At 65.0% G+C, this 57,671-nt stretch carries 42 protein-coding genes, 1 tRNA gene, 3 rRNA genes and 1 pseudogene (1 of these 47 only partly in view); 17 read left to right on the top strand and 30 right to left on the bottom strand.

Going from position 1 to position 57,671, the window contains the following annotated elements; translation table 11 throughout:
• Positions 1–145: 145 nt before the first annotated feature.
• The 7 genes from LFT49_RS04350 to LFT49_RS04320 all read right to left on the bottom strand — a co-directional run bounded on the left by LFT49_RS04350 (position 146) and on the right by LFT49_RS04320 (position 15,153).
• Positions 146–1,435, bottom strand: coding sequence for an ISL3 family transposase (locus LFT49_RS04350; RefSeq protein ID WP_237429206.1), 1,290 nt, complete (start codon positions 1,433–1,435; stop codon positions 146–148).
• A gap of 281 nt (positions 1,436–1,716) precedes the next feature.
• Positions 1,717–1,833 (bottom strand): 5S ribosomal RNA (gene rrf, locus LFT49_RS04345).
• Positions 1,834–2,002: 169 nt separating this feature from the next.
• Positions 2,003–5,132, bottom strand: a 23S ribosomal RNA gene (locus LFT49_RS04340).
• 497 nt (positions 5,133–5,629) lie between these two features.
• Positions 5,630–7,152 (bottom strand): 16S ribosomal RNA (locus tag LFT49_RS04335).
• Together the 16S, 23S and 5S rRNA genes form the textbook arrangement of a ribosomal RNA operon.
• Positions 7,153–7,626: 474 nt before the next feature.
• On the bottom strand, positions 7,627–11,319 hold the full coding sequence (locus LFT49_RS04330; protein WP_236821253.1) for a 1,4-alpha-glucan branching enzyme: 3,693 nt from the start codon (positions 11,317–11,319) through the stop codon (positions 7,627–7,629).
• 1 nt (position 11,320) lies between these two features.
• A complete protein-coding gene (treS, locus tag LFT49_RS04325) occupies positions 11,321–13,114 on the bottom strand; it encodes a maltose alpha-D-glucosyltransferase (protein WP_236801115.1) in 1,794 nt (597 codons plus the stop codon).
• A complete protein-coding gene (locus LFT49_RS04320) occupies positions 13,111–15,153 on the bottom strand; it encodes an alpha-1,4-glucan--maltose-1-phosphate maltosyltransferase (RefSeq protein ID WP_236821981.1) in 2,043 nt (680 codons plus the stop codon). The genes treS and LFT49_RS04320 overlap by 4 nt, the downstream gene beginning before the upstream one ends.
• Positions 15,154–15,344: 191 nt before the next feature.
• Here LFT49_RS04320 and glgP point away from each other — a divergent pair, with 191 nt between their 5' ends.
• The gene (glgP, locus tag LFT49_RS04315; protein WP_237429856.1) at positions 15,345–17,963 is read left to right on the top strand and encodes an alpha-glucan family phosphorylase; all 2,619 of its coding nucleotides are present in this window, start codon (positions 15,345–15,347) and stop codon (positions 17,961–17,963) included.
• Between the two features lie 62 nt (positions 17,964–18,025).
• The gene (locus LFT49_RS04310; RefSeq protein WP_237429855.1) at positions 18,026–19,813 is read left to right on the top strand and encodes a thiamine pyrophosphate-requiring protein; all 1,788 of its coding nucleotides are present in this window, start codon (positions 18,026–18,028) and stop codon (positions 19,811–19,813) included.
• 36 nt (positions 19,814–19,849) lie between these two features.
• Here the strand turns inward: LFT49_RS04310 and LFT49_RS04305 are convergent, their stop codons facing one another.
• The 8 genes from LFT49_RS04305 to LFT49_RS04270 form a co-directional block, all read right to left on the bottom strand.
• Complete coding sequence (locus LFT49_RS04305) at positions 19,850–20,206, bottom strand: barstar family protein (protein ID WP_236801112.1); 357 nt, start codon at positions 20,204–20,206, stop codon at positions 19,850–19,852.
• 7 nt (positions 20,207–20,213) lie between these two features.
• On the bottom strand, positions 20,214–20,702 hold the full coding sequence (locus LFT49_RS04300; protein WP_237429854.1) for a ribonuclease domain-containing protein: 489 nt from the start codon (positions 20,700–20,702) through the stop codon (positions 20,214–20,216).
• Positions 20,703–20,754: 52 nt separating this feature from the next.
• Positions 20,755–22,860, bottom strand: a complete 2,106-nt coding sequence (gene glgX, locus LFT49_RS04295) for a glycogen debranching protein GlgX (protein WP_237429853.1) — start codon at positions 22,858–22,860, stop codon at positions 20,755–20,757.
• A 102-nt stretch (positions 22,861–22,962) separates the two neighbouring features.
• On the bottom strand, positions 22,963–23,952 hold the full coding sequence (gene rlmB, locus LFT49_RS04290; protein ID WP_236801106.1) for a 23S rRNA (guanosine(2251)-2'-O)-methyltransferase RlmB: 990 nt from the start codon (positions 23,950–23,952) through the stop codon (positions 22,963–22,965).
• Positions 23,953–24,060: 108 nt separating this feature from the next.
• The gene (cysS, locus tag LFT49_RS04285) at positions 24,061–25,524 is read right to left on the bottom strand and encodes a cysteine--tRNA ligase (RefSeq protein ID WP_237429852.1); all 1,464 of its coding nucleotides are present in this window, start codon (positions 25,522–25,524) and stop codon (positions 24,061–24,063) included.
• 21 nt (positions 25,525–25,545) lie between these two features.
• The gene (ispF, locus tag LFT49_RS04280; protein ID WP_236821247.1) at positions 25,546–26,046 is read right to left on the bottom strand and encodes a 2-C-methyl-D-erythritol 2,4-cyclodiphosphate synthase; all 501 of its coding nucleotides are present in this window, start codon (positions 26,044–26,046) and stop codon (positions 25,546–25,548) included.
• A complete protein-coding gene (gene ispD, locus LFT49_RS04275) occupies positions 26,043–26,825 on the bottom strand; it encodes a 2-C-methyl-D-erythritol 4-phosphate cytidylyltransferase (protein ID WP_236801101.1) in 783 nt (260 codons plus the stop codon). The genes ispF and ispD overlap by 4 nt, the downstream gene beginning before the upstream one ends.
• 105 nt (positions 26,826–26,930) lie before the next feature.
• Positions 26,931–27,413 carry a CarD family transcriptional regulator gene (locus LFT49_RS04270; protein WP_237429851.1) on the bottom strand — a complete coding sequence of 161 codons (483 nt, stop codon included), beginning with the start codon at positions 27,411–27,413 and terminating at the stop codon, positions 26,931–26,933.
• A gap of 271 nt (positions 27,414–27,684) precedes the next feature.
• Between LFT49_RS04270 and LFT49_RS04265 the strand changes: the two genes are divergently transcribed.
• Positions 27,685–28,296 carry a hypothetical protein gene (locus tag LFT49_RS04265; protein WP_236802784.1) on the top strand — a complete coding sequence of 204 codons (612 nt, stop codon included), beginning with the start codon at positions 27,685–27,687 and terminating at the stop codon, positions 28,294–28,296.
• A gap of 89 nt (positions 28,297–28,385) precedes the next feature.
• Here the strand turns inward: LFT49_RS04265 and LFT49_RS04260 are convergent, their stop codons facing one another.
• A complete protein-coding gene (locus LFT49_RS04260; protein WP_056330255.1) occupies positions 28,386–29,066 on the bottom strand; it encodes a response regulator transcription factor in 681 nt (226 codons plus the stop codon).
• Entirely contained in the window at positions 29,063–30,331 is a 1,269-nt protein-coding gene (locus LFT49_RS04255) for a sensor histidine kinase (protein WP_236802783.1), read from the bottom strand. The genes LFT49_RS04260 and LFT49_RS04255 overlap by 4 nt, the downstream gene beginning before the upstream one ends.
• Before the next feature lie 205 nt (positions 30,332–30,536).
• Between LFT49_RS04255 and phoU the strand changes: the two genes are divergently transcribed.
• Positions 30,537–31,199: a phosphate signaling complex protein PhoU gene (phoU, locus tag LFT49_RS04250; RefSeq protein ID WP_236801100.1), complete on the top strand. Its 663-nt coding sequence runs from the start codon at positions 30,537–30,539 to the stop codon at positions 31,197–31,199.
• A 140-nt stretch (positions 31,200–31,339) separates the two neighbouring features.
• On the opposite strand, the gene LFT49_RS04245 is transcribed toward phoU, so the two are convergent.
• The gene (locus LFT49_RS04245) at positions 31,340–32,086 is read right to left on the bottom strand and encodes a phosphoglyceromutase (RefSeq protein WP_236801099.1); all 747 of its coding nucleotides are present in this window, start codon (positions 32,084–32,086) and stop codon (positions 31,340–31,342) included.
• 101 nt (positions 32,087–32,187) lie between these two features.
• Between LFT49_RS04245 and LFT49_RS04240 the strand changes: the two genes are divergently transcribed.
• Complete coding sequence (locus tag LFT49_RS04240) at positions 32,188–33,048, top strand: class I SAM-dependent methyltransferase (protein ID WP_236821245.1); 861 nt, start codon at positions 32,188–32,190, stop codon at positions 33,046–33,048.
• A gap of 20 nt (positions 33,049–33,068) precedes the next feature.
• Here LFT49_RS04240 and LFT49_RS04235 read toward each other — a convergent pair whose 3' ends face one another.
• Both LFT49_RS04235 and LFT49_RS04230 read right to left on the bottom strand, forming a co-directional pair.
• Positions 33,069–33,422 (bottom strand): DUF2516 family protein, encoded by a 354-nt coding sequence (locus tag LFT49_RS04235; RefSeq protein WP_236821244.1) that lies wholly within the window; start codon positions 33,420–33,422, stop codon positions 33,069–33,071.
• Between the two features lie 9 nt (positions 33,423–33,431).
• On the bottom strand, positions 33,432–34,622 hold the full coding sequence (locus LFT49_RS04230; RefSeq protein ID WP_236821243.1) for a trans-sulfuration enzyme family protein: 1,191 nt from the start codon (positions 34,620–34,622) through the stop codon (positions 33,432–33,434).
• A gap of 134 nt (positions 34,623–34,756) precedes the next feature.
• On the opposite strand from LFT49_RS04230, the gene tmk reads away from it, so the two are divergent.
• From tmk to LFT49_RS04210, 4 genes are all read left to right on the top strand, one after another.
• Positions 34,757–35,464, top strand: a complete 708-nt coding sequence (tmk, locus tag LFT49_RS04225; RefSeq protein WP_237429850.1) for a dTMP kinase — start codon at positions 34,757–34,759, stop codon at positions 35,462–35,464.
• Complete coding sequence (locus LFT49_RS04220) at positions 35,461–36,624, top strand: DNA polymerase III subunit delta' (RefSeq protein ID WP_236821241.1); 1,164 nt, start codon at positions 35,461–35,463, stop codon at positions 36,622–36,624. The genes tmk and LFT49_RS04220 overlap by 4 nt, the downstream gene beginning before the upstream one ends.
• Positions 36,621–38,189 carry an alpha/beta hydrolase gene (locus LFT49_RS04215; RefSeq protein ID WP_236821240.1) on the top strand — a complete coding sequence of 523 codons (1,569 nt, stop codon included), beginning with the start codon at positions 36,621–36,623 and terminating at the stop codon, positions 38,187–38,189. Before LFT49_RS04220 ends, LFT49_RS04215 begins: the two co-directional genes overlap by 4 nt.
• Positions 38,190–38,294: 105 nt before the next feature.
• A tRNA-Thr gene (locus LFT49_RS04210) sits at positions 38,295–38,367 on the top strand.
• 55 nt (positions 38,368–38,422) lie between these two features.
• Here the strand turns inward: LFT49_RS04210 and LFT49_RS04205 are convergent.
• Entirely contained in the window at positions 38,423–38,650 is a 228-nt protein-coding gene (locus LFT49_RS04205; RefSeq protein WP_237429849.1) for a hypothetical protein, read from the bottom strand.
• 312 nt (positions 38,651–38,962) lie between these two features.
• Here LFT49_RS04205 and LFT49_RS04200 point away from each other — a divergent pair, with 312 nt between their 5' ends.
• The 3 genes from LFT49_RS04200 to LFT49_RS04190 all read left to right on the top strand — a co-directional run bounded on the left by LFT49_RS04200 (position 38,963) and on the right by LFT49_RS04190 (position 42,903).
• The gene (locus LFT49_RS04200; RefSeq protein WP_237429848.1) at positions 38,963–40,945 is read left to right on the top strand and encodes an amino acid transporter; all 1,983 of its coding nucleotides are present in this window, start codon (positions 38,963–38,965) and stop codon (positions 40,943–40,945) included.
• Positions 40,946–41,200: 255 nt separating this feature from the next.
• Positions 41,201–42,145, top strand: a complete 945-nt coding sequence (locus LFT49_RS04195) for a polysaccharide deacetylase family protein (RefSeq protein WP_236821238.1) — start codon at positions 41,201–41,203, stop codon at positions 42,143–42,145.
• A gap of 119 nt (positions 42,146–42,264) precedes the next feature.
• A complete protein-coding gene (locus LFT49_RS04190; protein WP_236821237.1) occupies positions 42,265–42,903 on the top strand; it encodes a hypothetical protein in 639 nt (212 codons plus the stop codon).
• Between the two features lie 65 nt (positions 42,904–42,968).
• On the opposite strand, the gene LFT49_RS04185 is transcribed toward LFT49_RS04190, so the two are convergent.
• The gene (locus LFT49_RS04185; protein WP_236801089.1) at positions 42,969–44,210 is read right to left on the bottom strand and encodes an NAD(P)/FAD-dependent oxidoreductase; all 1,242 of its coding nucleotides are present in this window, start codon (positions 44,208–44,210) and stop codon (positions 42,969–42,971) included.
• Between the two features lie 130 nt (positions 44,211–44,340).
• On the opposite strand from LFT49_RS04185, the gene LFT49_RS04180 reads away from it, so the two are divergent.
• The 5 genes from LFT49_RS04180 to LFT49_RS04160 all read left to right on the top strand — a co-directional run bounded on the left by LFT49_RS04180 (position 44,341) and on the right by LFT49_RS04160 (position 49,821).
• Positions 44,341–45,318 (top strand): hypothetical protein, encoded by a 978-nt coding sequence (locus LFT49_RS04180; RefSeq protein WP_237429847.1) that lies wholly within the window; start codon positions 44,341–44,343, stop codon positions 45,316–45,318.
• A 65-nt stretch (positions 45,319–45,383) separates the two neighbouring features.
• The gene (locus LFT49_RS04175) at positions 45,384–46,469 is read left to right on the top strand and encodes a hypothetical protein (RefSeq protein ID WP_237429846.1); all 1,086 of its coding nucleotides are present in this window, start codon (positions 45,384–45,386) and stop codon (positions 46,467–46,469) included.
• A gap of 133 nt (positions 46,470–46,602) precedes the next feature.
• Positions 46,603–48,303 (top strand): phosphodiester glycosidase family protein, encoded by a 1,701-nt coding sequence (locus LFT49_RS04170; RefSeq protein WP_237429845.1) that lies wholly within the window; start codon positions 46,603–46,605, stop codon positions 48,301–48,303.
• 44 nt (positions 48,304–48,347) lie between these two features.
• Positions 48,348–49,430 carry a glycerophosphodiester phosphodiesterase gene (locus LFT49_RS04165; protein ID WP_237429844.1) on the top strand — a complete coding sequence of 361 codons (1,083 nt, stop codon included), beginning with the start codon at positions 48,348–48,350 and terminating at the stop codon, positions 49,428–49,430.
• 205 nt (positions 49,431–49,635) lie between these two features.
• Positions 49,636–49,821, top strand: a complete 186-nt coding sequence (locus tag LFT49_RS04160) for a hypothetical protein (RefSeq protein WP_236801084.1) — start codon at positions 49,636–49,638, stop codon at positions 49,819–49,821.
• Between the two features lie 150 nt (positions 49,822–49,971).
• On the opposite strand, the gene LFT49_RS04155 is transcribed toward LFT49_RS04160, so the two are convergent.
• The 8 genes and pseudogenes from LFT49_RS04155 to LFT49_RS04120 form a co-directional block, all read right to left on the bottom strand.
• On the bottom strand, positions 49,972–50,817 hold the full coding sequence (locus tag LFT49_RS04155; RefSeq protein WP_236801083.1) for an aldo/keto reductase: 846 nt from the start codon (positions 50,815–50,817) through the stop codon (positions 49,972–49,974).
• 127 nt (positions 50,818–50,944) lie between these two features.
• Positions 50,945–51,388, bottom strand: a complete 444-nt coding sequence (locus LFT49_RS04150; protein ID WP_236801082.1) for a hypothetical protein — start codon at positions 51,386–51,388, stop codon at positions 50,945–50,947.
• Between the two features lie 8 nt (positions 51,389–51,396).
• Positions 51,397–52,020, bottom strand: coding sequence for a bacterial proteasome activator family protein (locus LFT49_RS04145; protein ID WP_237429843.1), 624 nt, complete (start codon positions 52,018–52,020; stop codon positions 51,397–51,399).
• Positions 52,021–52,097: 77 nt separating this feature from the next.
• A complete protein-coding gene (locus tag LFT49_RS04140; protein ID WP_236801080.1) occupies positions 52,098–52,301 on the bottom strand; it encodes a YbdD/YjiX family protein in 204 nt (67 codons plus the stop codon).
• Positions 52,301–54,598, bottom strand: a complete 2,298-nt coding sequence (locus LFT49_RS04135) for a carbon starvation CstA family protein (RefSeq protein ID WP_236801079.1) — start codon at positions 54,596–54,598, stop codon at positions 52,301–52,303. The genes LFT49_RS04140 and LFT49_RS04135 overlap by 1 nt, the downstream gene beginning before the upstream one ends.
• 141 nt (positions 54,599–54,739) lie before the next feature.
• Positions 54,740–55,588 (bottom strand): FtsX-like permease family protein, encoded by an 849-nt coding sequence (locus tag LFT49_RS04130; protein ID WP_237429842.1) that lies wholly within the window; start codon positions 55,586–55,588, stop codon positions 54,740–54,742.
• Positions 55,589–55,648: 60 nt separating this feature from the next.
• Complete coding sequence (locus LFT49_RS04125) at positions 55,649–57,595, bottom strand: hypothetical protein (protein WP_237429841.1); 1,947 nt, start codon at positions 57,593–57,595, stop codon at positions 55,649–55,651.
• Positions 57,595–57,671 (bottom strand): annotated as a pseudogene (locus LFT49_RS04120) (ABC transporter ATP-binding protein); its annotated part runs 76 nt beyond the window's last position; the annotation flags it as partial. The gene LFT49_RS04125 and the pseudogene LFT49_RS04120, both read right to left, overlap by 1 nt.

The following is a 57,671-nucleotide window of genomic DNA, read 5'->3' as shown; positions in this document are numbered from 1 at the left end:
TTGGCAGGGTTTCGCTGAAGGCCCGCTCTCAAGGCATCGTTACCAGGTGAGCGGGGGTCGATGGTTTACCCGCCAGAAGTGAGCGGGGGTTGATCGTTTACCGGCTCTTCGCGGTTCGTGGGGAAATGGATCCCTGGAATGAGCGTCATGCCGCCGTCCTGACGGCACTTCTCAAGAGAATAACCGATTTGTAGTTGGCGGCGTTGCGGTACCCGCGGGCGGTTCGTTTGATGTTCTTGATTGCGGTGTTGTTCGCCTCGACCTTGCCTGTCGTGGCGCCGGTAATGATCAGCACCTCGATCTCCTTCCACCACCGGCAGACTGTACGGTACAGCCTGTTCGTCTCCGGCCGTGCGGCTTCCTTGACCAGCTCCTCGAGTACCTGCTTGGCCGCCGCGGCGTCCTCCAGGGAGCCGGTGCGCAACAGGGCGCGGAGTTGTTCCTTGACCTTCCAGACGGCCTGGAGGGTGCCGGTTGGATCGTCCAGGGCGAACACTTCCTCGAGTCGGAGGGCGGCCCTACACGTGAGGGTGTCACCGCCGCGCAGCAGGAGCATGCGGTGGGCCCAGGCCTTGTCGATGGCCCTGCCGCGGCGGCCCTTGACCTGTTGGGAGAGGTTCTGCCTGGTCTCAGTCATTGCCTGGTTGGCCAGCGAGATCAGGTGGAAGTGATCGACGGCGACAGCAGTGCGGGGAAGCCACATCCGTAAGGCTTTGCGGAACGCCGCGGAGGGGTCGATTGCGACGACCTGCACGGCCAGCCGCCACTGCAGGGGCCGGGCGAACAGCCAGTCCCCGACGCCCTTGTGGTCTCGGCCGTCGACCACGCCGAGGACTTGGCCGGTCTCCAGATCCACGATGGTTGTCATCCACGGCTCGAACCGTGTCCACGCCTTCGTGGTCGGGTCCTGGAAGTAGCGCACGGACCGGAACCGGTGTTCATCAATGCCCAGCATCCGCGGACTGAGCTTGTCCACGTCGGGCAGCCGCAGCAGGCAGGCCTCGGTCACCGCAGCCCGGACCATCCACCAGGACACGGCGAAGCCGGCAGCTGTCTCCGAGAAAGCCCTGCCGGAGCGAATGACCGCGTCCACGAGCTGGTCCCGCAGCCGGCTCGTCGACCGGGCACGGCGCGGCACTTGCGGCGTGGATTCGAAGAACGAGAGCCGGTCGCACGCTGACTCTTCGCAGTACCAGCGGTACTTGGACCAGAGCACGTCCACCGGCCCGGCGACGGGAATATCGCGGAGCCGTTGAAGGCGGCGTTCCTTCCGCCGGGAGGCAATGACCCCACAGCTCGGGCAGCCCGGTAGCGCGTCAGTTTCGACGATGACCTGACGGCGGCCAGCGGACATGGTCGTGGAGATGACACGGTAGTCGGGCAGGTTGAAGAGGATGGTGGCAGCATCGGCTGCGACCCCGGTAGGCTCGTTCAAGGCTCGTGGTCCTGTTCCAGGTTGAATGCTTAGACACACTCATCCCAACAGGGCCACGGGCCCCTTTGTCTTCAACGACACGAACTCAATTCCCCATCAACCGCGAAGAGCCCGTTTACCCGCCAGAAGTGAGCTGGGGTTGATCGTTTACCGGTCAAAGGTGAGCGGGGGTTGATGTTTTACCCGCCGGAGGTGGGCTGGGGATTCTGGGTGGTGGTGGGTGGTTGTTAAATGTGGGAGGCCCCAACCGTGTGGTTGGGGCCTCGACCAGTTAATAGTTGTTCCGGCGGTGACCTACTCTCCCACACCCTCCCGGGTGCAGTACCATCGGCGCTGTGGGTCTTAGCTTCCGGGTTCGGAATGGGACCGGGCGTTTCCCCCACGCTATGACCGCCGTAACCTTTTCACCCGAACCCCTTGGGTGTTGCCGGGGGTGGGAAGACTGTGGTTACAACATTGGTGGTGTTGTTGTATGTAGTTGTTGGTTCCGTGCCATCGACCCCGGGTGTTGGGGGTTGTTGGTTGGGAACCACATAGTGGACGCAAGCAGAGTTTTGTATGTTCTGTGTGGTGTAAGTTGTTGGCCTATTAGTACCGGTCAGCTTCACGAGTCGTTAGTCCTCGCTTCCACATCCGGCCTATCAACCCAGTGGTCTGGCTGGGGGCCTCTCACACCCGAGGGTGTATGGAAATCTCATCTTGAAGCGAGCTTCCCGCTTAGATGCTTTCAGCGGTTATCCCATCCGAACGTAGCTAATCAGCGGTGCACTTGGCAGTACAACTGACACACCAGAGGTTCGTCCGTCCCGGTCCTCTCGTACTAAGGACAGCCCTTCTCAAATTTCCTGCGCGCGCAGCGGATAGGGACCGAACTGTCTCACGACGTTCTAAACCCAGCTCGCGTACCGCTTTAATGGGCGAACAGCCCAACCCTTGGGACCTACTCCAGCCCCAGGATGCGACGAGCCGACATCGAGGTGCCAAACCATGCCGTCGATATGGACTCTTGGGCAAGATCAGCCTGTTATCCCCGAGGTACCTTTTATCCGTTGAGCGACGGCCATTCCACAATGTACCGCCGGATCACTAGTCCCGACTTTCGTCCCTGCTCGAGATGTCTCTCTCACAGTCAAGCTCCCTTGTGCACTTACACTCGACACCTGATTGCCAACCAGGCTGAGGGAACCTTTGGGCGCCTCCGTTACTTTTTAGGAGGCAACCGCCCCAGTTAAACTACCCATCAGGCACTGTCCCTGACCCGGATTACGGGCCGAAGTTAGATGTCCAAAGTGACCAGAGTGGTATTTCAACGATGACTCCACCCGAACTGGCGTCCGGGCTTCAACGTCTCCCACCTATCCTACACAAGCCACTCCGAACACCAATACCAAACTATAGTAAAGGTCTCGGGGTCTTTCCGTCCTGCTGCGCGTAACGAGCATCTTTACTCGTACTGCAATTTCGCCGAGTTTATGGTTGAGACAGCGGGGAAGTCGTTACTCCATTCGTGCAGGTCGGAACTTACCCGACAAGGAATTTCGCTACCTTAGGATGGTTATAGTTACCACCGCCGTTTACTGGGGCTTAAATTCTCAGCTTCGCCTTACGGCTAACCGGTCCTCTTAACCTTCCAGCACCGGGCAGGAGTCAGTCCGTATACATCGTCTTGCGACTTCGCACGGACCTGTGTTTTTAGTAAACAGTCGCTTCCCCCTGGTCTCTGCGGCCCCGATCCCCTCCCACCAGCAATGTGGTGTTCAAGGTTGGGGCCCCCCTTCTCCCGAAGTTACGGGGGCATTTTGCCGAGTTCCTTAACCATAATTCTCTCGATCGCCTTGGTATTCTCTACCTGATCACCTGTGTCGGTTTGGGGTACGGGCGGCTAAAACCTCGCGTCGATGCTTTTCTCGGCAGCATAGGATCACCAAATCCCCCCATACGGGGGTCCCATCAGATCTCAGGCCATATGAATGGCGGATTTGCCTACCATTCGCCCTACATCCTTAGACCGGGACAACCATCGCCCGGCTCGGCTACCTTCCTGCGTCACACCTGTTAATACGCTTGCCTCCCGGGATCAGGTCCTGCGCTCCACCAAAACCCTTCACCCACAAGGGGTGTCAGGCAGGTTTCGGGCAGTTAGTATCCCCCGCTCAGCATGGGCGGTTTTTCGCCGGTACGGGAATATCAACCCGTTGTCCATCGACTACGCCTGTCGGCCTCGCCTTAGGTCCCGACTTACCCAGGGCAGATTAGCTTGACCCTGGAACCCTTGATCATTCGGCGGACGGGTTTCTCACCCGTCTTTCGCTACTCATGCCTGCATTCTCACTCGTGTAGGCTCCACCACTGGTTTACACCGCAGCTTCACCGCCCACACGACGCTCCCCTACCCATCCACACTCCTGAACCACGAAGGCTAGGACAACATGTGAATGCCACAACTTCGGCGGTGTACTTGAGCCCCGCTACATTGTCGGCGCGGAATCACTTGACCAGTGAGCTATTACGCACTCTTTTAAGGGTGGCTGCTTCTAAGCCAACCTCCTGGTTGTCTGGGCAACTCCACATCCTTTCCCACTTAGCACACGCTTAGGGGCCTTAGTTGGTGGTCTGGGCTGTTTCCCTCTCGACTATGAAGCTTATCCCCCACAGTCTCACTGCTGCGCTCTCACTTACCGGCATTCGGAGTTTGGCTGACGTCAGTAACCTTGTAGGGCCCATTAGCCATCCAGTAGCTCTACCTCCAGCAAGAAACACGCAACGCTGCACCTAAATGCATTTCGGGGAGAACCAGCTATCACGAAGTTTGATTGGCCTTTCACCCCTACCCACAGCTCATCCCCTCCATTTTCAACTGAAGTGGGTTCGGTCCTCCACGACGTCTTACCGTCGCTTCAACCTGGCCATGGGTAGATCACTTCGCTTCGGGTCTAGATCACGCCACTCACACGCCCTATTCAGACTCGCTTTCGCTACGGCTGCCCCACACGGGTTAACCTCGCGACGTAACACTAACTCGCAGGCTCATTCTTCAAAAGGCACGCCGTCACCAGAATCAGACTGGCTCCGACGGATTGTAAGCACACGGTTTCAGGTACTGTTTCACTCCCCTCCCGGGGTACTTTTCACCTTTCCCTCACGGTACTGGTCCGCTATCGGTCATTAGGTAGTATTTAGGCTTATCAGGTGGTCCTGACAGATTCGCACGGGATTTCTCGGGCCCCGTACTACTTGGGATACTCTCACAGGCGGTACAAACACATTACGGTTACGGGACTAACACCCTCTCTGGCCGGCCTTTCAAAACCGTTCACCTATGCGCGCACATCACACCCCACCAGCCCGGCAGAACTGGTATGGAAAGTCCCACAACCCCGACCATGCAACGCCCGCCGGCTATCACACATGGAACGGTTTAGCCTGATCCGCGTTCGCTCGCCACTACTAACGGAATCACTATTGTTTTCTCTTCCTGCGGGTACTGAGATGTTTCACTTCCCCGCGTTCCCCCCACGCACCCTATGTGTTCAGGTACGGGTCACCAGGCAACTCACGCCCCTGGCGGGGTTTCCCCATTCGGACACCCTGGGATCACAGTCCGGTTATCGACTCCCCCAGGCTTATCGCAGATTCCTACGTCCTTCTTCGGCTCCTAATGCCAAGGCATCCACCGTGTGCTCTTAAAAACTTGACCACAAAGATCAAAAACATTTTCGAGAGAACCACAGAAACTGTCCCGCGCACCCAAAGGCACACGAACCAGATCCAGGTTCATAATCTTGGAAATTGCTTCTTATACAAGATGCTCGCGTCCACTATGTAGTTCTCAAACAACAACCCCACACCACACACCCCACACACAAACCCCCAAAAAAAGGAGTCAAACACGTGCAGGAACGTCATGGCAGGGAAACCAGAAACAAACAAACCCGGGAAAACTCCCCGGCCCTGTTGCCTCAGGACCCAACAGTGTGCCAAACACTAAACCACCCGGAAACCCCCCGGCCCACCGTTCCAGAACCACCAGGGTTCGTACTAAAGAAGACCAAAAGACCAGACAGCCGCTATTTGTTGATATTCCACCCTTGAGCACCCGCCACGGAACAGTCGTCCGTGCAACGGGCCTTTACTCCTGACAACACACCCACCACCAACATGCATTGGCGACGGATCATTGTAGGTGCTCCTTAGAAAGGAGGTGATCCAGCCGCACCTTCCGGTACGGCTACCTTGTTACGACTTAGTCCCAATCGCCAGTCCCACCTTCGACAGCTCCCTCCCACAAGGGGTTAGGCCACCGGCTTCGGGTGTTACCAACTTTCGTGACTTGACGGGCGGTGTGTACAAGGCCCGGGAACGTATTCACCGCAGCGTTGCTGATCTGCGATTACTAGCGACTCCGACTTCATGGGGTCGAGTTGCAGACCCCAATCCGAACTGAGACCGGCTTTTTGGGATTAGCTCCACCTCACAGTATCGCAACCCTTTGTACCGGCCATTGTAGCATGCGTGAAGCCCAAGACATAAGGGGCATGATGATTTGACGTCGTCCCCACCTTCCTCCGAGTTGACCCCGGCAGTCTCCCATGAGTCCCCGGCACTACCCGCTGGCAACATGGAACGAGGGTTGCGCTCGTTGCGGGACTTAACCCAACATCTCACGACACGAGCTGACGACAACCATGCACCACCTGTAAACCAACCCCAAAGGGGAAGGACTGTTTCCAGCCCGGTCTGGTTCATGTCAAGCCTTGGTAAGGTTCTTCGCGTTGCATCGAATTAATCCGCATGCTCCGCCGCTTGTGCGGGCCCCCGTCAATTCCTTTGAGTTTTAGCCTTGCGGCCGTACTCCCCAGGCGGGGCACTTAATGCGTTAGCTACGGCGCGGAAAACGTGGAATGTCCCCCACACCTAGTGCCCAACGTTTACGGCATGGACTACCAGGGTATCTAATCCTGTTCGCTCCCCATGCTTTCGCTCCTCAGCGTCAGTTAATGCCCAGAGACCTGCCTTCGCCATCGGTGTTCCTCCTGATATCTGCGCATTTCACCGCTACACCAGGAATTCCAGTCTCCCCTACATCACTCTAGTCTGCCCGTACCCACCGCAGATCCGGAGTTGAGCCCCGGACTTTCACGGCAGACGCGACAAACCGCCTACGAGCTCTTTACGCCCAATAATTCCGGATAACGCTTGCGCCCTACGTATTACCGCGGCTGCTGGCACGTAGTTAGCCGGCGCTTCTTCTGCAGGTACCGTCACTTACGCTTCTTCCCTACTGAAAGAGGTTTACAACCCGAAGGCCGTCATCCCTCACGCGGCGTCGCTGCATCAGGCTTTCGCCCATTGTGCAATATTCCCCACTGCTGCCTCCCGTAGGAGTCTGGGCCGTGTCTCAGTCCCAGTGTGGCCGGTCACCCTCTCAGGCCGGCTACCCGTCGTCGCCTTGGTAGGCCATTACCCCACCAACAAGCTGATAGGCCGCGAGTCCATCCAAAACCACAAAAGCTTTCCACCAACCACCATGCGATGATCAGTCATATCCGGTATTAGACCCAGTTTCCCAGGCTTATCCCAGAGTCAAGGGCAGGTTACTCACGTGTTACTCACCCGTTCGCCACTAATCCACCAGCAAGCTGGCATCATCGTTCGACTTGCATGTGTTAAGCACGCCGCCAGCGTTCATCCTGAGCCAGGATCAAACTCTCCGTTGAAAACAAACAGACACAACCACAACCACCGGAAATAACGGCGACCACGGCTGCACAAAATTTGAAACCAGCCAAAAACACCATGCACACCACGGGGTGGCGGCACAGCACAATCAACCAATCACATTACATAATCGGTATCAACAAACTTGGCACACTATTGAGTTCTCAAACAACAGACACACCCGGCACCACCCAAACCAACGTTCAGGATCGCTCCGGAGCAACTTTTCAAACTTACCCGCTGGCATCCTGCGTGTCAAACCGGCGTCCGCGACCATCCTCAGCATAAGCTTTAGGGGATCGTGTTTTCCGTCTGACTCCGTGGAGCAGCGCGGAAATAAACTGTACCACCACTCTTCCGGGATTGCCACTCCACCCTGGACGGACGTCCTCCAAGCAGCTGAAAGGCCCGGAATCACGCGGATTCCGGGCCTTTCGCTCACTCAGAACCGGCTTGTTCAACGCCGGGCGGGATCACTCAGCCGATGCTGCTCCCGGCTTGAAGTAGGACGCACCAAGCGGCGGCAGCGTAACGGTCAAGGTGGCCGGCTGGCCGTCCTGTCCATGGTCGGTTGCCTTCAGTTCGCCTTCGTTCAGGACGCCGGATCCGCCGTACGTGGTGTGGTCCGTGTTGAGGACCTCGGTCCAGGCGCCGGCCGACGGGACGCCGAGGGTGTAGCCAACATGTGGGGCGCCGGAGAAGTTGATAGCGCACACGACCGGGTTGCCGTCGGCATCCCACCGGATGAAGGACAGGACGTTCCGGTCTGCATCGCCGCCGTTGATCCACTGGAACCCGGCGGGAACGTTGTCCTGCGTGTAGAGGGCCGGAGTGGATGCGTACAACTCGTTCAGGTCCTTGGTCAGCAACTGCAGTCCCCTGTGTGCAGGAATGTCCGCGAGCCACCAGTCCAGGCCGTGCTGCTCAGACCATTCGGCCTCCTGGCCAAATTCGGTGCCCATGAAAATGAGCTGCTTGCCGGGGTGCGCCCACTGGTAGGCAAAGAAGGCGCGGAGGTTGGCCAACTGCTGCCAGCGGTCGCCGGGCATCTTGCGGAGCATGGAGCCCTTGCCGTGCACTACCTCGTCGTGGCTGATCGGCAGCAGGAAGTTCTCCGTGAAGGCATATACCAGGGAGAAGGTCACCGTGCCATGGTGCCACCTGCGGTTGTAGGGGTCCTCGGAAATGTACTTGAGCGAATCGTGCATCCAGCCCATGTTCCACTTCAGGCCAAAGCCCAGGCCGCCGTGGCTGGTGGGCGCGGTAACGCCGGGGAACGCAGTGGATTCTTCCGCGATCATGACAGCGCCCGGGTGGGTCTTGTACACGGTGGCGTTGACTTCCTGCAGGAAGGAGATGGCTTCCAGGTTCTCCCTGCCGCCGAAGCGGTTGGGCCGCCACTGGCCTTCCTGCCGGGAGTAGTCCAGGTAGAGCATGGAGGCCACCGCGTCCACGCGCAGGCCGTCGATGTGGAACTCCTCGAGCCAGTAGAGGGCGTTCGCCACCAGGAAGTTCCGGACCTCGGAGCGGCCAAAATCGAAAATGAGGGTGCCCCAGTCGGGGTGTTCGCCCAGGGCGGGGTCGGAGTGCTCGTACAGCGGCTCCCCATCGAACCGGGCCAGGGCCCAGGCATCCTTGGGGAAGTGCGCCGGCACCCAGTCCAGCAGCACGCCGATGCCGGCCTGGTGGAGGGCGTCCACCAGGTAGCGGAACTCATCCGGGTGGCCGAACCTGGACGTGGGGGCGTAGTAGGACGTGACCTGATAACCCCAGGAACCGCCGAAGGGGTGCTCGGCGACGGGCATGAATTCGACGTGGGTGAACCCGAGCCACTTCACGTACTCCACCAGTTCCTTGGCGAGCTCCCGGTAGCCGAGGCCAAGGCGCCAGGATCCCAGGTGCACCTCGTAGACGCTCATGGCGGAGTTGTGGGGGTCGCGGTTGGCCCGCGCTTCCATCCATTCGTTGTCCTTGAAGGCGTACGACGGCTCCACCACCCGGGACGCGGTCAACGGAGGAACCTCGGTGCCGAACGCCAGGGGGTCGGCCTTTTCAACCCAGTAGCCGCCCCGTGTCAGGATCTCAAACTTGTAGCAAGCCCCTGCCGTAACGCCGGGAATGAAAACTTCCCAGACACCGGAGGAACCCAGCGAGCGCATGGAGTTCTCGCGGCCGTCCCACGCGTTGAAGTCGCCCTTGACGCGGACTGCCTGCGCATTGGGAGCCCACACGGCAAACGACACACCGTTGACGTCGCCCAGCGATGACTTGTAGTGCTGGACGTGGGCGCCGAGCACCTTCCACAGCTTCTCGTGCCGGCCTTCGCCGACGAGGTGCAGGTCCACTTCACCCACGGTTGGCAGGTAGCGGTAGGGCTCGTCAACCGTCACCGGTTCCTTGCCCGGGTATGTCACCGAGAGCCGGTAATCCGGAACGTGTCCCTGCTCCACTGGTTCCAGGACCGCAACCCACACGCCGTGGGCCTCATGCTGCATGGGAACTTCACCGGCCTGGGTGACCACGGTGATTGCTTCGGCGAGGTGCTTCACGGTCCGGATGGTGACATGGCCGTGGTCGTCCAGGTGCGCGCCCAGGACGGAGTGGGGGGCGTGGTGTTCACCGTTCGCGATCCTGCCCAGGGTGCCTTCATCCACGTGCAGGGGCACCCCCGGGCGGTCAGTTCGTGCTGAGCCTGTCATTTTGTTACCTTCCGATGCTGCACCGGCGGAGCCGCCGGCACCATTACTGCCCAGGAGCCGCCTGGAGGCGTTTACAGGAATCGCCACCCAGTCGGGCCTGTTCCGCATTTCATAAACAACTTCGTACAGCGCCTTGTCCAGCCACAATGCCACAAACAGCGGTGAGGTCCGATCCACCGTGCCGGGAATGACCCCGGCATACCCTGCCAGGAAAGCATCGGCGCAGTCGTCCACCCATGTGTCCGGGACCTGCGCACCGTCCTGTTCGCGCTGCGCTGCACCGGCTGCGTAGTCGAAGGACCGGAGCATCCCCACGACGTCGCGCAGGGGGACGTCCGGGACGTTACGTTCGGCAATGGGCCGCAGCGGCTCACCCTCGAAGTCCAGGATGGCCCACCGCGACTCGTCGCCGGACTGTCCGGTCACCAGGAGGATCTGGCCCAGGTGCAGGTCGCCGTGGATGCGCTGCAGCGGCCCGGCCGGCGTTTTGTCCAAGTTGGCCAGCAGCGCGTTCAGGGCATCGTCGTAAGGCCCGACGGCGGCACGGGCTTCAGCCCAGGCGGTGCGGACACGCTGGGCAACGGCAGGTCCTGCCTCCTTGCCGGGTTCAGGCTGGGCTGATTGCCCCAAAGCCTCCGCCAGGCGCTTGTGCACCGTAGCCGTTGCCGCACCAAGGGCCCGGGCTTCTGCCGTAAAGTCCCTGCCCGAGCGCGCGGCGTCCACCGCCAAGCGCCAGGCGTCCCGGCCGCCGGCGAGGAACTCGTGGGCCACGGCAAGCTCACCCTGGACATACCTGGTACCGGAGCCGGCATTACCCTCGGCTCCTTGCCCCAGCCACTCCCCCCTGACCCAGCCAAGGGTGGCCGGGACCTCGGCGGTGCCGGCCTTCGTTAGGGCGGCACCCACTTCAATCTCAGGGTTGGTGCCGTCCGAAAGCACCCGGAAGAATTTCACCATGGCGGCCGATTCGCCGTCGTCCACCATGACGGAACTGTTGGACTGCTCGCCGGAGAGCACCTTCACAACGCCCTTGGCGGTGGGCAGCCGGTAAGGACCGTCAACCCGGAACCCCCTGGCGGTGCCGCTGGCGGCTTTCTCCTCCTGCCGGATCAGTTCCAACCACGCGCCCACGAAGTCGGGGTCGTGCACTGCGTCGTAGACCCAGGGGCGGGTGGGATCCATTCCCGCCGCGTTGCCCACCAGGGCCCGCTCCATCCCGCCTGCCGGTGCCGGCCGGAAGCTCAAGGGAACCTGGACCACGGCCGTCCGTACGCCGCCGTCGGGCCCCTCCGTGGTGACATTGAGCAGGAACACGGCCAGTGCTGCATGTCCGCTGGGGTCGGTCAGCCCCAGGCTGCCTGCCTGGGAGACATCGAAATCGGGGGTTTTGACGGGAAACCACCGCTGCTGCGGCAGCCATTCCTTGAGCAGCGCGGTGAGGGCGGGAGTGAGGATTGGCTGATTCATCTCAGTTCTCTATCGACAGGATGGGCATGGCCTGGGTGTAGGGCGACGACGGGTTGGAACCCGCCGAGCGCAACCGGAGCCAGAAGAAATCGTGGCTTCCGATGGTCAAGGTGAGGCTGCCGTCGTCGCCGATGCCAGGGAAGATCTGGCCGCCGAAGACGTCACGGAGCCCCCGCCCGGCATACTCGGGGATGCGCAGTGTGGCAGCCACGGGGTGCTGGGAAAGGTTGAAGGCACAAAGGATGGTCTCGGCGTCGGCACCGGCAGGATTGCCGGCCGGCAGCTCCCTCAGGTACGCCAGGACAGCGTCGTGGTCTGCTTCCACATGTTTGAATCCGCCCAGCCCAAAGGCGGGGTGGTTCTTGCGGACGCTGAGGATCTGCCTGGTCCAGCGCAGGAGGGACCCTGAATGTGCGGCCTCCGCTTCCACGTTGGCCATGCCGTAGTTGTAGACCAGCGATTGGATGGGCGGCAGGTACAGCTTTCCGGGATCCGCGTGGGAGAAGCCGGCGTTGCGGTCCGGGTTCCATTGCATGGGTGTGCGGACGGCGTCGCGGTCCTCGAGCCAGATGTTGTCCCCCATGCCGATTTCGTCCCCGTAGTACAGGAACGGGCTGCCAGGAAGCGAGAGCAGCAGTGCGTTGATCAGCTCGATCTCGGCCCGTGAGTTGTCCAGCAGCGGTGCCAGCCGCCGCCGGATGCCAATGTTGGCGCGCATGCGTGGGTCGGGCGCGTACCACCCCAGCATGGCCGCCCGTTCATCGGCGGTGACCATTTCCAGGGTCAGTTCGTCGTGGTTGCGGAGGAACGTTCCCCATTGTGCGCCCTCGGGGATATCCGGGGTTTCGCGCATTGTTTGGATGATAGGTGCGGCCTTTTGGTCCCGCAGGGCGTAATACAGGCGGGGCATGATGGGGAAGTGGAAAGCCATGTGGCATTCGGGCTCCTCCGCGGTCCCGAAATACTCCACCACCTCGTTGGGCGGCTGGTTTGCTTCGGCGATGATCACCCGGCCCGGGTAGTTTTCATCCACCATGGCCCGCAGGTCCCGGAGGAACTCATGCGTTGCCGGCAGGTTCTCGCAGTTGGTGCCCTCCTCCTCGTAGAGGTAGGGGATGGCGTCTGCCCGGAAACCATCGATTCCCTGGTCCAGCCAGAACCGGACCACGTCGAAGACGGCGTCGATCACCGCCGGATTCTCGAAGTTCAGGTCCGGCTGGTGGCTGAAAAACCGGTGCCAGAAGAACTGCCGGCGGATGGGATCGAACGTCCAGTTCGATTCCTCCGTGTCCACGAAGATGATGCGGGCGTCCTGGTACTTCTCGTCGGTGTCGCTCCAGACGTAGAAGTCGCCGAAGGGCCCGTCCGGGTCCTTGCGGGATTCCTGGAACCAGGGGTGCTGGTCCGAGGTGTGGTTCAGCGGAAGGTCGATGATCACCCGGACGCCGCGGGCGTGGGCCTCTGCCACCAGGCGCTTGAAGTCGCTGATGGTGCCGAACTCGTCCAGGACGGAGTTGTAGTCGGAAATGTCATAACCGCCGTCCCGCAGCGGCGACTGGAAGAACGGGGGCAGCCAAAGGCAGTCAACGCCCAGCCACTGCAGGTAGTCCAGCCGGTCGATGAGTCCGGAGAAGTCCCCGGACCCATCGCCGTTGGCATCCGCAAAGGCCCGCACAAGTACTTCGTAGAACACTGCCTTGCGGTACCACAACGGGTCATGCTGCAGGCCGGGCGCATTTAGCTCGAACGTGCTCTTTGGGGTGAAGTGGCCGGAACTTTGCGGATTGAAATTCACTGATGCATTCTCCTCACGCTGAGGATGTGGGCGGGCTCCACGTGCGGATCCAGGCGCACGTAGTTGTACTCGCCCCATTCCCAGCTTTGGCCGGAGATCAGGTCATCCACATAGAAGCCACCGCCCGGTGTAAGGTCCTGCGGGTCCAGTTCCAGGGCTGCCAGGTCCAGCGCCACGCTGCATTCCTTGGTGACGTGCGGATCCACATTGACCACCACGATGATGGTGTCCTTGGACCCGTCGGGCAGCGTCTTGTGCTTGGAGAAGACCACAGTGGACTCATCCGTGCTCTGGTGGACCGTCAGGTTCTGCAGGTCCAGCAGCGCCGGGTGGTCCCGCCGGATGTGGTTCAGCCGCGTGATGTACGGGGCCAGCGAGCGCCCTGATTCCGCGGCCGCATCCCAGTCGCGGGCCTTGTATTCGAACTTCTCGTTGTCGATGTACTCCTCCGCCCCTGGCCGGGCCACGTGCTCGAACAGTTCGTAGCCCGCGTAGACACCCCAGAGTGGGCTGCCCGTGGAGGCAAGCACCGCCCGGATCCGGAACGCCGCCGGTCCCCCATATTGCAGGTATTCAGTGAGGATGTCGGGGGTGTTGACGAAGAAGTTGGGGCGGAAGAAGGCCGGGGACTCGTGGCTGACTTCGTCGAAGTACGACTCGATTTCCTTCTTGGTGTTCCGCCAGGTGAAGTAGGTGTACGACTGCTGGAAGCCTGCCCTGCCCAGTGCGTGCATCATGGCGGGCCGGGTGAAGGCCTCGGCGAGGAACACCACGCCGGGCTCCGTTTTATTCACTTCGGCAATAAGCCATTCCCAGAACCAGACGGGTTTGGTGTGCGGGTTATCCACGCGGAAAATCTTTACGCCATGGCTGACCCAGAGCAGCACAATCCGCAGAATTTCCTGCGAAAGGCCTTCCGGGTCATTATCGAAATTGAGCGGATATATGTCCTGGTACTTCTTTGGCGGGTTTTCCGCGTAGGCAATGCTGCCGTCCACGCGCGTGGTAAACCATTCCGGGTGGGACTGCACCCAGGGGTGGTCCGGGGCGGCCTGGAGCGCGAGGTCCAGGGCTACTTCCAGGCCCAGCTCGTTGGCACGGGCCACGAAGGCATCGAAGTCCTCAAAGGAACCGAGGTCGGGATGGATGGCGTCATGGCCGCCCTCCTTGGCTCCGATCGCCCAGGGCGAGCCGGGGTCGTTGGGGCCCGCCACGAGCGTGTTGTTGGGGCCCTTGCGGTGCTGCAGTCCGATGGGATGGATAGGCGGCATGTACAGGACGTCGAATCCCATGGCGGCCACGGCGTCGAGCCGTTTTGCCGCGGTCCGGAAGTTCCCTGAGGTCCAGGTGCCGGTGTTGTGGTCCTTGACGGCGCCTTCGGACCGGGGGAAGAACTCGTACCAGGCGCCACGGCCGGCACGGTCCCGCTCCACCAGCAGCGGGTATTTCCGCGACACGGTCACCAGTTCGCGGATGGGCTGACGGGCAACGATGTCCGCGATTTCCGCGCTGAACCCGGCCCCGAGGCGTTCCTCGGTGCCGCGGGACTGGTCCGCGAGGACGTCCGCGGCACGCTGCAGGGCTGCCCGGTCCACGTCGTCCCGGAAGTCCTCCGCGGCGGCTTCGCCAAGCAGCTTGGCACCCTCCGCAAGCATGAGTTCGACGTCGATGCCAGCGTCGATCTTCACTTCAGCGTTGTGGTGCCAGGTGCCGTAGCGGTCGTGCCAGGCTTCGATGACGAAGGACCAGTTTCCGGTTTCCGACGGCGTGAGGATGCCTTCCCAGCGGTCGGTCCCCATTCCGCGTTCCCCGCGGGGCGGCGCAAGCCGGACGCGCTGGCGCTCTGCACCCGACGGGTCCAGCAGCACTGCGCTGACGCCGAGCATGTCATGGCCTTCGCGGAAGGCGGTGGCGCCCACCACGATCCCCTCGCCGGGCAGGGCCTTGGCCGGGAACTTGCCGTCCTCAACGACAGGCTGCACGGCGGTGATGGGAAAACGTCCGAACCGCAGGCCCTCGGTGATTCGGCGCTGGGGCATTTTGGTGGATGCTGCACTGGTTCCTGAGTTAGTCGTCACAGGCTTGACGTTAGCGAGAAATGAGCAGGATTGCTAAGCCTGCTCACTAAATCCGCCGTGCCGCGGCCCAATTTCTTCATGCCCCTGTCATTTACCCAAAAGAAACCGAAAGCTGGTTCCGGCCGCGCATGTTGTCGGTTAGTGTGACGCAGGTGAAGGCAATCCGCAGGTTTACGGTCCGTACAGTCCTCCCCGAGCCCATTCGGCCGCTGGCCAGGCTGGCCAGCAATTTGCGGTGGTCCTGGCACCGCCCTACCCGGGAACTTTTCGCCGGCTTGAACCCGCGCCTCTGGGAGGAAAGTGGGCAGGACCCCATCGGTTTCCTGGGGATGGTCAGTCGCGAGGAGTTCCAGCAGCTCGCTGCGGACCAGTCCGTGGTGGAGCGGGTGCGCGCCGCCGAAAAGGACCTCGACCGGTACCTTGAGGAGCCGCGCTGGTACCAGGGGATGGGCGCGGATGCACCCGCCTCCATTGCCTACTTCTCCCCCGAGTTCGGCATCACTGAGGTGCTTCCCCAGTACTCGGGTGGCCTGGGCATCCTCGCCGGCGACCACCTCAAGGCAGCCTCGGACCTGGGCGTCCCCCTCATCGGGGTGGGCCTGCTCTACCAGGCCGGCTACTTCAAGCAGTCGCTCTCCCGCGATGCCTGGCAGCAGGAGACCTACCCCGTCCTGGACCCGGACGGCCTCCCCCTCACCCTGCTCCGGGAGCCCTCCCCGGACGGCAACGGCAAGGCCCTGCAGGTCTCCCTCCCCCTGCCCAACGGCCGGCGCCTGCTGGCACACATCTGGCGGGCCGACGTCGGACGCGTTCCCCTGCTCCTCCTGGACTCCAACGTTCCCGGCAACGACGACGCCGCCCGCAGCATCACCGACCGGTTGTACGGCGGCGGCGGCGACCACCGGCTGCAGCAGGAGCTCCTGCTGGGGATGGGCGGGGTCAAGGCCCTGCGCGCCTTCCAGAAACTGACCGGCTGCGCGGCCCCGGAAGTGTTCCACACCAACGAGGGCCACGCCGGGTTCCTCGGAATCGAGCGCATCCAGGAACTGATGTCCGGCGAACAGGCACTGACCTTCGACGAAGCGCTGGCTGCCGGGCGCGCCTCAACGGTGTTCACCACCCACACGCCGGTCCCGGCCGGCATCGACCGGTTCGAAATCAACCAGATCAGCCACTTCTTCCAGGCCGGGCTGGCCCCCGCGGTACCGGTGGACCGGATCCTGGAACTCGGCCGGGAAAACTACGCGGACGGAAACCCCTCCGTCTTCAACATGGCCGTCATGGGCCTGCGCCTGGCCCAGCGCGCCAACGGCGTCGCCAAGCTCCACGGTGAGGTGTCCCGCGGCATGTTCTCCGCGCTGTGGCCGGGCTTCGACCACTCGGAGGTGCCCATCACCTCGGTGACCAACGGCGTCCACGTGCCCACGTGGGTGGACAGCCGCATCTCCAAGCTGGCCCGCGACCAGTTCGGCAGCGAGGCTGAAGCGCTGGGCAAGTGGGACCTCGCCTACAACGTCAGCGACGCCGATGTCTGGGCCCTGCGCCGGGAGCTGCGGGCGGCCCTGGTGGAGGACGTCCGGCGCAGGCTGCGTGCCGCATGGAAGAAGCGCGGTGCCGCCGACGCTGAGCTGGGCTGGACCGACAACGTCCTGGACCCGGACGTGCTCACCATCGGGTTTGCCCGCCGTGTGCCCACGTACAAGCGGCTCACCCTGATGCTGCGCGAACCTGCCCGGCTGAAGGCACTGCTCCTGCACAAGGAACACCCCATCCAGCTGGTCATCGCCGGCAAGTCCCACCCCGCCGATGACGCCGGCAAGAAGATGATCCAGGACCTGGTGCGTTTCTCGGATGATCCGGAAATCAGGCACCGGATCGCATTCCTGCCCAACTACGACATCGCCATGGCCAGGACCCTGTTCCCCGGCTGCGACGTCTGGCTGAACAATCCGCTGCGGCCTTTGGAAGCCTGCGGCACGTCAGGCATGAAGGCGGCACTGAACGGGTCCCTGAACCTGTCCGTCCTGGATGGCTGGTGGGACGAGATGTACGACGGCGAGAACGGCTGGGCCATCCCCACCGCCAACAACGACGCCTCGCCGGAGGAACGCGACGACATCGAAGCTGCCGCGCTCTACGAGCTGCTGGAAACGCAGGTGGCTCCGCGCTTCTACGGGAGCACGGTCTCTGAGGGCGCCGGGGCTGCGGGGCCGTCGACCACCAGGAGCGAAACGGTGCCCACCCACTGGGTGTCCATGATCAAGCACACCCTGTCCCACCTGGGGCCGCAGGTCTCGGCCGAACGCATGCTCCGGGACTACGTGAACACCCTGTACCGCCCCGCCGCGGATGCAGGCCGCAGCGCCACCGCCAACTCCTACGCCCAGGCCCGGGCGCTGGCGTCCTGGTCGGCAAAGGTCCGCGGCGCGTGGCCGCAGGTGCATGTGGAGCATGTGGACTCCGTGGGCGTTTCCGAGGACCCGCAGATCGGCGACACCCTGCAGGTCAACGCCTACGTGGCCCTGAACGCGCTCACCCCCGACGATGTCTGCGTGGAGGTGGCCTACGGGCGGGCGGAAGAGAATGACACCCTGGCGGACATCACCATGATGGAGCTGCAGGTGAAGGAGGACCTGGGCAACGGCCGCCATCTGTTCAGCGGTTCCCTGGTGATTGACCGCTCGGGGCCGTTCGGCTACACCGTACGGGTCCTGCCGCGGCACGAAGCACTGGCCTCCAAGGCCGAGCTGGGACTGATCGTCAACGCTTAGCCCCCGCGTCTGAAGGGTACGGTTCCTGGCAGGCAGGCCAGGAACCCGACCCAGGAGGACCAATGACCGAACGTACGGTGGCCGATGTAATCGTGGAGCGCCTCACCACGTGGGGTGTGGACCGGGTCTTCGGCTACAGCGGCGACGGCATCAACGGGTTCATGGGCGCCCTGCGCCGCACCGAGGGCCGTGTTGAGTTTGTCCAGGCGCGGCATGAGGAGTCCGCGGCGTTCATGGCCGTGGGCCATGCAAAATACACCGGCGGCGTAGGAGTGGTCACCTCCACCCAAGGCCCCGGCGCCGTCCACCTGCTCAACGGGCTGTACGACGCCAAGCTGGACGGCGTGCCGGTGGTGGCCGTCGTGGGGCAGCAAAGCCGCACCGTGCTGGGTTCTGCCTACATGCAGGAAATCGACCTCATGGCGCTGTTCAAGGACGTTGCTTCCCAGTTCGTGCAGCAGGTCAGCACGGCGGAGCAGGTGCCCATGGTGCTGGACCGGGCCTTCCGGACGGCGAAGGCCACCTCCTCCCCCTGCGTGGTGATCATCCCGCACGACGTGCAGTCCGCGCCGGAGCCGGAGCTTGAACAGCAGCACGGCATCGTGGTCACCGCCCCGTCCTGGAGCGCCGCAGCCAAGACGCCGCGCGAAGAGGACCTTGCAGCCGCGGCCGCCCTGCTCAACTCGGCGGAACGGGTGGCGCTCCTGGTGGGCCAGGGAGCAAGGCACGCGCGCGAGGAAGTAGTGGCGATTGCCGAGAAGCTTGGCGCTGGAATCGCCACCAGCCTGCTGGGCAAGCCCTACGTGGATGAGACCCTGCCCATCGCGGTGGGAACCATGGGACACCTCGGCACCACGGCCAGCGCGCACCTGCTGGGCACCTGCGACGCCCTCCTGATTGTGGGCTCCAACGATCCCTGGACCGAGTTCTATCCGCCGCCCGGTGCGGCCCGTACCGTCCAGATCGACATCGACGAAAAGAAGATCGGCAACCGCTACCCCGTGGAGGTGGGCCTGGCAGGCGACGCCGCTTCAGCCCTTGACGCCCTCAACCAACGGCTGGAACACCGTCCGCGGACCCCGTGGCGCTCCGAGGTGGAGGAAGAAGTCAGCCGTTGGCGCATCCTGGCTGCAGACCGCGCCGCTGTCCCCGCCAGCCCTGTCAACCCGGAACGTGTGGTGCGCGAGCTCAATGGCCGGCTTCCCGAAGACGCCCTGGTGAGTGTCGACGTCGGGAGCTGCGTGTACTGGTACGCCCGCCAACTGACGCTCCCCCAGGGTGTCCCTGCCCACCTCTCCGGGACCCTCGCCAGCATGGGCTGCTCCATCCCGTACGGCATCGCTGCCAAGCTGGCCCACCCGGACCGTCCGCTGCTGGCCCTGGCCGGGGACGGCGCGATGCAGATGCTGGGCGTGGCCGAGCTGGTCACGGTGGCGCACCGCTGGCGCCAGTGGCAGGACCCGCGGTTCGTGGTGTGCGTCTTCAACAACCGGGAGCTGACCGAGGTTACCTGGGAACAGCGCGAGTCGGAGGCGGAGCCGCGGTTTGCGGCGAGCCAGGAATTGCCCGATTTTCCCTTTGCCGGCTACGCCGACCTGCTGGGGCTCAAAGGCATCCGGGTCGAGGATCCGGAGCTTCTTGCAGAGGCGTGGGACCAGGCCTTCGCCGCGGACTGCCCCGTGGTGATCGAGGTGCTGACCGACCCCGAAGTCCCGCTTCTCCCGCCCTTCCCGGCAGGGCGGGAAAAGGCGGAAAGCATGCGGAAGGGCTTGGCGCAGGAGGACGACGGCGGCAGGGCCTCGGCACTGCTGGACACCTATGTTTCGCACGAGGAGCGCCCGCAGGGCTAGTGCTGGCGGCGCGGGGTTAGGGCATCAAGGTCTGATTCAGAGCAGCACTGCCGTGACGGCAAGGTCCTTGCCCGCGTACCGTTCGGCATCCTGCAGGATTTCGCAGATGATGCCGAACGACCGGTCGCTGCGGAACGGGGCGGCCACCTGCCACAGCACCGTGACGGGCGGATTGCCGTTGTCGGTAATGCTGTCGGCGAAGTCGTGGAGCGAGTCGTTCAGGGCATCGAGGTTCACGCCATAGTGTTCGGGAAAGCCCAGGACCTCGCCGAAGGTTTCCAGGACCGCGCGCTTGCTGTCCGCCGGCGGGACCACCACGCTGCGGCGCCCGGCGTCGGCAACCTGTTCCTGCAGTTCTTCCAGGGTCCAGGTGTCGCCGGAGAAGATTTTCATGGTTGTGCTAACTGCCTTCCGCTATGTACTTGAACGTTGCGTAGTGGTCCCCCGTGTAATACTTCTCGCCGCCGTTCCCTGCCACGATGCGCCGGGCGCCCCGGTCCCCTTCGCCGGGCGTGGGGACCGTGTATTCGCGGTAGTAGCCCCGGTCCCTGACTGGCAGGACGCGCTCGAAGTTGCCGAAGACCTGGTCATCCTGGCTGTACGGGTACGGGCCGCCCGCGCGGATCAGCGCCAGCACCCTGCGGCCTTCGACCGGGAGCGAGGACTCCCTGATTTCGGGCAGGCTGGACGGGTTGGCAGCGCGGTGGGGCGCAGACTGCTTCGCCGCCCCGGACGCAGCCGCGCCGCCCGGAGGGGACGCCTGGCTGGAAGCCGTTCCCGGCGTCGTACTTTCCGTCTGCCCGCCCAGTAGCCCGGCCCCGCCGAACGCCACCATGGCCAGCACCACCAGGGTGGTGATGAGCAAGGGAACGATGGAGCGGTTGCGCATTCGGGGTACCTGCCGGCTGGTCCTGGTTGTTCTGGGGCTGGGTAGTTTCTGGCTACGTGCGGTAGATGTTGATGGAGTTGGCCTCCGCGAGGTCCGTTTTCCCCGACGGCACCTGTATGCCCTGCCGCTCCTTGTGGCGCGGTGAGGTAGTCAGCCGAAGCTCGAACAGGCTGGGGGCCGGCCTCCCTGTGTTCGGAAGGGTGACCTGCACGTCCGAGGCGCTGCCGTTGACCACCACAAGGCCAGCAAGGTCGCCGCCGTCATCGCCGAGCAGCAGCTGCATGACACGTTGCTGCGGATCATTCCAGCGTTCGGCGGACATGGGCTGCCCGTCCTGGTCGAACCAGTACAGATAGGACTGCTCGTCCCGGACCGGGAAGTCGTGGGGCTGGGCGGCCAGGAACTCTTTGCGCAACCGGATGTACCGCTTGGTGCTGCGCAGCATTTCGTGTGCCTCCGGCGAGAGCGTCCAGTCCAGCCAGGTGATGTGGTTGTCCTGGCAGTAGGCGTTGTTGTTGCCCTGCTGCGTCCTTGCCAGCTCGTCTCCGGCAGTGATCATGGGCACCCCCAGCGAGACCATCAGCGATGCCATCAGGTTGCGCCTGGACTGGGCCCGCTTGGCCAGGATCGCACCGTTCTCGGTAGGGCCCTCCACACCGTGGTTGTAGCTGCGGTTGTCCCCGTGCCCGTCCCTGTTCTCTTCGCCGTTGTCCTCGTTGTGCTTGCGGTCGTAGGACACCAGGTCGTTCATGGTGAAGCCGTCGTGGGCGGTAACAAAGTTGACCGAGGCCAGGCGCGAACGGCCGGAGGCCTGGAAGAGGCCTGCGGAACCGGACAAGGCGTCCGCCAGCTTGGCCATGGTCCCGCCGTGGCCGCCGGAATCGATCGCCGCCCTGTCTGCCAGCCAAAAGGTCCGCACTGCGTCCCGGAAGTGGTCGTTCCAGTCCACCCACCCGGGCGGGAACTGGCCGGTCTGCCAGCCGCCGTAGCCAATGTCCCAGGGTTCGGCGATCAGCTTGACCTCGGACAGGACGGGATCGGCGGCGACGCCGGTGAGGAAGGGGTGCTTGGGGTCGAATTCGTTCGCCGCATTGCGGCACAGCGTGACAGCCAGGTCAAAGCGGAAGCCGTCGATGTGGAACTCGTCCACCCAGTAGCGCATCGAGTCAGTCACCAGCTGGACCACCTTGGGTTCAGCAAAGTTGAGCGAGTTGCCGCAGCCGGTGGTATCGACGAACTTGCCGTGGCCGTCCACCCGGTAGTACGTGTCCTCCCCCAAGCCCTTAAAGCTTAGGACCGGCCCGTCCTCTCCGCCTTCCGCGGTGTGGTTGTAGACGACGTCGAGGATGACCTCCAGCCCGGCGGCGTGCAGCGCCTTGACCATGGCCTTGAACTCGTCCTGGACAGCCTGGGCACCGGCTTCCTGTGCCGCCTGGGTGGCGTACCCCGGGTGGGGGGCAAAAAAGGCAGCGGTGTTGTAGCCCCAGTAGTTGCTGAGGCCCAGATCCTGCAGGTGCGGCTCATCGATGTGGAAGTGGACTGGCAGCAGCTGGACAGACGTGATGCCCAGGCTGGTGAGGTGCTCGACGACGGCAGGATGCGCCAGGCCGGCGTAGGTGCCCCTCAGTTTTTCCGGCACATCCGGGTGCAGCATGCTCTGGCCGCCCACATGGGCTTCATAGACGATGGTGTTGCGCCAGGGAAGACTAAGGCGTTCATCGGTTCCCCAGTCGAACTCGGTGGCGGTGCGGACACTGGTGAGGACGCCGCCGCGCTGGTCGATTCCCCTGCCGTACGGGTCCAGCAGGAGGGGCTGCCTGCCCGAACCGTTCCCATTGCCCGGGATAAGGGCCGGCGGCAACGGCCGGGTGTCCGATGACGGACGGAAGCCGTAGCGCGAGCCGTAGGGCATGTCCTCAACGATGCCGTGGTGGACGCCTTTTGTGATGTTGGCCAGGGTCTGGATCCGCCACTGGCCGCCCGGAGGGCAGTAGACGATGTCCAGGCTGGAGACGGCCGGCGCGAGGCAGGCAACGTTGGCCCGTCCGCCCGTGTGGTGGCGGGTGCCGCCGGAATCCGCGCGCGGAACGCTCACCCCAAGCGGAGCAGCCGTGGAGGCGTCCATGGCGGATGTTGTGTCGAAAAGCGGCATGACCATCACCTAAATAGTAGCGGTCAGCAGCACTTGACCAGCCCGGACACCCCTGCGGCGCCGGCAACCTGCCCGGGATCAAGTCCCGGAGAAACTATCCCGCCGAAACTATCCCGCGGCGCGCTGGCGTGAGACCTCGTACAGCGAGATGCCCACGGCCATCGAGGCGTTGAGCGACTCCATGGCGGAATCGATGGGGATGGAGACAATCTGGTCGCAGTTTTCCCGGACCAGGCGGCTCAGGCCCTTTCCTTCCGAGCCCACCACGATGCATACCGGTTCGGTGGCCAGGGTGAGGTCCGGCAGCGAAACGTCGCCGTCGCCGTCGAGCCCCAGCACGAAGATGCCCATGTTCTTGAACTGCTTCAGGGCGTTGTTCAGGTTGGAAGCGCGGGCCACGGGCACGCGGACTGCGGCGCCGGCGCTGGTCTTCCATGCGGCGGCGGTGACACCCACGGAACGGCGCTCGGGCACGATGACGCCGTGGCCGCTGAACGCGGAGACGGAGCGGATGATGGCGCCCAGGTTCCGGGGGTCAGTGATGCCGTCCAGGGCCACGAAGAGCGGGGCGTTGGCGACGTGCCCCTTCTTCCACTTCTCCACGGTTTCTTCGGCCAGTTCGTAAGCGTCCTGGTACTCGTAGGGCGGGATCTGCAGCACCAGGCCCTGGTGGACGGCGTCATCCGTCATCCGGTCCAGCTCGGGCTTGCCGGTCTCCATCAGCGGGATGCCGCGTTCGGCGGCAAGCTTCAGGGACTCCTTGACGCGGTCGTCCATCTCGATGCGGATGGCCACGTGCAGTGCCTTGGCGGGGATGCCTGCGCGGAGGGCTTCAACCACCGAATTGCGTCCGGTGACCACTTCCTCGGTGGCACGTCCCTTGGGGCCGGATTTGGCGGCCCCGGCGCTGCGGGCACCGGTACCGCGCTTGGCAGCGGACCGTTCGGCGAGCTGCCGTGCCTTGTGGGCCTTGTGGTACACGCGGTCCTCGGCCTTGGGCGTGGGGCCCTTGCCTTCGAGGGCCTTGCGGCCGTGGCCCCCGGTTCCGACGGTTGGGCCCTTCTTCGCTTTCACCGATCGGCGACCATTGTTGGCCATGATGTTCCACCCTTGATTGTGCTGACTGAGTCTGCATACCAGTCTACTGACCCGAAAAAAATCGGGGCTGGCCGCCGGTGAGTGGGGTTCAACCGGGCTGGGCAGGGTTCAGTCGCGCTTGAGGCTCCAGGTGGCGCCATCCGGGCCGTCCTCCACCACCACGCCGGCCTGGTTCAGGGTGTCCCGGATGGCATCGGAAGCCGCCCAGTCCTTTTCGGCGCGGGCAGCTGCGCGCGCTGCCAGTTGGGCTTCCACGAGGACCTCCAGCGCCTCGGCCTCCCGCGTGTTCACGGCTGCGGACCCGGCGACGGCGTTGAGGCCCAGGACGTCCGTCATGAGGACCACTGCGTGCATCGCATCCCGTGCGGCGGCGTCGTCACCTTCCGCCAGGGCAGTGTTGCCGGCCCGGACCGTCTCGTGCAACGCCGCCAGGGCGCGGGGAACGTTGAGGTCGTCGTCCATGGCTTCGCAGAATGCGTCGATTCCGGAGGAGGGGCCGTGGTTGCCATCGGCGATCCCGGCGTCGCCGCCGAACCGTGCCGCGGCCTTGGCCAGGAACCCGTCTATGCGTTCGACGGCGGCCGCGGCCTCCTGCAGCGAGGTGGGCCGGTAATCCAGCACCGAGCGGTAATGCGCCTGGCCAAGGTAGTACCGCACCACGCGCGGCGGGGCCACCTCCAGCATCTCGGCAGGGCTGATGGTGTTGCCGATGGACTTGGACATCTTCTCGCCCTGGTAGGTCACCATCCCGTTGTGCATCCAGAAGTTGGCAAACGAATGGCCGGCCGCCTGCGACTGCGCCATCTCGTTTTCGTGGTGCGGGAAGCGCAGGTCCAGGCCGCCGCCGTGGATATCGAAAGCAGTGCCGAGGTACTTGGTGACCATAGCGGAGCACTCAAGATGCCAGCCCGGCCGGCCCGTGCCCCAGGGCGAGGCCCAGCTGGCGGTGGCCGGCTCTCCTTCCTTGGAGCCCTTCCACAGCGCAAAGTCGCGGGGGTCCTTCTTGCCGCGGGGATCGGCGTCGGGCGCTGCCTGCATGTCGTCGATGTTCTGCCGGGTCAACGCACCATACCGGTCCCAGGAGCGGACGTCGAAGTAGACGTCACCGGAATCGTCAAGGGCAGGGTAGGCGTGGCCGCGCTCAATCAGCTGCTGGATCAGGGCGTGCATCTCGGGGATATGCCCGGTGGCCCGAGGTTCGTAGGTAGGGCGGGAAACGCCGAGGGTGTCGTACGCCTTCAGGAATTCACGCTCGTAGCGGTACGCCAGCGCCCACCACTCTTCGCGGGGGACCTCCCCCGCTTCCGGGCTGAAGTCCGGCGCGAAGGAAGCCTCAGACTTGGCCAGGATCTTGTCATCGATGTCCGTCACGTTGCGGACGACGGTGACCCGCAGGCCCCGATACTGCAGCCAGCGCGTCAGCTGGTCGAAAGCGATGGCGGAACGGATGTGGCCCACGTGCGGCATGCCCTGGACGGTGGCCCCGCAGTAATAGAGGCTGGCCTTGCCCTCGATGAGGGGGACGAAGTTCCGGACTTCGGCGGAGGCAGTGTCATAGAAGCGCAGGGTCACCGCTCCAGACTAGCCGATGGCTTAGGACTGCTGCGGGTACACCAGGGCGGTGGCTACCGCGGAGATGCCCTCTCCACGTCCGGTGAAGCCCAAGCCGTCGCTGGTGGTTGCCGTGACCCCCACATGCGCGCCCGCCGCTTCGCTGAGGACTCTTTGGGATTCCTCCCGGCGGGGCCCGAACTTGGGCCGGTTAGCCACGAACTGCACCGCAACGTTGCCGATCTCGAAGCCGGCTGCCCGGACAATCCGGGCTGCCTCGGCCAGGAGGGTGGCACCGGAGGCGCCGGCAAACTCGGGCCGGTCCGTGCCGAAGTGCGTGCCAAGGTCCCCGATGCCGGCGGCGGAGAACAGCGCGTCCGCGGCAGCGTGCGCCACGGCATCACCGTCAGAGTGCCCGGCGAGGCCGCGTTCTCCGGGCCAGAGCAGGCCACCCAGCCAGAGCGGGCGTGGGGCGTCGTGGGGGGCGTAGGCATGGACGTCGATTCCCACGCCGGTCCGCGGGAGGACCATGTCGTGGCTCATCCTTCCACCCACCGGGCTCCGAGCGGGCCTTCCAGGAGGCCTTCGGCGAAGATCAGGTCCAGCGGAGTGGTGATTTTGAGGGACTGCGTTGATCCGCGGACCACGTGGACGGAAGTGCCGAGCATTTCAACCAGCATGGCGTCATCGGTGACAGCCGCGGACTGTTCCTCGTCCAAGGACTGTGCCGCCTGGTGGCCCTGCAACAGGGTGTCGATCCTGAAACCCTGGGGCGTCTGGACCGCGCGCAGTTCCTCGCGGCGGGCAGTCCCGGTAACAACCTCGGGGGCGAAAACCGCGCCCTCCCCCGCGGTGGCGGCTACGGTCTTGACCGTGTCCACGACCGGAAGCGCGGGAATGACGGCATCTGCACCGGCGGCCAGCGCGTCGGACACACGGTGGAAAACCGACTCAGGTGTCAGTGCGCGCGCGGCATCGTGCACCAGCACCGCCTCGATCCCCTCCATCAGGGCAGCGATGCCGGCCCGGACGGAGTCAGCCCTGGTGGACCCGCCTTCGACAAGGCTCAGGAGGGGACCGCCGTCGGCGAGTTCTCCGCGGAAGTCGTCGCACAGCTGGCGCAGGCCCTGGTCCCCCGCGGGCAAGGCGACGCACACCTGCGTGGCAACCCCGGACGCGACGATGCCGCGCAGGGAATGCATCAGGATCGGCTCGCCGCCAAGCGGCACGGCCGCCTTGGGCATGCCATAGCCGAGGCGTTGCCCGGAACCTGCGGCCACCAGGATGACGGCTGTGACCAGGCGCGGAGGTGATTCACTCATGCGGACTAGCCTACGACGCCGGCACTTCCGGCGGGTGCGCGGGCACCGCCGGTGCGCCCAAAAAAAGAAGCCCCGGCGGCACTTGCGTGCGCCGGGGCTAAATTCTTAGGAAGCCAGGACCTCGTCGAGAACGCTTGCAGCCTTCTCCTCGTCGGTCTTTTCAGCCAGCGCCAGTTCTGAAATCAGAATCTGGCGGGCCTTGGCCAGCATTCGCTTCTCGCCTGCGGAAAGGCCCCGGTCGTGATCCCGGCGCCACAGGTCGCGAACAACCTCTGCCACCTTGATGACGTCACCGGAAGCAAGCTTCTCCAGGTTTGCCTTGTACCTGCGTGACCAGTTGGTGGGCTCCTCGGTGAACTCGGCGCGGAGCACATCGAACACGTGCTCCAGGCCTTCCTTGCCCACTACGTCCCGGACCCCAACAAGGTCAACGTTCTCTGCTGGAACTTCAATGGTCAGATCACCCTGGGCCACCTTGAGCTTGAGATACATCTTCTCTTCGCCCTTGATGATGCGCATCTTGATTTCTTCAATCTTCGCAGCACCGTGGTGAGGGTAAACTACTGTCTCGCCGACCTCAAATACCATGTGGACATTTCCCCTTTCCCGCTGACCAGTTTATCACGATTCAGGCATATGACCGGCCGGGGAAAGTGCCTGCAACCGCGAAAATACGCGGAAAAGCGGCCCAATCAACCTCGTCCACCCTCTTGACGAATGCGCAGATTAGTGCATCAAGTGAGCGTTCCCATAGGGGTTGTGACACGGCCGAATCCTCGTTTGACCCTCTTTGCGGATAGGCTATGGCTGAAAAAGACTTCAAATTTCTTGAGGAGTACGTGACGTGCGTTCCACTGCGATGAACCGGGCCCAGCGCGGCAAACTGGCACTGACGGCTGCTGCCCTTGGCGCCAGCCTGCTGACCGCGGGCTGCGGTTACATCACGCCCCAGCAGACCAGCCATCAGTACTCCGCCTCGGACGGCATCCGCGCAGACCTCGGTCCCCTGCAGCTGCGGAACATCCTCATCGTCTCCACGGGCGAAAACGAGCCCGGCCGCCTTATCGGCGCCGTCTACAACTCTTCCTCCAAGGACGTGAAGCTCACGGTCAACGGCGCCAAGGGGTCGCAGACAGAGGTTCCGGTAAAAGCCAACTCCTACACCCTGCTCAACGAGAAGTCTGATCCCGCCATCTTGAGCACCACCGGCGGCAAGCCCGGCTCCCTGGTGGACGTCAAGATCAGCGAAAACGGCACCAACGTCAGCAACACGGTGAAGGTTCCGGTCCTGGACGCCACCCTCCAGGAGTACAAGAACTACGTCCCCACCCCGAGCTCCTCGGCGACGTCTTCCTCTTCAGCCAGCGCAAGCTCGTCAGCCAGCGCCAGCTCCTCCGCCAGCACATCGGCAGGGGCAAGCTCGTCCGCCAGCGCCACTCCGAGCGCAACGGCAACCGCCACCAGCCGCTAAGCGGTCACCGGGCCCGGAGGCCAACAAACACAACAAAAGGGAGGAGCCCACTGGGTTCCTCCCTTTTGTTGTGCCGCTGTCCGTCCCGTTTAGGGTTCGAACTTGTAACCGAGGCCGCGGACAGTCACCAGGTAGCGCGGGGCGGAGGGATCGGGCTCGATCTTGCCGCGGAGCCGCTTCACGTGGACATCCAGGGTCTTGGTGTCGCCCACATAGTCGGAGCCCCACACGCGGTCGATCAACTGGCCCCGGGTCAGAACCCTGCCCGAGTTGCGCAGGAGCATCTCCAGGAGTTCGAATTCCTTCAGCGGAAGCAGGACCTGCTCGCCCCCCACGCTCACCACATGCCGCTCGATATCCATGCGGACAGGTCCGGCCTGGACCGTGGACGAGATCAGCTCTTCCGGCTCACCCTGGCGCCGCAGCACGGCCCTGACCCGGGCCACCAGTTCGCGGGACGAGTACGGCTTGGTCACGTAGTCATCTGCGCCAAGCTCCAGGCCCACTACCTTGTCGATCTCGGAGTCCTTTGCGGTCAGCATAATCACGGGGACGCTGGAGCGCTGTCGCAGCTGGCGGCACACCTCGGTGCCGGAGAGGCCCGGAAGCTGCAGGTCGAGCAGCACCAGGTCGGCGCCGTTGCGGTCGAATTCGGTGATGGCGTCCAGTCCGTTGTCCACCACCTCCACCTCGAACCCTTCTTTACCCAGCAAATAGGACAAGGGATCGCTGAACGATTCCTCATCCTCCACAATCAAAATCCTGCTCAAGCGTTGGCTCCTTGTTCTGTAGCGCCCGGTTCTGGTGCGCCGGCGGCGCGGGGTACTTGGGTCAGAGTTGGTTGCCCGGGTGTCTCCCGCACCTGCGCCGCCAACACTGCCGGCGCTCCCGGAACTGAAGGACCGCCGTCGCCCTCCTGCCCTTCCATTTCGGGCAGCCGGAGGGTAAAGGTGGATCCCTGCCCGGGCTGGGACCACAGCGTCACTTCACCGCCATGGTTGGAGGCCACGTGCTTGACGATGCTCAGGCCCAGGCCTGTACCGCCGGTCTGGCGGGACCGTGCCGCGTCCACCCGGTAGAAGCGCTCGAAGACGCGCTCCTGCTCCTCGGGGCTGAGCCCCTCCCCCTGGTCGGTCACGGAAATCGAGACCAGGCCTTCCCTGGAACGCACGCCGATGCCGACCCGGGTGTTGGGGGGTGAATAGCGGATGGCGTTGTCAATGAGGTTCCGCAGGGCCGTTACCAGGAGGTCCTGGTCGCCGAACACCTTGCCGTTGGTTCGTCCGCCCACCACGATGCTGATGTTCTTGCTCTCCGCGGGAAGCTGTGACCGATCCACGGCCTCGGCAATAACCGAGTTAATGTCCACGGGTCCGCCCTGCTGGATCACGCTGGCGCCCTGCAGGCGGGAAAGTTCGATGATGTCCTGGACCAGGGCGGCCAGCCTGGCCGATTCCTTGTGCATGCGCTTGGCGAAGCGCCGGACGGCTTCCTCGTCATCGGCGGAGGATTCGAGTGCCTCGGCCAGCAGCGAGATGGCGCCCACCGGGGTTTTCAGTTCGTGCGACACGTTGGCGACGAAGTCGTTGCGGATCTCTTCGGTCCGGGTGATCTCAGTGCGGTCATCAGCGAGGAGGAGGATGTATTCCTCGCCCAGCATGGCTGCCCGGACCTGGACGATGATGGTCCCCTGCCCCAGCGGTCCCCGCGGAAGCTCCAGTTGCTTTTCCAGGATGACGCCGTCCCGCCGGACCCCTGCCGTCATGTCCAGGAGTTCCTTGTGGACCACAGTATGCCCTCGGACCAGGCCGTAGGCGTAGGCTGCGGGGCTGGCACGGACCACACCATCCACGTCGTCCAGCACCACAAAGGCACGTCCGACGACGGCAAGCACCTCCGCTGCACCGGCCGGCAGCGCAGGCTCCTCGGGTTCGACGTCCAGCAGCTCACGCTGCTTCTCGCTGACCCGGTAGGCAAGCACGCCGAACGTGCCAAGCGCCAGGCCGATAAGGCCGGCGACCAGACCAATGAGCATAGGATCCACAGCTCCACTTTATGCTCTTGCCTGGAGCCGTCCGCCGTCTTCGGAGCCATCCGGCAAACGGTTCAACTAACGTTCATCTGTGTGGGCATAATCGTTCACCGGACGATGCCAGAGTTGCTGGTTAGAGCGCCCAACGGCGACACGATTCCTGCTGCCCTGGAGCGGCCGGCGGGAGTTCCAAGGAAAGGACGCCTACGTGCGTAAGGTTTTTCAGGAAGAGCTCACCCAGGTCGGTGACCAGCTGGTGGAGATTTCCCGGCTGGTCAGCGAAGCGATGGCCAAGGCCACTACCTCCTTCCAGGTAGCGGACGTGGACCTCGCCCAGGACGTCATCGCAGCGGATGCGCGCATTGACTTCCTGCAGAACAGCCTGGATGAGCGGGCAATCGACATTCTGGCGCTGCAGGGTCCAGTCGCCAGCGACCTGCGCATGATCGTAGGTTCCCTCCGGATGAGCGCCTCCCTCGAGCGCATGGGCGACCTGGCCCGCCACATCGCCCAGCTGGCCCGCCTCCGGTACCCCTCCACGGTTATTCCGGAATCCATGACGGACACGTTCAACCGAATGGCCGAACTGGACCAGGAAATCGCTGACAAGCTGACCGTCCTCCTGGAGAGCCGTGACCTTGAGGTGGCCCGGGACATCCTCAAGGCCAACACCGCCATCAACGATTTGCACTTGAGCGTCTTCAAGGCCATCGCGGCACCCGATTGGTCAGGCTCCCCCGCCACCACCGTGGACGTGGCCCTGGCCAGCCGTTACTTTGAGCGGTTCGCTGACCACGGAGTTTCCGTTGCCCAGAAGGTGACCTACCTGGTCACGGGCGCCTGGCAGCCGAACGCCACCGAGCACAGCTAAGCCCAGTAGAACGACGACGGCGGCTGGTCACCTGAGGTGACCAGCCGCCGTCGTCGTTTCACCTTTGACGCAGCGCGTTCTTCGGCCGGAGTGCGCCTAAGGGAGGAACGACCGAGCACCCGGCGAAGAACCGCGAAGTCTTACTTTTTGCCCTGGTTGGCGACGGCCAGGATGGCCTGCTCGGCGGCCTCGGGATCGAGGTAGGTGCCGCCGGGCTTGATCGGCTGGAAGTTTTCGTCCAGTTCGTACACCAGCGGGATGCCCGTGGGGATGTTCAGCCCGGCGATGGCCTCATCGCTGATGCCGTCCAGGTGCTTGACCAGTGCGCGCAGCGAGTTGCCGTGCGCGGTGACCAGGACGGTCTTCCCGGCCTTGAGGTCTTCCTTGATGTCCGATTCCCAGTAGGGCAGGAGCCGCACCAGGACGTCTTTCAGGCACTCGGTGCGCGGGAGGGCGTCGCCCAGGTCCGCGTAGCGGGGATCGTGGGCCTGCGAGAACTCGGAGTCATCGGACAGGGGCGGCGGCGGGGTGTCGTAGGAGCGGCGCCATTCCATGAACTGATCTTCACCGAACTCGGCCAGGGTCTGGGCTTTGTCCTTGCCCTGCAGCGCGCCATAGTGGCGTTCGTTCAGGCGCCAGTCGCGCTTGACGGGGATCCAGCCGCGGTCGGCCTTGTCCAGTGCGATGTTGGCCGTGTTGATGGCCCGCTTCAGCAGGGAGGTGTAGAGGATGTCAGGGAGGATGTTGTTCTCCACCAGCAGCTCACCTCCGCGCGCTGCTTCCGCACGGCCCTGGTCGTTCAGGTCAACGTCCACCCAGCCGGTGAACAGGTTCTTGGCGTTCCATTCGCTGTGGCCGTGGCGCAGCAGAATCAGCTTGTAAGTCATGATTTTCATCCTAGCCGAGCAGTGTTGCCGCCCGCCCAGCGTTACAAGGCCGGCCCGCAACCGCGCTCACAAACCTCGGCCGGCGAAGATAGGGTTGTGCGGTGGTTCAAAAGGCTGAGCGGGTCAATGCCCCGCAACTTTCCGGCAGGTCCTCCGCCGCCAGGAAGGGGCGGCCGGTGGGCAACGTCACCCGCGGCACCACCAACCCCAACCGGATGCGCCGGCTGGACCGCTGGCTGGCAGGACCGCAGGCGTGGCGGCTGAGGAGGGCACCCGAGCCGCTCGTGGTGGACCTGGGCTATGGCGCAACGCCGGCCACCGCCGTCGAACTTCATGAAAGGCTCGCCGTGATCCGGCCCGACGTACGCGTCTGCGGGATCGAGATCGAGCCGGAGCGCGTCCGGGCGGCGCTTCCGCTGCAGCGTCCCGGACTGACGTTCCACGTCGGCGGCTTTGAGCTGCCTGTTTCCGGTCGCCCTGTCCTGGTCCGGGCCTTCAACGTCCTGCGGCAGTACGAGGAAGCTGACGTCCCGGGCATTTGGCGGCTGGTGCAGGAACGATTGGCTCCGGACGGCCTGTTCGTCGACGGCACGTGTGACGAGATTGGGCGGCGCGTGACGTGGGTGGCTCTGGACCGGGACCGGCCCCTGTCCCTCAGCATCTCGGTCCGCTTTGGGAGCTTCGACCTGCCATCCGACGTGGCCGAGCGGCTGCCCAAAGCCCTGATCCACCGCAACGTCCCCGGTGAACCGGTGCACGCTTTCATGCAGGCAATGGACCGGTCGTGGCTTGAGAGCGCGGCGCTGGCCTCATTTGGTAACCGGCAGCGCTGGGTAGGCATGTGCCGGAGCCTGCGCGCAGCGGGCTGGCCGGTCCAGGACGGGCCGGCCAGGTGGCGGCTGGGTGAGCTGACGGTGGATTGGGAGGCAGTGATGCCCTTACATCATGCGGTCAGCCGTTGAATGGGCCGGCGCCGGTGGGATCACCAGGGGCCGTAGGGGCCCATGTTGCGGCTGCCGCCCCGGCCGGCGTCTTTCACTGCAGGCCGGACGTCGGCCAGGTAGACGGAGGCTGCCACGACAGCGGCCAGCCCGAACAGGCCGAGGGTGCTGAAGATGCCTCCACCGGTGCCCAGCAGCGAGATCAGGCCCACGGCGGTGGCACCGCCGGTGAGGGCAAGCCAGAAGGTTTTGGTCCGCTTTCCGGTAGCTTCGAAGGCGTTGGGCCGGTGGCGGAGGCAGTCCACAAACGCCCACAGCTCAAGCCCCAAGGCCACCAGGCCAAGGATGAAGAACACTGCCTGCTCTACGAGCGCGATGATTATTCGACCGTCCACAAACCCAGCCTAGCCGCCCAGCGTGTCCAGCGCCTGCTTAAGGTCAGCCCAGAGGTCCTCAACGTTTTCCACCCCTACGCTAAGGCGCACCAGGTTCTCAGGCACGCTGGTGGGTTCGGCCGAGTGCCGGCGCCGGCGCTCGATGAGGGATTCCACCCCGCCCAGGGACGTGGCAGGCAGCCAGAGTTCCAGTGCCTGCACGAGTTTGTCAGCGGCGTCGGCGCCGCTGAGTCCTGCGGATGGCGCCACCTGGATACAGATGATGGAGCCGAACCCCTTCATCTGCTCCTTGGCGCGGACGTGCCCGGGGTCGGTGCTGAGGCCGGGGAAGCGGATCGATTCGATGGCGGGGTGCGCCGCAAGGCGTTCCGCCAGGACCATGGATGACTCCTGGGACCGCTCGACGCGCAACGCAAGGGTCCGAAGGCCGCGCAGGGCCAGCCATGCTTCAAAGGGTCCGGCAATAGCACCGTGGATGATCCGGTGGTGGAGGAGCGCGGCGCGGATGTCCGGGTTGGAGGTGACGAGCGCGCCGAGGACAACGTCGGAATGCCCGGCCAGGTACTTGGTCACCGAGTGGAGGACGACGTCGGATCCCAGCGACAGGGGCTGCTGCACCAAGGGGGTGGAGAAAGTGTTGTCCGTAACGACGATTGCGCCGGCGGCATGGGCGGCCTCTGCAACGGCGGACATGTCGGCAATTCCGAGCATGGGGTTGGTGGGGCTTTCGAGCCACAGCATGGCCGCGGCCTTCGCGGACGGTCCCTTAGGGGCCAGGGCTGCTTGAACGGCATCCGTATCGGCAATATCCACGGTCCGGAGCTCGATGAAGCCCTTTTGGGCGAGTTCGGAGGCCATCACCAGCGAGCCGGAGTAGCTGTGGTTGGGCATAACCAGGACTCCCCCTGCGGGGATCAGCGACAACGCAGAACTGACCGCGGCGAGGCCCGATGCGTACAGCAGGCCGGGCAACTCGGATCCTTCCAGCTGGCCCAAGGCCTCCTCGAAGGGGTCCCAGGTGGGGTTGGAATAGCGGCCGTATCCCCGGTCGCCATCACCAAGGGGGCCCGTGCCGAAATAGGTGGAGGAAAGGGTGATGGGAGGGTTGACCGGCTGGTCCCTTTCCCGCGGCGGCCGCCCGGCCGCCACCACCACGGTCTCGGGTGACAGGGACGCGGCTTGGTGCTCGGAAAGACTCATGGTGAAAAGCGTACTGTTCCTGTTTGATCCAACGTCAAAGCAGTGACGTTTTGTGGGCGGCGCCCCCTCCACCTGTCCTGCACAGGCACTGGGTGGAAGCCGGAAATGTCCGCCTGCCTCGGTAGGCTTAAGAAGTGAACAAACAGAAGGCCGGATTATTCATCGCGTTCGAAGGTGGCGATGGCGCCGGCAAGTCCACCCAGGCGGCCCGCCTTGCCGCCGCGCTGGAGTCCCGGGGCCACACGGTGCTGCGCACCCGTGAACCCGGCGGCACGCCCATTGGGGAAAAGCTGCGCTCGCTGGTACTGGATCACGGCAACGGCGAGATTGACGCCCATACGGAAGCCCTCATTTTCGCGGCTTCCCGCGCCGCCCACGCCGCCCAGGTTATCCGCCCGGCACTTGGCCGTGGCGAGATTGTGCTGACCGACCGCTACATCGACTCTTCGGTGGCATACCAGGGGGCCGGCCGCAAACTCGGCCAGGACGCCGTCCAGTCCCTCAACGAGTGGGCCACGTCCGGTCTGCAGCCGCACCTTACGGTCCTCCTGGATGTTGACCCCCAGCTTGGCCGGCGGCGCCGCACTGCAGGCCAGGCAGCCGAAGACCGACTTGAATCCGAAGCTGACGAGTTCCACACGCGGATCCGGGGCGCCTTCCTGGACCTCGCGGCGGCCCGCCCCGCGTCGTACCTGGTCCTCCCTGCCCACCTCCCGGTTGACGACCTGGCTGCGCAGATCCTGGCCCGCGTGGAAACCTTGCTTGATGCGCCGCCCCTCGCAGCGCATGCCCACGCACCGCAAGGGGCGGTACCTGCAGCGGGCGACGGCGGTGGCGCGTGACCGTCTGGGATGACCTCCAGGGCCAGCCCGCCGTCGTCGAACAACTGCGCCAGGCCGCAAGCGGCGAAAGCCTGACGCACGCTTGGCTGTTCACGGGGCCGCCGGGTTCCGGCCGCTCGAACGCCGCCAAGGCCTTCGCCGCCGCACTGAACTGCGACCAGGAGGACGTCGGCCTCCGTGGCTGCGGGCAGTGCCAGGCGTGCCACACGATCCTGGGTGAAACCCATTCGGATGTGACGTTCGTGCGCACCGAAAAGGTCACCATCACCATCGATGAGGCCCGGGAACTGGTGGCGGCGGCAGGTAACCGGCCATCGTCAGGGCGCTGGCGGATCATCGTCGTGGAGGACGCCGACCGCATGGCCGAGCGGACCACCAACGTACTGCTCAAAGCCATCGAGGAACCCACGCCGCGGACTGTCTGGATGCTTTGCGCGCCGTCCCCCGCCGACGTCCTGGTCACCATCCGCTCCCGCTGCCGTAGCGTCGCTTTACGGCTGCCGCCGGCCTCGGACGTTGCAGCCCTGCTGGTGCGGCGTGACGGTGTGGACCCTGCCCTTGCGGAGCAGGCAGCCCGGGTAGCGCAGAGCCATGTAGGCATTGCCCGCCGGCTGGCCAGGGATCCAGCGGCAAGGGAACGCCGGCTGGAAACGGTCCGTTTTCCGCTCGGCCTCCGCGGCGTCACAGCCGCGGTCATGATGGCGGACAAGCTGGTGAAGATCGCCACCGCCGAGGCCAACAGCTCCAACGAGGAGCGGGACGCAGCGGAGAAGGCCTCCCTCCTTGCAACGTTGGGAGCGCCCGAATCGGGAGCCCTGCCCCCGGCCATGCGCAGCCAGCTGAAACAGCTCGAAGACGACCAGAAACGGCGGGCCAAGAGATCCATCACGGACTCCCTGGACCGTACGCTCACCGATTTACTTTCCTTCTACCGCGATGTGCTGATCATCCAACTCGGGAACGCCGTGGAACTGGTCAACGTTGAGCTGAGGAGGGAGCTGGAAGAGTTCGCCGCCCGCAGCACTCCTGAGATCACCCTGGCCCGCATGGACGCCATTAACAAAGCCCGCGAACGCATCACCACAACCAACGTTGCCCCGCTTCTGACCATCGAGTCCATGGCGGCCAGCCTGATCCAGCCCTCCAAGGAGACCCGATGACTGCCCGCCCCCTGTCCGCACCCCACAGGTCCCTGGCGGTTGCAGTCCGAGCCGCGGGAGCAATGGCCCTGGCCGTGGTCCTGGCCTCGTGCAGTCTCCTCAACAGCGGCGACAAGAACCCCCCGGAGGCGGCCACTGCCAAGGCCGACCCCTCGATCGTGGCGTCCGCCCCCGCGGGCCTGGAAAAGTTCTACTCGCAGGAAGTCGTATGGCAGCCCTGCGAAGGGGAATTTCAATGTGCCAAGGTGACCGTCCCCCTGGACTATGCCAATCCTGGCGGCGACACCATCCAGCTTGCCGCTTTGCGGGCGTCCAGCACCGGAAAGAAAACCGGCAGCCTCCTGGTCAACCCCGGCGGCCCGGGCGCTTCCGGCTACGACTTCATCAAGGACGCAGCCGCAACCCACTTTTCAGCCGGCGTACGCAACGCCTACGACCTCGTCGGCTTTGATCCGCGCGGCGTCAAGCGCTCCGCTCCCGTAACCTGCATGACCGACGCAGAACGTGACGCGGCCCGTGCCAAGGTCTATGCCCTCGAAACCGACGCCGGACTGGCCGCGGCGCTGGCCGACAACAAGGCGATCGCTGACCAGTGCGCGGCGCAAACCGGCCCGGTCCTTGGCCACATCGACACCGTCAGCGCCGCCAAGGACCTGGACGTACTCCGGGCCGTGGTGAACGACACCAAGCTGAACTACCTTGGCTACTCCTACGGCACGTTCCTGGGCTCCACCTACGCCTCACTCTTCCCGGACAACGTGGGTCGCATGGTCCTCGACGGGGCTTTGGACCCGTCCATCAGCAATGAGGACCTGACCAGCGGCCAGGCCCGGGCCTTCGAAAAAGCGCTCCACAGCTACGTTGCCAGTTGCCAGAAGCAGGGCAAGTGCCCCCTGAGCGGTGATGTCGATTCCGGAGTGCAGCAGATCCGGGACCTGATCAACGCTGTGCAGCAGACTCCCCGCACGGCCAAGGACGGCCGCCTGGTCAATGCCACCATGTTCGTCAGCGGCCTCATCACCCCGCTCTACAACGACCAAAGCTGGCCGGCCCTCACGCAGGCGCTGGAGGCGGCGTTGTCCGGAGACGTGAGCCTCATGCTCCGGCTGGCCGACCTGGGCGCGGACCGCGGCTCCGACGGAAAGTACACCTCCAATTCAACGTTCGCCTTCAACGCGATCAACTGCCTGGACTACCCCATGGTGTCGGATGCCGCAGGCATGCGCGCCGAAGAGAAGCGGTTGGAGCAGGACTCCCCCACCCTCGGCTACTTCTTTGCCTACGGCGGGACCACCTGTGCGGATTGGCCCTACGAGAACCTCCGCACCCCGGCACCTGTGGAATACAGCGGTGGCTCCCCCATCGTGGTCATCGGGACCACAGGCGACCCCGCAACCCCCGTTGACTGGGCAGCCTCACTGCGCAAGCAGCTGGGCAACGCCTCCCTGCTGACGTGGAGGGGTGAAGGACACACCGCCTACGGCCGTGCCAACAGCTGCTTGGAGGATTCGGTGGACAACTACCTGGTGGGCGGCAAGGTGCCGGCCGACAATACGGTCTGTTGACCGCCCCGGCAGCCGCCGCGCGCCCCATTTTGACCGGGGCGAGGAGACTCTATTACAGTTGACTCTTGCATGAGGCGCCCGGTTCTGCCGGGGATTTTGTGCGGTGCTTCCTTAGCTCAGTCGGTAGAGCGTTTCACTCGTAATGAAAAGGTCATCAGTTCGATTCTGATAGGAAGCTCGGGATAAACCCCGGACAGCCCCTGGTTCCAGGGGTTTCCGGGGTTTTTCGCTGGTTAATGGTCTGCCTGGGCTCCTGGTACACCGTCCGCTTTGGACCGGATAAACGCCTGGTCCTCGCGGGATATGGCTGCTTCACCGTGCTGCCCCGTTGCTAAGTTCTCCCCGGTTTCCTTGGAAATTACCGCGACAATCGTCCTCGGCAGGATCTGGCATCCCGGGTTGTCGGTCAACCACTTCCTGGTGGCCGGGTCGAGGCGGCTCCAACGGTCTTTGAGATTCATAGCCGGCTGCTGTCTCCCTGATCTAACGAGCAGAGCCCCAGGCTCTGCGGCGGGCACTCCGCCCGCCCCAACCCACTAGTAAACGCCGGACCTGCTGGAGGGCACAGGGCCTTAAGTCTCAATCTCCGGCCGGACCTCCGCGGACAACCGGCTGCAGGGTGGCCATGCAAAGGCCCGGCGTTAAGAAAGCGTCAAGATTATCCCGCTCCTTCCCGCCCCGTCCCATGCCGGTGCTAATCTCGCCGGTTACGGGCAGGGGCCACCCCATGAAGGCTGCCGCTTATGCCGGGACCAGCAGAGGGGAGATGTTCCATGACTGCATCTATCCAGCACTCCGTACCCGAAAGCGTTCCCCGCCCCTCGCACGATGCCACGCCCCACGGGCCCCTCGTCCGTTGGCTGCTTGAAAACCGCGTCCACCAACCTGAAGGCCTCGAAGCCCCTGAGCGGGAAGAGGGACAGCAAAGCTGGTGGAAGGTTATGTGCCTGACCGGCGTTGACTACTTCTCTACATTGTCCTACCTGCCCGGAATCGCCGCTCTTGCTGCGGGTGCGCTGTCTCCGCTGGCGACACTGCTGATTGTCGCGCTGACTCTTTTGGGCATGCTGCCCATGTATCGCAGGGTGGCCGCTGAAAGCCCCCATGGGCAGGGCTCAGTGGCCATGCTTGAAAAGCTGCTGCCCTTCTGGCGGGGCAAGATCTTTGTCCTGGTGCTGCTCGGGTTCGTAGCCACATCCTGGATCATCACCATCACGCTTTCCGCAGCCGATGCCACCGTCCACCTGCTCGAAAATCCCTTCCTTCCGCCCGCCCTCAAGGGCCAGGCCGTACCCATAACCGTGCTGCTGCTGGTGATCCTTGGCGGAGTGTTCCTGCTGGGCTTCTCCGAGGCTGTCGCCGTCGCTATACCGCTTGTCGGGGTCTTCCTGCTGCTGAACGGCGTCGTTATCGGTTCAGGCATCGCTGACATCGTCGCCGATCCCGCGCTGCTGAATTCATGGAGCGGGGCGTTGACCGCCCAGGGAACCGGTTCGGGCGGCATTGCAGGACCTGCGCTGCTGGCCTTTCCCCTGCTGGTCCTGGGGCTGTCGGGTTTCGAAACAGGGGTCAGCATGATGCCCTTGATCGCCTCCACAGGCGCCACGAGTGAAGAGAAGCTGCGGGGGCGGATCCGAAACACCCGCAAGCTGCTGACCACTGCGGCACTGATCATGAGCGTCTACCTGATCGGCAGCAGTTTCGTGACCACCGTCCTAATTCCCAGCGAAGCATTCCAGCCGGGCGGGCCGGCCAATGGCCGTGCCCTCGCATATCTGGCCCACGAACGCCTGGGCAGCGGTTTCGGGTCCGTGTATGACATCAGCAGCATCCTTATCCTCTGGTTCGCGGGGGCGTCGGCGATGGCTGGGCTGATCAACATCGTCCCGCGCTATCTTCCGTCCTATGGCATGGCACCCGAATGGTCGCGCGCAGTCCGGCCTGTTGTGCTCGTCTACACCACGGTCAGCATCCTGATCACCGTGGGGTTCAAGGCGGACGTCAACGCCCAGGCCGGCGCCTACGCAACAGGAATCCTTGTGATGATGGTTTCCGGAGCCATAGCGGTGACGATCTCGACGATCCAAAGGAAACACCGCGGAGCCGCAACCGGCTTCAGCGTGCTGACACTGGTGATGCTCTATGCACTGGCGGCCAATGTGCTCGAAAAGCCGGACGGCATCACCATTTCCGGCTTCTTTATCCTCGGCATTATCACCGTGTCACTCGTATCAAGGGTCAGCAGGACCACCGAACTCCGCGTCGACAGGATCGAATTCGATGCGGCTGCGCGCCGGTTCATCAAGGAGTCCCTGGACTACGACGGGCGGCTGACCCTGATAGCGAACAAACCGCAGGCGCGCGACGTCGCCGAATATGACCAGAAGACGGCAGACCAGGACGACAGCAACCCAACCCCTTGGACTGCCGACGTCATCTTCCTTGAGATTGACGTCACCGACCCCTCGGGATTCAGCAAGGTGCTGGCTGTCAGGGGCGTCGAGGTAGGGCACCACAGGGTGCTCCGCGTGCAGAGTCCCGCCGCACCCAATGCCATCGCAGCCATCCTGCTGGCACTGCGCGATGCCACGGGTGTGATTCCGCATGCCTACTTCGAGTGGTCTGAAGGCAACCCGCTGGCACACCTGATGCGCTACTTGCTCCTGGGTCAGGGCGATACTCCCCCAGTGGTCCGCGAAATCCTCCGGCGGAACGAACCCGATCCCCGTCGGCGTCCCGGGATCCACGTGGGATAGACGGTGTCTTTTTGCCCGCGACGACTGATTATTACGCCCGCCGCTCCGGCTATCCATCGAGGTTCAGGAAACGGCAAGGCAGCCAAGGTATCATCCCGGAGTGACTCCCCGCTTTCAGGCCGCCGTTCCGGGCGCCACGGCCTGCACCACTGCCTGTCCGACGGGCAGCCGCCGTACGGCATGTGCCACCTCCGGTTGCTGCACGGAAGCTGACCGGACCCCTGCCGCAGCCAAGCCCCGGCGGGGGGCTTGACCGTGGAACCGAACGCGCCCCGGCACCTGGGCCAGGACGGCAAGGGCCCCGGCCGCAGGACGGTCCTGCTGGCAGCAGTGCTCACATTGTCGGCCGCCGTTCCCGACCTGCAGTCCCGTTCGAAGCCCTCGGAAACGCAAGGCAGCGCCCGGGACAGCGGTGGGGCAGACCCGGTCGCCTCCCCGGTGATGGATACAGGCCCCGACGGTGACGAGCCTGCACCCGCGCCTGCCACGCCACCGCCACCGCCCGTACCTTCACGCGCGCAGATCGTCGACACCTACGGGAAGCACCAGCCCCACTACTGGGGCCTGGAGGCTCCCGGCGTCCTGACGCGGCTGCCGTCCGGCCCCCAGGGCATCGCCCTCACCTTCGACTTTTGCGGCGGTTCCGGCGGCAGCGGCTATGACCAGGCGCTCGTCGATGCCCTGCGCCAGCGTCACGTTCCGGCCACGCTCTTCCTGAACTCGCGGTGGGTCACGGCCAACCCCGCCACGGCCCGGCAGTTGGCAGCAGATCCACTTTTCGAAGTTGCCAACCACGGGACCTCGCATAAGCCGTTGTCCACGACCGGCAACACCGCCTATGGAATCCCAGGCACAAAGAACGCCGGCGAGGTCTACGACGAGATCATGCCGAATGACGGCGTCCTGGCCGGCATCACGGGCAAGCGCCCCAGATACTTCCGCCCGGGCACCGCCTACATGGACGACGTCGCTGTGGACATCCTCGGCGCGCTGGGAGTGAAAGCGGCAGGCTTCAGCATCAATGGCGACGGCGGCGCAACGTTTCCAGCCGCCGTCGTCGCCAAAGAGGTGGGAAAGGCCCGGCCAGGCGACGTGGTCATCTGCCACGGCAACCATCCCAACAGTGGAACGGCGGAAGGCGTAAAGCAGGCGGTGGACAAGCTGCTGGCAGCCGGAATGTCCTTCACCCACCTGCCCTGACGGCACCCCCCGTGCTGGTGGCGGGCTGCGTGCTGATCCGATACGTTGACAGGAAAGCCCTGTCCAGCAACGGGCGGCTGGACCGCGGTCCGACCGCAGCCAAACGTTAGGAATTGCTCATGCCGGAACAGCACAACACTCCTGCCATCGGATGGCTCCCTGCTTGGGCAGACCTTCACGGACGCTCCGCAGAAGCTGTGAACGCCGGGTTCGTCGTCGGGGGAGGCACAGGAGATGAGCCCCAAGGACAGGAGTATGTGGCGGGCTGGGCAGGTGGTGATGCGGAGGAGCTTGCCGCCAAGGCAGCAGGTGAGGGCGCGAGCCTGACCCTGCTTTGCGCTGACGCTGGAAATGCTGGTGACCTGGCCCCCGGTGGTCTCGCCCGGGTGTCAGAGAGGATTCTGCTTATGGCCCCCACGGCGGAGTTGAATACGGGAGTGCAACTGCCGGAAAACTCCCAGGTGGCCCTGGCACCCATGGAAACCTACGACGCCGTCGAAATCACCGTCTTTGACAGCCCGGTGGCCCGGGGCCGTGTCCAGGTGCGGGACGACTTCGCCGCGGTGGCCATCACGGAAGTCCCGGAAGGGCCGGAAAAGGAGACGTTTGAGCGCGGGCTCTTCGCCGCCATGGCAGAGGAGGCTTTTCTCCACGGCGCCGAGTACCTGCACATGGTGGTTGAGGCGGACGCTGCCGGCCCCTATGAGGCATCCGGGTGGACTGTGGCGGGCCGGCTGGTTGGTTTCGGGAAGAGCTAACGACGGCGGTTCGCCCGGGCGGCGCGAAAACAGGCCCGAGCAGGCAGGAGGGGGCGGGCAGGTAGCTAGTCCGGCCTGCCCACCACCACTTGGGCAGGGCTGTGGGTTACGTAGCCATTGGCCCAGGAGAACAGCGCCCGGACTTTCTGCTGGAAGCCAGGCAACAGGGCAAGATGCACTGCCAGCCACGAAACGAACGCCAGCGGGCCCTGCAGTTGCAGGCGCCGGCGGCCGAGTTCCGCCACGGCTGCGCCGCGTCCCACCATCGCCATGTAGCCCTTGTCCCAGTAGCGGAAAGGCTCCCGCACGCCGCCGGTAAGGTCCGCATAGATGTTGCGTGCCGCCCACTTGCCCGACTGCTGTGCCACGGACCCAAGCTGCGGCAGCTTGTTCCCATCAGCGTCGGTGATGTTCGCCGAGTCGCCCAGAACATAGACACCCTCGAGGTCAGGGGCTGTCAGGTCTGGTTGCACGTCCACCCTGCCACCCCTGCCCTGCTTCAACCCGGACTCGGTGATGATCCGCCCCGCCTGCAGGCCGCCGGCCCACACGACGATCCGTCCAGGGATGACAGTCCCGTCCTTGAGCGTCACCCCGTCAGGCCGGACGTCCCCCACCGCGGTGCCCATATGTAGCTGGACACCCAGTTTTGTCAGCCGGTCCCGCGCGTACGCCTGCGACTTTTCCGAGAAAGCAGCCAGCACGTTGGGAACCATGTCCACCAGGTGAACGTGGCACCGGGCGGCCAGCCCGGGCGAGAAGTACTTCGGCACAAGGTACTTAACGTTCTCTGCCAGTGCGCCGGCGGTCTCCACCCCGGTTGGGCCACCGCCCACCACAATCACGTCGGCGTTTACCGAGGGTTCCCGGTCTGCCTCGTCCATGACGGCAGTGATGGCGGCGCTGAGCCGCGTTGCGTCCGCCACCGAGTACAGGGGGTAGGCATGCTCATCGGCGCCGGGGGTGTTGAAGAAGTTTGGCACCGCCCCCGTGGCGATGACCAGGACCCGGGACCGGTAACTTGAGCCGTCGGCGGTGGTGACCGTGCGGTTGGCCGCATCGATGGCGGTGACCTCCGCCGTCAGGACGCGGACGTTGTTGATCTTGCGGAACTCGGACCGGAGCGGCCGGGTGACCGCCGAAACCCCGATCTGGGATGCGGCCACTTGGTAGAGGAGCGGCTGGAACTGCTGGTAATTGTTGGCATCGAGCAGCAACACCCGGACGCCCTTGCGGCCCAACTCCTCAGCCGCCGTCTTTCCGGCAAAACCGCCGCCAACCACGATGACCTGATATGAATCGTCCATTCGTGCAACATACCCCTCCCGGCGGTCGAGTAACAGGGTGGTGTGCCGGGACGTTGTGGCGTGCGTCTTGTCCCGGTCCGGGCGGGGGAACGTTAAGAAGCCCGCCCCTCCCGGCACCTAAGATGGCGGCATGGATGACGCAGCCCTGGCGGACATTGCGGACCGGCTCTACGCCGGGCCGCTGGACGACTTCGTCGCGGCCCGAACGACCGCCGCCAAGGAGGTTGCGCGCCAGGACAAGGGCCTGGCTGCAACAGTCCGCGGCCTGCCCAAGCCGTCCGTAGCCGCATGGGCCCTGAACATGCTTGCCCGGACCCGGCCGGACGTGCTGGACGGGCTCAGCGACCTCGGGGCCCGCATGCGGGCCGCGCAGGCGTCACTCGACGCTCCCGCCCTGCGCGAACTGGGCCGGGAGCGCCGCACCATGCTGGCTGACGCCGTCGACATCGCCCGGTCCGTTGCCCGGGAGCAGGGCCGTTCCATCAGTGACGCAATGGCCTCCGAAGTCGAGGAGACCCTCCGGGCCCTGACAGCGGACGAGGGCGCAGCCAATGCAGTGGGCAGCGGGCGGCTGCTGAAGGTCCTGTCCGCGGACGGCGTCAACGACGTCGACCTGGAGGGGGCGGTGGCCCTCCCCGGGCTGCTTCCTCCGGCAACGTCTGCCCGCCCGGCAAATGCTCCCCTTTCCGCGCCGAAGGCAAAGGCAGCGGCGAGGACACGGACGACGGCGGAACGCACCTCCCAGCCAAAGCCCACCAGGCCCCGGCTTGAGGCAGTGCGGCAGACACCCCGGCCAGCCTCGCCGCCGGCGCTGGAAAAGGCAAAGGCGGCCCTTGCCGAAGCCCGGGCTGCCGAAGAGGAGGCGACACGCCTGGCCGGTGAACTGCAGGACCAGGAGGAGCAGGCAAGGGCGGACATTGCGCAGCTGCAGCAGGAAACGGTTGAGCTTCGGAGCCGGCTCAAGGCCGCCGAAGAAAGCCTGGAGCGATCGCGCAAGCGGCTTGTGGCGACCTCTGCCGAAGCGAAGCAGGCGGCGCGGGCGGCAGACAAAGCCAACCGCACCGCGGTGCTGGCGCAGGAACGCGTGCTCCGCCTAAGCAGCAACTAAGGGGCGCACAAGGTAGCCAAACGCCTCCTCTCCCGCAGGACGTTCACGGGACCTACTCTGGAGCTATGGACGCCGCAGCAGCCCAGGCCTTTGCGATTCCGCCGGCAGCAGTTCGCCGCCCCACCACAGCCCTCGAGGACGCCATCACACTGGCCGCCGGCGTCTGGCTCCTCATTGGAACCTATGTCGACGGCTGGGCCCATAACAACCTCCGCAACCTCGAGACGTTCTTCACCCCGTGGCACGCAATCCTGTATTCAGGCTTCGCGGCCTGCGCCGTCTGGATCGCGTCCCTGACGTGGCGCCGGCACGCACCCGGCACGCGGTGGCCTGAAGCGGTCCCCGCCGGTTACGGCTCTGCTGCGGCCGGGGTGGCCCTTTTCCTGGCCTCGGGGGTGGGGGACTTTGCCTGGCACTCCGTGCTTGGCATCGAACAGAACATCAGCGCACTGTTCAGTCCCTCCCATCTGGGGCTTGCCACCGGCGGGTTCCTTATCCTGTCCGCACCGTTCTCGGCCGCGTGGCAGTCACCCGGGAGGACGTGGCCCCGACTGGTGCCGGCATTCGTCAGCGCCATGCTCGCCGGAATGGTTGCGGCCTTCATCCTCCAGGAGTTCGCGGTCTTCGCCCGCCACGGGCTCATTCAGACATACACCAGCGCTGCCGGGACGCCGCCGGCCGTGACGGGGCCGACGTCGGCGGGCATCATGATCTCGCTGGCGACCTTCCTGGTCTCCACGGTGGTGCTCTTTGTTCCCGTCCTGCTGTTGTCGCTGCGGTGGCGCCTGCATCCGGTCATCCCTGCTGCCATGACGCTGGTCCCCTCTGTAGCCCTGCAGGTCATGGTGGCACTGCGGGACGCCTGGCTGCTACCGGTGGCCCTCACCGGCTCCGTCCTGGTGGGAGTGGTGTGGGCGGTGGTGCGACCGGCACCGGACCGTCCCGGCAGGTTGATGACCGGGGCAGGCCTCTCCCCAGTCGTTTTTTGGGCACCCTATTTCGCCGGTGCGGCGCTCCGGGACGGTGCGCTCAGCTTCTCCCCCGAGATCTGGAGCGGAACGCTCGTCTGGGCAGGCCTGGCAATGCTGTCACTGGCCGCGCTGGCCCTGAAGGCCAGGGAAACTGCCATGGGGAACGGTCCAGCCCGGTGAATCCTCCCCCCGCAGCCGACAGCTTGGAGTATTTACGTCCGAAAGATGCAGTTCACCAGCCCGCCACGACAGGTTAATTACCGACTAGTAGCTTGAGAGCTCCTGTTGAGCCCAAACCTGAAGAGGCCCCACAATGAGCTCCGAAACTACCGGACGCGTACTCACGAGGTACGCGTCCCGGCACAGCCGTACGGCCATCACGGCGCTGGCTGTGTCCCTCCCCTTTGTCTTCCTTGCCCCGGCCGGCGCCTCCACCTCGGCGGCGCCCGCCACTCCGGCTCCGGATCAGCAGACCGTCGCCGCGTCGCCGCCCAACCACTTGGACCTCGGTGCGCAGGACCTGCCCGAAACCCGCACCGTGACCGACCTCGCCCCCGGGCTGACCAAGACCTCCATCAGCCGCGGCGCCCCCAACCAGGGCTTCTTCTGGACCGCTGAAGTGGCTGTCCCGTCAGTTTCCCCGGACCCGGACGCCCCGGCCTCTGCACTGTCCTCCCAGGCGCAAGCCCGGATAGTTGCCGACAAGCTTAACGCGGTCGGCATCACTGCGCGGGTGGAGCACGTCCAGTCACCGCAACTGGCCGACGCCGGCGGCGACCTTGGCTACCGGGTCCGGGCCGGACAGTTCCCGGTGAAGGCCGACGGATCCCCCACCGTCGACCGGATCAAGGCAGCCGGGTACAAATCCTCCGTCATCTACACCGGCTGGGACGGTGATGCCGGCTCGAGCGAGGATGACCGGGGCCCTTGGAACCTGCAGGTACTGACCATAGACCCGAAGGAATTCCGCGGCGACCTCACCTCGACGTTCGGCCCTAACCTCGAAGAGCGTGAAACCACCAGCTCACTCGCCGCCGCTGCGGGGGCCCTGGCGGCAACGAACGGCGGCTATTTCGTCATGGATCCCCAGGCAGGAGCCCCGGGCGATCCCGCAGGCGTGGCAGTCCACGACGGAAAGATCCTCAGCGAACCCGTCGCCGACCGGCCCTCGTTAGTCATAGACAAGAACAGCACCTCCATCCAACGCCTCCACTGGCACGGCTCCGTCACCGTACCTGGCCAGGCCGGAGAACTTCCCCTGGACGGAATCAACCGGGTCCCAGGGCTTATCCGCAACTGCGGGGGCACCGACGACACCCCCACCAACCTGCCGCTGCACGACTTCACCTGCACGGACGCGGACGAAATCGTCTCCTTCACCCCCGAGTTCGGTCCCGCGACGCCATCCGGGCCCGGACTCGAAGTCCTCCTTGACGCCCATGGCACCGTTACCTCCGTGAACCACATCCGCGGCACTGCCGTCCCCTCCGGCGGACAAACCCTGCAGGCCATCGGAGCGGACGCGGATAAACTCGCTGCCCTGGCTGTCCCTGGTTCAAAGCTGAAAGTCGGCACCGACCTGCTCGACGAGGGTGGCAAGACCTTGAAGACCGGTTCCACGACGGACGTAGTCAACGGCGGCCCAACCCTGGTTCAAAACGGCCGGCTCAACGTCACCGCCCGCCGCGACGGCATGGTCCGCACCAATGACAGCAACAGCTTCTTTTACGGCTGGGTCCACAAGCGCAACCCCCGCACCTTCGCCGGCACGGACGCCCATGGCCGCACCCTGATCGTAACCGCCGACGGCCGCCAAACCACCAGTCTTGGGTTAAGCATCAAAGAATCAGCCGACGTCGCCCGTTCCCTCGGAATGGTCAACGCCATGAACCTCGACGGCGGCGGATCCACCACCATGGTCCAGGACGGCCGCGTCGTGAGCTCGCCCTCCGACGCCACTGGCGAACGCCCCGTGGGCGACGCTCTCGTCGTACTGCCCGGCCGCAAGCCGTAACCTTCACCGGCCCCACATATACACATCACAAACTTTGGAGAACCATGAAGTACACCAAGCTGCTGACCGCGGCAGCCATCACCGCAGGCCTCGCCCTGGGAACAGCCCTCCCGGCGCAAGCTGCCGATACCAACCCCAACGGCACAGAAAACCATTTTGATCTCCAGGCGCACCGTGGCGGCATCGGCTTGACCGTCGAATCCACGCTGGCTTCCTTCGCCAAGGGCATCGAGAGCGGCGTGAGCACCTTGGAACTGGATCTGCAGATCACCAAGGACGGCCGGGAAGTCATTACCCACGACCGGAAGATCAACGGCCAGAAGTGCCGGGACACCGCCCCGGTCACCCCCGGTGACCCGTCGTACCCTTACGTCGGCAAGTACATCAAGGACCTCACCTTCGATCAGGTGCGCAGCCTGGACTGCGGCTACTTGACGCTGCCCCAGTTCCCCGGCCAGCAGGCGTCCCCCGGCGCAAAGATGCCGACCCTGGCCGAGGTGTTCGACCTCGCCAACCGTTACCGTGCCAGCCAGGTCAAGTTCAATATCGAAACCAAGGTTGAAGCCGGGGCACCAGAGCAAACCGCTCCGCGCGAACAGTTCGTGAACGTCGCCCTGCGCGAAATCAAGGCCGCCCACATGGAGGAGCGCGTCTCCATCGAGAGCTTCGACTGGGGCTCGCTGCGCCTGGTGAAGGAACGCGAACCCGGCATGCGGACCGTGGCGCTGACCAACAAGGACTTCCTGCAGGCCGGACAGCCGGGCAATTCACCCTGGCTCGGCGGCATCGACGCGGACGACTTCGGCGGGGACCTGGTGGACGCTGCTGCCTCCCTGGGTTTCGACGCCATCTCCCCCGTCCACGGCACTCCCCAGAACGGAACCGTCACCGACCCCGGCTACGTGCCCTACGTGACAGCCGATATGGTGAACCGCGCCCACGCCAAGGGCATGCAGGTCATTCCGTGGACCGTCGATGATAAACCCACCATGCGCAAGCTCATGGACGACGGTGTTGACGGCCTGATCACCGACTACCCGAACCGGCTGCGCGAAGTGCTGGCAGAACGATCCCTGAAGCTGCCCAAGCAGTACACGCTGGAACCCGGTGCGTCCGCAGGGAACTGACCACCCGGACAGTCCTTGGATCTGAGCGTTCAGATCTGCGACTGCGCAGTCTGGACCGGGCGTGATGTGAAGCCGGCCGACAGGGTTGCGGAACCCTTCAAGCAATTACAGGCATGGGGAGTGTTGTTCTTGACCTTTGGGTCCGTATCCCAACACGCGGAGGCTGGTTCCTAAGAATGTCAGACCCCGGTTGCACACTGGATTCATGGAAAACCAAGCTGTGCAGGAATTTCACGTAACGTACTTCGACGCTGACTGTGGCCGGTCCCGGTCCGAGGTCTTCGAGACGCTCGAAGAGGCCGAGCGCTTCGCCTGCCGGCACTGCCACGGCGAAGACAACTGGGCCGTGGTGGACGCCATCACTGTGGAGCACATCCAGGCCGCTGCCTAAACCAGGTTCGTGCCCCGGCGGTATTAAAAGCACCAGCCCGTGCTGCCTGGCGATGGCCGGCAGCACGGGCTGGTGCTTTTACTCTGGCTGGATTCCGCGCTCCGCCTGGGTCGGGTGCCCATCGGGCGGCGCGCGGCGCGCCGTCGCGGGTTACGCGAAGTCGGAAACCGCGGGATCGGCACCGATGCGGCCTTCGCCGCTGGCGGTGCGGTCAAGGTTGTTGATCGCTTCAACATCCTCTGCGTCCAGGGACACCTCAAGGGCTGCGAAGTTCTCCTTGATGCGCGACTCGGTCACGGACTTGGGGATCACCACGTTGCCGATCGCCAGGTGCCAGGCGATGACTACCTGGGCGGGTGTGGCCTGGTGCTTGGCGGCGATGGACGCGATGGTGGGATCATTCAGCAACTCGCCACCCTGGCCCAGCGGAGACCACGCCTGGGTCAGGATGCCCTTGGAGGCTCCGAACTCGCGCAGTTCACCCTGGTTGAAGTAGGGGTGCAGTTCGATCTGGTGGATGGCGGGAACCACGCCGGTTTCGTCGATGATGCGCTGCAGGCCCTCGACAGTGAAGTTGGAGACGCCGATGGACTTGACCCGGCCGCGCTTCTGAAGCTCGATCAGCGCCTTCCAGGTGTCAACGTACTTGTCCTGCTTGGGCTGCATCCAGTGGATCAGGTAGAGGTCCAGCGTCTCCAGGCCAAGCCGGTCCATGGATTCCTCGAAGGCGGCGAGGGTTGACTCGTACCCCTGGTCCGCGTTCCACAGCTTGGTGGTGATGAAGATCTGCTCCGGAGAGAGGCCGGAGCTGGCGATGGCGCGGCCCACGCCGGCCTCGTTGCCGTAGATCTTGGCCGTATCGATGTGGCGGAAGCCGGCTTCGAATGCCTGGCGGACAACCTTTTCAGCCACGTCGTCCTCAACCTGCCACACACCGTAGCCGAGCTGGGGAATCGTGTTTCCGTCGTTGAAAGTCAAAGTTGGTGAAAGAGTCATGGTTTCATCCTGCCAAAACAGCGCCACGAAACGCGCTGGATCCGCGGCTTGTCAGCCAGCCGCGTAACCCCAAAATTCCCAACCAAATCGGGAATATTTTCACGCCGCTGCCAACGGCGGCTGCCGGCTATTCCCCGCGAAGCTGCCTCTCGGCGTCGTCAACCTGCTGGAAGACGGCCTCGGCACGGCGGCGTACGGACGCCGCTCCCACGGGCACGGGACCGACGGCGAGCCGAAGCATCGCTGCGGCTTCGGCCGTGGTGGCCAGCGAGTTTCCGGCCTTGGACAACGACCGGTGCACGTTGGCCAGGGCAGCAGGTATGTCCAGGCCTTCGCTGGGCGAACGGCGCTGCGCCTCCACGCACACCGCACGCACCCGGTGCAGGAGGGCGGCGAGTTCGTTCGCAATCTCCACCAGTTCGGCGTACAGCTGGTCATCCTCCACGCCCTCGAGCACCTGGTGGAAGCGGTCCAGTCCCCTGTGGAAGCGGTCGTGGGCGCGGCGCCACAACCCCTTGCCCAGTTCCGCATCATCCTTGCGCCCCTGCCGGGCGGCGCTGAAAAAGCCCAAGCGCAACCTTAGAGGTACTGCCCCGGACCGTGGTCCGGTTCATCACGGGGGCTGGGCCGCGAGGCACTGCCGGGGCGGGCGCCCGCCGGTGCCCGCTGCGGCTCACCGTTCTCACCAATCACGACGCCGGGCGCAATCATGGTGCCGGGCGGCAGCTGGCGCATCTGCATCTGCGCGGCGGCCTGCTGCTGGGCGGCGTGCTGGGCCGCGATGGCGGTCTGGATACCGTGGAAGAGGCCCTCGAGCCAGCCCACCAGCTGGGCCTGGGCGATCCGGAGCTCGGCGTCCGAGGGCGTGGCTTCGTCGGAGAAGGGCAGGCTGATCCTGTCCAGTTCCGCCACGAGCTCCGGTGCCAGCCCGTCCTCAAGCTCTTTGATCGAGCGCTCATGGATGGCAGCAAGCCGGCCACGCGCGGCGTCGTCCAGCGGCGCCGACTTCACCTCCTCAAGGAGCTGGCGGATCATGGTGCCGATCCGCATGACCTTGGCGGGCTCGTCCACCAGGTCCTGCAGGTTGCTGCCCCGGGGCTTGCCGTCCCCGGATGGATCCTGCACCGAGTCCTGCGCGTCGTCAACGGGAGTGCCTTCCACCGGGAGGTCCTCAGCTGCCTGAGTGTCTTTGGGATCGCTCATGCGTTCATACTCTCACGGCCCATCCGCCCGGGGCCCGCCAGGAAGCTTCCTGGCGGGCTTGTCCGCTGCGGGCACAATCAGCAGCACCGGCCCTGCGGGTTGCTGTCCTGGCGGTCGGTCCGGTCCCGCCAGAACTCCCGCTCACTCAGGGGTGCCTCATGGTGCCCGGCCGCCCTGTGGTGTTCCAGGTACTTGGCGTAGGCGTCGGCGCCCATGACGCCGCCCAGGTAGCGGGCGAAGCCGCGGAATCCGCTGGCCACCAGGGCGATGCCGCTGCTCATCAGTGCCCGGCCCGTTCCAGGCGGGCGTCGGCGGGTACTTTCTCCCACTCGGCGGCCAGCTCACGTTCGGCGGTCGTCGGCAGCAGCCCCGCGGGGGCGAAGACGCGCGACGGAACGAACGGGTCCTCGTTGTCCTTGGTGGCTGTCCCGGCCGCCCTGTCACGGAACGCCTTGACCGTGGCCAGTACCGCCGTCGCAATCACGATGATGCTGAGCACCACGAAGATCACGGACAGCCAGCCCTGGATAGCGGTGTTGCGGACAACGGCCTCCATGGCGGCCACGGACTTGGCGGTGCCGAACTCGGTCTTGCCGTCTGCCAGCGCCTTGCTAAAGGCTGCGTTGTTGGCGAAGTACCCCACGGCCGGGACGGGCGAGAAGATCTTCTGGTAGCTGGCCGTGATGGTCACCACCGCGGCGAAGGCCAGCGGCAGGGCCACGATCCACAGGTACTTGAAGGTACCGCGCTTGGCGACGATGGCCAGGCACACGGCCAGGGCAATGGCGGCCAGCAGCTGGTTGGCGATGCCGAACAGCGGGAACAGGGTGTTGATGCCGCCCAGCGGATCGGTGACCCCCATCAGCAGCACGGCACCCCAGGCAGCGACCATGATGGCGGTGCAGAGCCAGGCGCCCGGCCGCCAGGAGGCTTCCTTGAACTTCGGGACGAAGTTGCCGATCGAGTCCTGCAGCATGAACCGGGCAACGCGGGTGCCGGCGTCCACAGCGGTGAGGATGAAGAGCGCCTCGAACATGATGGCGAAGTGGTACCAGAAGCCCATCAGGGCAGTGCCGCCGACGAACTGGTGCATGATGTGCGCCAGGCCCACGGCCAGGGTGGGGGCGCCGCCGGTCCGGGACACGATGCTCTGCTCGCCCACGTTCCTGGCCGTCTCAGACAACAGGTCCGGGCTGATGTTCACCCCGGCCAGGCCCAGGCTGTTGACCCAGGTGGCTGCAGTTTCAACGGTTCCGCCGGTCAGGGCAGCGGGAGCGTTCATGGCGAAGTACAGGCCGCGGTCGATCGAGATGGCGGCCACCAGGGCCATGATGGCCACGAAGGATTCCATGAGCATGCCGCCGTAGCCGATGTACCGGGTCTGCCGTTCCTTTTCCACCAGTTTGGGGGTGGTGCCGGAGGAGATCAGGGCGTGGAACCCTGACAGCGCGCCGCACGCAATGGTGACGAACAGGAAGGGGAACAGGGCGCCGGAGAACACCGGGCCGTTCTCCCGGCCGGCGAACTCGCTGAAGGCGGGAACGGTGACCTCGGGCCGGACCACGATGATGGCCAGAGCCAGCATGACGATCACGCCGATCTTCATGAAGGTGGAAAGGTAGTCGCGCGGGGCGAGCAGCAGCCACACCGGCAGGATGGCTGCGATGAATCCGTAGATGATCAGGCCCCACGCGATGGTCACCTTGTCCAGGTGGAACACGGCGGCGCCCCACTCGGTCTGGGCCACCAGGCCGCCGCCGATGATGGCGGCCATGAGCAGGACGAAGCCGATGATCGAGACTTCCATGACCTTGCCGGGGCGCAGGTACCGCAGGTAGACGCCCATGAAGAGGGCGATGGGGATGGTCATGCCCACGGAGAACACACCCCACGGGCTCTCACCCAGGGCATTGACGACGACGAGCGCCAGGATGGCCACGATGATCACCATGATGAGCAAGGTGGCGATCAGGGCTGCCGTGCCACCGATGACCCCGAGTTCCTCGCGGGCCATCTGGCCCAGGGACCGGCCGCCGCGGCGCATGGAGAAGAACATGACCAGGTAGTCCTGGACCGCGCCGGCAAAGACCACGCCGACGATGATCCAGATCGTGCCGGGAAGATAACCCATCTGGGCCGCGATGACCGGGCCCACCAGCGGGCCGGCACCGGCGATGGCGGCGAAGTGGTGGCCGAACAGCACGTTGCGGTCCGTGCGGACGTAGTCCTTGCCGTCGGCCTTGTACTCGGCCGGGGTGGCGCGGCGGTCGTCCGGCTTGGTGATGTACCGCTCGATCACCTTGGAGTAGAAGCGGTAGCCGATCAGGTAGGTGCACACGGAGGCGAAGACGAACCAGATGGCGTTGACGGTTTCACCACGGACGATCGCCAGCATGAACCAGGCGACGCCGCCCAGCAGGGCAATGGCGGCCCAGAGTGCGATCTTGGCCGGGGTCCATTTCCGGTCCTCGGCCTCAAGCCGGGCCTCGTCCACGGCGGGCGGGGGAAGATCCGGGTCCGTAACCAGTCCGCCCTCCGCCCGGGATCCGTTTTTCCGTTGGTCAGGCACTCCGGCCATGTCTCCTCCTTGAGAGTTTTCACACTTCTGCCATGGGCACCCTACCAATGCGGGCCAGTCATAAAGCGGCCGACGGCAGCGCGGCGCCTGGCCATGCGGTGAACGGCACTGACCGGGCGACGAACGAGGGGGGTCTTCCTGCTAGGCCAGGCCGCGCCGGGACAACGGCAGGCCGGAGCGCGTGCAGGCCCATGCGAGCGATGCACCCGCCAACGGAACGGCAACCACGAGGGCGAGCAGGTGCAGCCAGGGGACCTCCACTGCGGTCCGCATGTCCGTGGACAGGACCAGCAGGAGAGCCGGCACTGCCCCGGCCAGCGCCCCCAGCAGGGCGCCGACGCCACTGGTGAACAGGGCCTGGGAACCCGCCAAGGCCCTGCGCAGCCGGGGTGACGCGCCGACCCCGGCAAGGGTGGCATGGTCCGTGCGGGCGTCGGCCAGGGACAGGCCGGTGGTAATGCCCGCTGCGCTGAACGTGATGAGAGCCGCAGCGGCCACGATGGACCAGGTCATCCACTGTCCGCCCTGCGTGATGCCCGGTTCCGCCTGGAAGGGCATGCCGGGCTGACCATAGACAGCAGCGGCTGCAGCGGAGGCTGCATCCGCCTCAGCCTCCGACGGATACTTGGCCAGCTGCACCAGCAGTCCGGTTGGTGCAGGGCGCAGGTCAAGGCGCGCGGCCGTTTCGGGCGAGACAACGCCGTAGTAAGGGACCGCGACGCGCGGTTCGAGCACCACCGCGTCCAGGGCGCTGCTCCTGACCACCGAAGGGACAGTGCCTGGCCCTGAGGGTGCGGGCTGGTGGGTCCGCACATCCCGCGCTTGGAGCACCGCCTTTCCTTCAGTGACGAAAACAGGGTTGGTCACCACCATCCCCCCTGCCCTCAGCACCGTGATCGCCTCCGGGGATGCGTCCCGGCCCAGCGCCGCGCGGATGTCCTCTGCGCCGCCCACCAGGATGGCCCGGTCGGACGGCTGTTCATTGACCATGGACCCGCGGCACCGCCAGTCCCCCGGGTCTACGAGCCTTCCCTGCGGTGTCTTGGGGCACTAGTTGGCCTGCGGTCTGGCCAGTGAGAAGACCAGGCAATTTGAGGTATCCGTGCGTGCCGGGAGCGCTGGGTCGGCGGGACCTTCCGGACAGCTGCGCAGGCCTTCAGGAGCCGTGACGAGCCGGGTCGATTCGACAGTGCCCAGGGCCTCCGCCAGCGCGGAGGAGAGTGCGGATGCATCCACCTGCCGGGGTGGCTGCCTGCTGCCGTCGGCCGCCGGCGGCGGGTCCACTGCCAGGGGCACATACGCCTGGTTTTCCAGCCCGCTCCAATAATGCCCTGCCCGCAGTCCCGCCTGCTGGCTGGCTGAAAGCACCAGGGCGGCGCTTGCGAGGGTGGCGGCTGCCAGCACCGCGGCGACGGCGGGCACGCTCCGGCCGCGGTTCCTCGCCGAGTCCCGCGCGGCCATCCGGAGGGAGAGGGACAGCCATTGGGTCCGGGACGTCAGGCGCAGGATCAGCCAGCCTGTCACCAGCACCAGGCCGGTAACCGCGAAAACCGCACCCGCAATCAGCATCGTGACCACCAACGGCAATTGCTCCGCCTGCCGGTCCGGGTCCCCTGTGGAACTACCCAGAAGCCAGCCGGCTGCCAGCAGGCCCGCGGCAAGTGCCAGTGCCACGCCGCCGGCCACGGTGGTGCGCGTACTTTTTGGTGCCGGCGTCCGCCCGGATTTCAACGCGCCCACTACCGCCTGCCGGGACACCTGGCGGGCGGGGACCAGCGCAGCCAGGACGCAGGCCGCCAGGCCCATGGCCATGGCGACGGCGGTCAGCAGGAAGTCCGGGTGCAGGCCGGCGAGCCGGACAGAACCGGTGGAGCGAACCACCTGGACGACGGCTGCAGCGGCTCCCAGCCCCAGCGCGGCGCCAACCGCAACGGCAAGGCTGCCAAGCCACAGTCCGCCCGCCGTGACCACAGTCCCGATGGTGGCACTTTCCGCCCCGGCAGACGCCAGCAGCGCCAGCTCGCGCACCTGGCCTTTGGCTCCGACAGCGAAGGCGGCACCGGCCAGCAGACCCACCTCCAGGAGCGCGAGCGCCCCGACAAGGCCGAACGTGGCGTAGACGGCAACCGCGGCCGATGAGTCATCCCGCGGCGGTGAACCGGGCACCCTGCGCTGCTCAAGGGGCGGCGGATTCAGCACCACGCTCCGGGAAAGCACGCCCACCCCTTTGCTGTTCGCTTCCCTGACCTGCTGCCACGTCACCGGCTCCGGTCCCACCACGTAGTAGGACACGGACTGGCGGTTCAACGGCCCTTGCTGGACACCGGGAGGCACCTGGCTGGACTGCAGGTACAGGAAGCTGTTGCTGTCCGCTGCCCCCGCGTCCCGAATGGTTCCTACGGGAACAAAGGTTCCTGCCGACGTCGTAAATTCCATGCCCAGGCTGAGGTGGAAGCGCGCCAGCAGCCCGGGCGAGGCCAGGACCTCCGTGGCGGTCTGGGGCGCCCGCCCATCCAGGAGCGTGAACTTGCCGGCGAATGCCGGGTTGAGCGGGTCCACTTCCCTGCCCTGCAGAGAAACCAGCGCGTCGCCCACAGCGGTGGTGAGCGGCAGCATCCGTTGCCGCAGGACCTCATAGCCGGCCGGGATAACGTCGAGGGGGTCCGTCCGCTGGAAGTCCGGGTCGAACCGGCCCGTGCTGGAGGCGACCACGGCGTCATTGGACGGGTCCTGCAGGGAGTCCCCGCTGGGAACCGGCAACACACTGAACCGCGCCTGGGTGTTGCCCAGCTCGTACCGGACGGTCTCCCCGGGTGTGCGCTGGGAACTCTGGTAGAGCGTGGCGGCGCCGGTCAGCCCTGCCACGGGCAGCATGATCAGCAGGATGATGAGGAGGGACCGCCCCTTGTGGCGTGCGATGTCGCGGCGGGCCAGCCTGAGGGCAAGCCGGTGGCTGCTCCGGCGCCAGCGCGGCACCGGAGCCAGGTCCATCGGCATCAGAGTCCGGCCTGCGTCAGCAGCATCGTGGGATCATGCATGGCGGCCGCCTGGTCAATGATGCGCCCGTCCCTAA

Source organism: Arthrobacter sp. FW306-06-A, from assembly GCF_021870055.1.
In the GTDB taxonomy this organism is placed as follows: domain Bacteria; phylum Actinomycetota; class Actinomycetes; order Actinomycetales; family Micrococcaceae; genus Arthrobacter.
This window is presented reverse-complemented; position numbering and strand designations above follow the sequence as displayed.

Bases quoted from the DNA above. Each gene is read 5' to 3' on its own strand.
- LFT49_RS04330 (WP_236821253.1), bottom strand. From the start codon at position 11,319: ATGAATCAGCCAATCCTCACTCCCGCCCTCACCGCGCTGCTCAAGGAA.
- LFT49_RS04320 (WP_236821981.1), bottom strand. From the start codon at position 15,153: ATGCCCCAGCGCCGAATCACCGAGGGCCTGCGGTTCGGACGTTTTCCC.
- LFT49_RS04310 (WP_237429855.1), top strand. From the start codon at position 18,026: ATGACCGAACGTACGGTGGCCGATGTAATCGTGGAGCGCCTCACCACG.
- LFT49_RS04305 (WP_236801112.1), bottom strand. From the start codon at position 20,206: ATGAAAATCTTCTCCGGCGACACCTGGACCCTGGAAGAACTGCAGGAA.
- LFT49_RS04300 (WP_237429854.1), bottom strand. From the start codon at position 20,702: ATGCGCAACCGCTCCATCGTTCCCTTGCTCATCACCACCCTGGTGGTG.
- glgX (WP_237429853.1), bottom strand. From the start codon at position 22,860: ATGGTCATGCCGCTTTTCGACACAACATCCGCCATGGACGCCTCCACG.
- rlmB (WP_236801106.1), bottom strand. From the start codon at position 23,952: ATGGCCAACAATGGTCGCCGATCGGTGAAAGCGAAGAAGGGCCCAACC.
- ispF (WP_236821247.1), bottom strand. From the start codon at position 26,046: ATGAGCCACGACATGGTCCTCCCGCGGACCGGCGTGGGAATCGACGTC.
- ispD (WP_236801101.1), bottom strand. From the start codon at position 26,825: ATGAGTGAATCACCTCCGCGCCTGGTCACAGCCGTCATCCTGGTGGCC.
- LFT49_RS04270 (WP_237429851.1), bottom strand. From the start codon at position 27,413: ATGGTATTTGAGGTCGGCGAGACAGTAGTTTACCCTCACCACGGTGCT.
- LFT49_RS04265 (WP_236802784.1), top strand. From the start codon at position 27,685: ATGAACCGGGCCCAGCGCGGCAAACTGGCACTGACGGCTGCTGCCCTT.
- LFT49_RS04255 (WP_236802783.1), bottom strand. From the start codon at position 30,331: ATGCTCATTGGTCTGGTCGCCGGCCTTATCGGCCTGGCGCTTGGCACG.
- LFT49_RS04245 (WP_236801099.1), bottom strand. From the start codon at position 32,086: ATGACTTACAAGCTGATTCTGCTGCGCCACGGCCACAGCGAATGGAAC.
- LFT49_RS04230 (WP_236821243.1), bottom strand. From the start codon at position 34,622: ATGAGTCTTTCCGAGCACCAAGCCGCGTCCCTGTCACCCGAGACCGTG.
- LFT49_RS04215 (WP_236821240.1), top strand. From the start codon at position 36,621: ATGACTGCCCGCCCCCTGTCCGCACCCCACAGGTCCCTGGCGGTTGCA.
- LFT49_RS04205 (WP_237429849.1), bottom strand. From the start codon at position 38,650: ATGAATCTCAAAGACCGTTGGAGCCGCCTCGACCCGGCCACCAGGAAG.
- LFT49_RS04200 (WP_237429848.1), top strand. From the start codon at position 38,963: ATGACTGCATCTATCCAGCACTCCGTACCCGAAAGCGTTCCCCGCCCC.
- LFT49_RS04190 (WP_236821237.1), top strand. From the start codon at position 42,265: ATGCCGGAACAGCACAACACTCCTGCCATCGGATGGCTCCCTGCTTGG.
- LFT49_RS04185 (WP_236801089.1), bottom strand. From the start codon at position 44,210: ATGGACGATTCATATCAGGTCATCGTGGTTGGCGGCGGTTTTGCCGGA.
- LFT49_RS04180 (WP_237429847.1), top strand. From the start codon at position 44,341: ATGGATGACGCAGCCCTGGCGGACATTGCGGACCGGCTCTACGCCGGG.
- LFT49_RS04175 (WP_237429846.1), top strand. From the start codon at position 45,384: ATGGACGCCGCAGCAGCCCAGGCCTTTGCGATTCCGCCGGCAGCAGTT.
- LFT49_RS04170 (WP_237429845.1), top strand. From the start codon at position 46,603: ATGAGCTCCGAAACTACCGGACGCGTACTCACGAGGTACGCGTCCCGG.
- LFT49_RS04165 (WP_237429844.1), top strand. From the start codon at position 48,348: ATGAAGTACACCAAGCTGCTGACCGCGGCAGCCATCACCGCAGGCCTC.
- LFT49_RS04160 (WP_236801084.1), top strand. From the start codon at position 49,636: ATGGAAAACCAAGCTGTGCAGGAATTTCACGTAACGTACTTCGACGCT.
- LFT49_RS04155 (WP_236801083.1), bottom strand. From the start codon at position 50,817: ATGACTCTTTCACCAACTTTGACTTTCAACGACGGAAACACGATTCCC.
- LFT49_RS04145 (WP_237429843.1), bottom strand. From the start codon at position 52,020: ATGAGCGATCCCAAAGACACTCAGGCAGCTGAGGACCTCCCGGTGGAA.
- LFT49_RS04140 (WP_236801080.1), bottom strand. From the start codon at position 52,301: ATGAGCAGCGGCATCGCCCTGGTGGCCAGCGGATTCCGCGGCTTCGCC.
- LFT49_RS04135 (WP_236801079.1), bottom strand. From the start codon at position 54,598: ATGGCCGGAGTGCCTGACCAACGGAAAAACGGATCCCGGGCGGAGGGC.
- LFT49_RS04130 (WP_237429842.1), bottom strand. From the start codon at position 55,588: ATGGTCAATGAACAGCCGTCCGACCGGGCCATCCTGGTGGGCGGCGCA.
- LFT49_RS04125 (WP_237429841.1), bottom strand. From the start codon at position 57,595: ATGCCGATGGACCTGGCTCCGGTGCCGCGCTGGCGCCGGAGCAGCCAC.